Annotated in this window: 39 protein-coding genes and 1 pseudogene (1 of these 40 cut by a window edge); 25 read left to right on the top strand and 15 right to left on the bottom strand. The window is 62.7% G+C overall.

The features are described from left to right. The first annotated feature begins 20 nt into the window (after window positions 1-20). The 6 genes from MHI61_RS06030 (at window position 21) to fhuB (ending at window position 7,856) form a co-directional block, all read left to right on the top strand. Complete coding sequence (locus MHI61_RS06030; RefSeq protein WP_239789611.1) at window positions 21-779, top strand: fumarylacetoacetate hydrolase family protein; 759 nt, start codon at window positions 21-23, stop codon at window positions 777-779. A 141-nt stretch (window positions 780-920) separates the two neighbouring features. Then, window positions 921-1,808 carry an AraC family transcriptional regulator gene (locus MHI61_RS06025; protein WP_239789610.1) on the top strand — a complete coding sequence of 296 codons (888 nt, stop codon included), beginning with the start codon at window positions 921-923 and terminating at the stop codon, window positions 1,806-1,808. Between the two features lie 156 nt (window positions 1,809-1,964). Then, window positions 1,965-4,124: a TonB-dependent siderophore receptor gene (locus MHI61_RS06020; protein ID WP_239789609.1), complete on the top strand. Its 2,160-nt coding sequence runs from the start codon at window positions 1,965-1,967 to the stop codon at window positions 4,122-4,124. Between the two features lie 95 nt (window positions 4,125-4,219). Then, entirely contained in the window at window positions 4,220-4,999 is a 780-nt protein-coding gene (locus MHI61_RS06015) for an ATP-binding cassette domain-containing protein (protein ID WP_239789608.1), read from the top strand. Between the two features lie 3 nt (window positions 5,000-5,002). After that, a complete protein-coding gene (locus tag MHI61_RS06010) occupies window positions 5,003-5,887 on the top strand; it encodes an ABC transporter substrate-binding protein (protein WP_239789607.1) in 885 nt (294 codons plus the stop codon). Next, window positions 5,880-7,856 carry a Fe(3+)-hydroxamate ABC transporter permease FhuB gene (gene fhuB / locus MHI61_RS06005; RefSeq protein ID WP_239789783.1) on the top strand — a complete coding sequence of 659 codons (1,977 nt, stop codon included), beginning with the start codon at window positions 5,880-5,882 and terminating at the stop codon, window positions 7,854-7,856. Before MHI61_RS06010 ends, fhuB begins: the two co-directional genes overlap by 8 nt. A 377-nt stretch (window positions 7,857-8,233) precedes the next feature. On the opposite strand, the gene mmsB is transcribed toward fhuB, so the two are convergent. The 8 genes from mmsB to MHI61_RS05965 all read right to left on the bottom strand — a co-directional run bounded on the left by mmsB (window position 8,234) and on the right by MHI61_RS05965 (window position 16,003). Beyond that, window positions 8,234-9,115 (bottom strand): 3-hydroxyisobutyrate dehydrogenase, encoded by an 882-nt coding sequence (gene mmsB, locus MHI61_RS06000; protein ID WP_239789606.1) that lies wholly within the window; start codon window positions 9,113-9,115, stop codon window positions 8,234-8,236. A 9-nt stretch (window positions 9,116-9,124) separates the two neighbouring features. Beyond that, window positions 9,125-10,720, bottom strand: a complete 1,596-nt coding sequence (locus MHI61_RS05995) for a GMC family oxidoreductase N-terminal domain-containing protein (RefSeq protein WP_239789605.1) — start codon at window positions 10,718-10,720, stop codon at window positions 9,125-9,127. A gap of 131 nt (window positions 10,721-10,851) precedes the next feature. Beyond that, entirely contained in the window at window positions 10,852-11,841 is a 990-nt protein-coding gene (locus tag MHI61_RS05990; protein ID WP_239789604.1) for a branched-chain amino acid ABC transporter permease, read from the bottom strand. Window position 11,842: 1 nt separating this feature from the next. Then, complete coding sequence (locus MHI61_RS05985) at window positions 11,843-12,730, bottom strand: branched-chain amino acid ABC transporter permease (protein ID WP_239789603.1); 888 nt, start codon at window positions 12,728-12,730, stop codon at window positions 11,843-11,845. Between the two features lie 4 nt (window positions 12,731-12,734). Then, window positions 12,735-13,436: an ABC transporter ATP-binding protein gene (locus tag MHI61_RS05980; protein ID WP_183843790.1), complete on the bottom strand. Its 702-nt coding sequence runs from the start codon at window positions 13,434-13,436 to the stop codon at window positions 12,735-12,737. Then, on the bottom strand, window positions 13,436-14,218 hold the full coding sequence (locus MHI61_RS05975; protein WP_097608550.1) for an ABC transporter ATP-binding protein: 783 nt from the start codon (window positions 14,216-14,218) through the stop codon (window positions 13,436-13,438). The genes MHI61_RS05980 and MHI61_RS05975 overlap by 1 nt, the downstream gene beginning before the upstream one ends. Before the next feature lie 5 nt (window positions 14,219-14,223). Beyond that, window positions 14,224-15,429 (bottom strand): ABC transporter substrate-binding protein, encoded by a 1,206-nt coding sequence (locus tag MHI61_RS05970; RefSeq protein WP_239789602.1) that lies wholly within the window; start codon window positions 15,427-15,429, stop codon window positions 14,224-14,226. 334 nt (window positions 15,430-15,763) lie between these two features. After that, window positions 15,764-16,003, bottom strand: a complete 240-nt coding sequence (locus MHI61_RS05965) for a hypothetical protein (RefSeq protein ID WP_239789601.1) — start codon at window positions 16,001-16,003, stop codon at window positions 15,764-15,766. Window positions 16,004-16,256: 253 nt separating this feature from the next. Here MHI61_RS05965 and MHI61_RS05960 point away from each other — a divergent pair, with 253 nt between their 5' ends. Then, entirely contained in the window at window positions 16,257-17,210 is a 954-nt protein-coding gene (locus MHI61_RS05960; protein WP_239789600.1) for a LysR family transcriptional regulator, read from the top strand. Here the strand turns inward: MHI61_RS05960 and MHI61_RS05955 are convergent, their stop codons facing one another. Further along, window positions 17,211-17,549, bottom strand: coding sequence for a cupin domain-containing protein (locus MHI61_RS05955; protein WP_239789599.1), 339 nt, complete (start codon window positions 17,547-17,549; stop codon window positions 17,211-17,213). Window positions 17,550-17,721: 172 nt separating this feature from the next. Here MHI61_RS05955 and MHI61_RS05950 point away from each other — a divergent pair. From MHI61_RS05950 to MHI61_RS05935, 4 genes and pseudogenes are all read left to right on the top strand, one after another. After that, window positions 17,722-18,908, top strand: a pseudogene (locus tag MHI61_RS05950) (acyl-CoA dehydrogenase). Window positions 18,909-18,998: 90 nt separating this feature from the next. Further along, the gene (locus MHI61_RS05945; RefSeq protein ID WP_239789598.1) at window positions 18,999-19,460 is read left to right on the top strand and encodes a DUF4126 family protein; all 462 of its coding nucleotides are present in this window, start codon (window positions 18,999-19,001) and stop codon (window positions 19,458-19,460) included. After that, on the top strand, window positions 19,457-20,818 hold the full coding sequence (locus MHI61_RS05940) for an FAD-containing oxidoreductase (protein ID WP_239789597.1): 1,362 nt from the start codon (window positions 19,457-19,459) through the stop codon (window positions 20,816-20,818). The genes MHI61_RS05945 and MHI61_RS05940 overlap by 4 nt, the downstream gene beginning before the upstream one ends. A 41-nt stretch (window positions 20,819-20,859) precedes the next feature. Then, window positions 20,860-21,429 (top strand): DedA family protein, encoded by a 570-nt coding sequence (locus tag MHI61_RS05935; RefSeq protein ID WP_239789596.1) that lies wholly within the window; start codon window positions 20,860-20,862, stop codon window positions 21,427-21,429. On the opposite strand, the gene MHI61_RS05930 is transcribed toward MHI61_RS05935, so the two are convergent. Further along, on the bottom strand, window positions 21,424-22,464 hold the full coding sequence (locus MHI61_RS05930; RefSeq protein WP_239789595.1) for an NAD(P)-dependent alcohol dehydrogenase: 1,041 nt from the start codon (window positions 22,462-22,464) through the stop codon (window positions 21,424-21,426). The two genes, MHI61_RS05935 and MHI61_RS05930, sit on opposite strands and share 6 nt — an antisense overlap. A 442-nt stretch (window positions 22,465-22,906) precedes the next feature. Here MHI61_RS05930 and MHI61_RS05925 point away from each other — a divergent pair, with 442 nt between their 5' ends. The 8 genes from MHI61_RS05925 to MHI61_RS05890 all read left to right on the top strand — a co-directional run bounded on the left by MHI61_RS05925 (window position 22,907) and on the right by MHI61_RS05890 (window position 32,275). Next, the gene (locus tag MHI61_RS05925) at window positions 22,907-23,269 is read left to right on the top strand and encodes a copper resistance protein CopC (protein ID WP_239789594.1); all 363 of its coding nucleotides are present in this window, start codon (window positions 22,907-22,909) and stop codon (window positions 23,267-23,269) included. A gap of 299 nt (window positions 23,270-23,568) precedes the next feature. Continuing rightward, entirely contained in the window at window positions 23,569-23,658 is a 90-nt protein-coding gene (kdpF, locus tag MHI61_RS05920) for a K(+)-transporting ATPase subunit F (protein WP_020923123.1), read from the top strand. Between the two features lie 53 nt (window positions 23,659-23,711). Then, on the top strand, window positions 23,712-25,415 hold the full coding sequence (gene kdpA, locus MHI61_RS05915) for a potassium-transporting ATPase subunit KdpA (RefSeq protein WP_239789593.1): 1,704 nt from the start codon (window positions 23,712-23,714) through the stop codon (window positions 25,413-25,415). A gap of 64 nt (window positions 25,416-25,479) precedes the next feature. Next, window positions 25,480-27,540, top strand: a complete 2,061-nt coding sequence (kdpB, locus tag MHI61_RS05910) for a potassium-transporting ATPase subunit KdpB (protein WP_239789592.1) — start codon at window positions 25,480-25,482, stop codon at window positions 27,538-27,540. A gap of 60 nt (window positions 27,541-27,600) precedes the next feature. Beyond that, entirely contained in the window at window positions 27,601-28,170 is a 570-nt protein-coding gene (gene kdpC / locus MHI61_RS05905) for a potassium-transporting ATPase subunit KdpC (protein ID WP_222146077.1), read from the top strand. 198 nt (window positions 28,171-28,368) lie between these two features. After that, window positions 28,369-31,077, top strand: a complete 2,709-nt coding sequence (locus tag MHI61_RS05900) for a sensor histidine kinase KdpD (RefSeq protein ID WP_239789591.1) — start codon at window positions 28,369-28,371, stop codon at window positions 31,075-31,077. Beyond that, window positions 31,074-31,766: a response regulator transcription factor gene (locus MHI61_RS05895; protein WP_239789590.1), complete on the top strand. Its 693-nt coding sequence runs from the start codon at window positions 31,074-31,076 to the stop codon at window positions 31,764-31,766. The genes MHI61_RS05900 and MHI61_RS05895 overlap by 4 nt, the downstream gene beginning before the upstream one ends. Before the next feature lie 53 nt (window positions 31,767-31,819). Continuing rightward, the gene (locus tag MHI61_RS05890; protein ID WP_239789589.1) at window positions 31,820-32,275 is read left to right on the top strand and encodes a PTS sugar transporter subunit IIA; all 456 of its coding nucleotides are present in this window, start codon (window positions 31,820-31,822) and stop codon (window positions 32,273-32,275) included. Window positions 32,276-32,324: 49 nt separating this feature from the next. Here the strand turns inward: MHI61_RS05890 and MHI61_RS05885 are convergent, their stop codons facing one another. Continuing rightward, window positions 32,325-33,341 carry a porin gene (locus MHI61_RS05885; RefSeq protein WP_239789588.1) on the bottom strand — a complete coding sequence of 339 codons (1,017 nt, stop codon included), beginning with the start codon at window positions 33,339-33,341 and terminating at the stop codon, window positions 32,325-32,327. A 359-nt stretch (window positions 33,342-33,700) separates the two neighbouring features. Between MHI61_RS05885 and MHI61_RS05880 the strand changes: the two genes are divergently transcribed. The 5 genes from MHI61_RS05880 (at window position 33,701) to MHI61_RS05860 (ending at window position 38,551) form a co-directional block, all read left to right on the top strand. Then, complete coding sequence (locus tag MHI61_RS05880) at window positions 33,701-34,726, top strand: sulfate ABC transporter substrate-binding protein (RefSeq protein WP_239789587.1); 1,026 nt, start codon at window positions 33,701-33,703, stop codon at window positions 34,724-34,726. A gap of 8 nt (window positions 34,727-34,734) precedes the next feature. Continuing rightward, the gene (cysT, locus tag MHI61_RS05875) at window positions 34,735-35,592 is read left to right on the top strand and encodes a sulfate ABC transporter permease subunit CysT (RefSeq protein WP_239789586.1); all 858 of its coding nucleotides are present in this window, start codon (window positions 34,735-34,737) and stop codon (window positions 35,590-35,592) included. Beyond that, the gene (gene cysW / locus MHI61_RS05870) at window positions 35,582-36,454 is read left to right on the top strand and encodes a sulfate ABC transporter permease subunit CysW (RefSeq protein ID WP_239789585.1); all 873 of its coding nucleotides are present in this window, start codon (window positions 35,582-35,584) and stop codon (window positions 36,452-36,454) included. Before cysT ends, cysW begins: the two co-directional genes overlap by 11 nt. Before the next feature lie 10 nt (window positions 36,455-36,464). Then, window positions 36,465-37,505 (top strand): sulfate/molybdate ABC transporter ATP-binding protein, encoded by a 1,041-nt coding sequence (locus tag MHI61_RS05865; protein ID WP_239789584.1) that lies wholly within the window; start codon window positions 36,465-36,467, stop codon window positions 37,503-37,505. Window positions 37,506-37,735: 230 nt separating this feature from the next. Then, the gene (locus MHI61_RS05860; RefSeq protein ID WP_239789583.1) at window positions 37,736-38,551 is read left to right on the top strand and encodes a cell wall hydrolase; all 816 of its coding nucleotides are present in this window, start codon (window positions 37,736-37,738) and stop codon (window positions 38,549-38,551) included. Window positions 38,552-38,586: 35 nt separating this feature from the next. On the opposite strand, the gene pepT is transcribed toward MHI61_RS05860, so the two are convergent. Next, window positions 38,587-39,819 (bottom strand): peptidase T, encoded by a 1,233-nt coding sequence (gene pepT, locus MHI61_RS05855; RefSeq protein WP_239789582.1) that lies wholly within the window; start codon window positions 39,817-39,819, stop codon window positions 38,587-38,589. Window positions 39,820-40,069: 250 nt separating this feature from the next. Here pepT and ligD (MHI61_RS05850) point away from each other — a divergent pair, with 250 nt between their 5' ends. Further along, complete coding sequence (gene ligD, locus MHI61_RS05850) at window positions 40,070-42,715, top strand: DNA ligase D (RefSeq protein ID WP_239789581.1); 2,646 nt, start codon at window positions 40,070-40,072, stop codon at window positions 42,713-42,715. Between the two features lie 40 nt (window positions 42,716-42,755). Here ligD (MHI61_RS05850) and ligD (MHI61_RS05845) read toward each other — a convergent pair whose 3' ends face one another. The 3 genes in view from ligD (MHI61_RS05845) to MHI61_RS05835 are tightly spaced (at most 12 nt apart) and all read right to left on the bottom strand, a layout consistent with a single transcriptional unit that may run on beyond the window. After that, the gene (gene ligD / locus MHI61_RS05845; RefSeq protein WP_239789580.1) at window positions 42,756-43,835 is read right to left on the bottom strand and encodes a non-homologous end-joining DNA ligase; all 1,080 of its coding nucleotides are present in this window, start codon (window positions 43,833-43,835) and stop codon (window positions 42,756-42,758) included. A 3-nt stretch (window positions 43,836-43,838) separates the two neighbouring features. Next, on the bottom strand, window positions 43,839-44,657 hold the full coding sequence (locus MHI61_RS05840; RefSeq protein ID WP_239789579.1) for a Ku protein: 819 nt from the start codon (window positions 44,655-44,657) through the stop codon (window positions 43,839-43,841). A 12-nt stretch (window positions 44,658-44,669) separates the two neighbouring features. Further along, window positions 44,670-45,084, bottom strand: the end of a protein-coding gene (locus MHI61_RS05835; RefSeq protein ID WP_239789578.1) for a Ku protein. It continues 485 nt past the right edge of the window; 415 of the gene's 900 nt are visible here — the last part of the coding sequence; the start codon falls outside the window, past its right edge — the gene reads right to left on this strand; its stop codon occupies window positions 44,670-44,672.

The following is a 45,084-nucleotide window of genomic DNA, read 5'->3' as shown; positions in this document are numbered from 1 at the left end:
AATCAGGTCGAGGAGACAGCATGACAGAGGCATTCGATCCACGCGCCCTTGCGGCCAGACTGCACAGCCTGCGCCAGGCCGGGCGACAGGAGGAAACCGGCACTTTCCCGCTGCCGGCCGACCTGCATCAGGCGATGGAGGCGCAGAATTTCCTGACTGCGGCCGACGGCATTTCCAGCAATGCCTGGAAGGTGACGGTCTCGCCGCAGGGTCAGGCGGTCACCGGTCCGCTGCATCCCTATGCCGAAGCCGCCTCGGGCGCGAGTATCCCCTGGTATCCGGGCATGAAGTTCGAGACCGAGATCGCCGTGCGCCTCGGCAAGGATCTGCCGATTCGCACCGGGACTGCCTATAGCCGCGCCGAAGTGGTCGAGGCGATCTCCGCTGCCCATCTCGGCGCCGAGTTGCTGGTCAGCGCCGTCAGGGAAAGCGGCAGCATCTCCTTTCTGCTGTTTACATCAGACCGCCTCGGCAACAGCGGCTATGTACTTGGCCCGAAGCTCGACAAAAGCGCTGTCGATACCGCCGCTGGCACGCCGCTCAAGGTCACCCATGCCGGCCGCACGATCTATGATGGTCCGGCGCAGCATCCGAAGGGCGACGTTCTCACATGGCTCGTCGATTACGCCAATGACGGCCTGCGCCCAGAGACATCGCTGAAGGCAGGCGCGTTGATCACCACGGGCACGTTGAGCGGCGCGATCGAACTGACGGAGCCAGGCGAGATCGATATCCTCCTCGGCGACAGCCAGCTCCGTTTCGCGGTGGCGAAGCCCTGATCGATCGCGGCTTGCCGTCGGCTTGCCGTTCCCGGATCTGGACCTTATTCGGTGATTGTCATCCGGTTCCGCCTGCTGTAATAAACTTGAGTATTAATTGAAGGTTTATCTCCGGCCGCTGGGCCGGAGGCGGAAGTGGAAATGACGTTTCAACCGCGGATGCAGAACAAGATCCAGGGCTTCTCCGTCATCGGCGGGGTGCATCGCCGCCAATGGAATGGCATCGTCGCCGATGTCTGGGACGTCGAATGCGCCGCTTATGCCGGCGGCTATTATGTCTCGCGGGATCCGCGGCTCTTCATCATGCTCGACAAACGCGGACCGGGCAATTCGCGCATCAAGCTGTCGCCGAAGGCCGAGGGCGCCGTTCAGGATGCGGAAAAGCGGCCGATCTCCTATGTGCCGGCCGGCATGGAAGTCTGGGCCGACCTCACCAGCGTGCATTCGGTGCGCCACCTCGACGTCCATTTCGACGCCGACACGATCAGCCGCCGGCTGATGGAGGACATAGACCCGCGTCGTCTCGGAAGCCCGCAGCTTCTCTTTTCCGACGAGCGCCTGCTGGCGCTGGCGCAGCTGGTCGCCGCCGAATGCCTCAATCCGGAGCCGCTGCACGATCTCTATGGCGACGGCCTCGCGCTGGCGCTGATCATCGACGTGCTGAAGCTTTCCAAGGCGGTGCCGCGCAAACGCAGCAAGCTCGCCTCCTGGCAGCTTCGCCGCGCCACCGATTTCATCGAGGAAAACTGCCTGCGCAACATCCGCCTCGAGGAACTCGCCGGCCTGACCGGCCTGTCGCAATCGCATTTCAGCCATGCCTTCAAGGCTTCGACCGGCATCGCCCCGCATCAGTGGCAGACCAATGCCCGGCTCGAGAGGGCGAAGCGCCTGCTGGTTGACAGCGAATATGCCTTGACCGCGATCGCCGCCGAAACCGGCTTTGCCGATCAGGCGCATTTCACCCGCGTCTTCCGCAAGCATGTCGGCAGCACGCCGGCCAGCTGGAAAAAAAGGGCCCAGCTTGCCTAATTGCAACGGCCTTAGGGCAATTGTTTGCGAGCCGGAGAATTGCCCAAAAACGTTCAAATTTCCCCGATCCGGACAAGCCGAGCCGTTTAAATTGAGTTAAACGCTCACCTTAATAAGGCTTCGCCGCACCAGCGGCATGTGTGGGGTTAATAGGACATGAGTGGGCAGATCAGTGGCCTGAGTTTCAAGATAAATCTGTTGGCGGGCGTTGCGATCGCCGGCCTGATCGCCGGCTCCGCCGCGGCACAGGACGCAACGTCGACGACGCTCGAACCGATCGTCATCCAGGGCGGCGGCGACACCGCGACCAGTCCCGTCAAAGGCTATGTCGCCAAGAACTCTTCCACCGGCTCGAAAAGCGACACGCCGCTCAACGAAATCCCGCAGTCCGTCTCCGTCGTCGGCACCGAGGAAATGGACGATCGCGGCATCACCAACAAGATCGACGAGGCGCTGCTCTATACGCCGGGTGTCACCTCGCAGCCCTTTGGCAATGACGGCGATACCGACTGGTTCTACATCCGCGGATTCGACGCCGGCCAGACCGGCATCTTCTTCGACAATCTGACGCTTTTCAGCTACGGCTTCGGCGGCTTCCAGCTCGATCCCTTCATGCTGGAGCGCATCGAAGTGCTGAAGGGCCCGGCTTCCGTACTTTACGGCGGCGCCAATCCCGGCGGCATCGTCAATCTCGTCCGCAAGCGCCCGCTCGACGAGCCGCTCTTCTATACGGAGATCGGCATCAACAGCAACGGCAACGCCTTCACCGGCTTCGATGTCTCCGACAAGATCGGCTCCAGCGGAGCGATGAGCTACCGCATCACCGGCAAGGTTGCCGGCGGAGACAATTATTCGGATTTTTCCGAGGATTTCCGCGGCTTCATCATGCCGCAGCTGACGATCTCGCCGGATGACGCCACCAGCCTGACGGTCTGGGGCAGCCTCGCCGGCCTCGATCAGGTGCATACCGGCAACGGCTTCTTTCCCTATGTCGGCACCGTCGAGGACGCGCCGTTCGGCAAAATAGACCGCGACGCCTTTTATGGCGAGCCCGACATCGATGATGGCAGCTATGTTCAGAAGATGATCGGGGTCGAATTCGAGCATGAGTTCGACAACGGCATCAAGTTCTCCCAGAATCTGCGCTACGGTCGGCTCGACAAGCACGAAATCGGCCCCTACCTGAACGGCTGGCTCGGCGGTGTGCCGACGGGTCCGGACTATCAGCTGGCGCGCATCGGTTTCGAGGGGCGCTCCGGCGTCGACACCTTCTCGATCGACAACCGGCTCGAAGGCGAGACCGATATCGGCGGTGCCACGCACAATCTTCTCGTCGGGCTTGATTACAGCTATTACCGTCTCGACAATTGGCAGGCCTGCTGCGGCTCCAATTCGATCAGCGCCACCGATCCCCTCTACGGCACAACCCAGGGCGCCAATTTCGTCTATGCCGACGGCATCGTCACCAAGAACCAGATCGGCGTCTATGCCCAGGACCGCATCCATTTCGGTGATGGCTGGCTGCTGACGCTGAACGGCCGTTACGATTATGTCGATATCGACCAAGATGCCAGGATCGGCACGACCTTCAGCACCAACGACAGCGCCGTCAGCGGCCGCATCGGCCTTGCCTATGAGTTCGACAACGGCCTGACGCCCTATGTCAGCGCCGCGACTTTCTTCAACCCGCTGATCGGCACCGGTGTATCAGGCGCGCTGAAGCCGGAGGAAGGCGAGCAGTTCGAAGGCGGCATCAAATATGAGCCGAGCTTCATCGACGGCTCGCTGACCGCGTCGGTCTTCCACATCACCAAGCGCAACAACACCGTCACCAATCCGGCGACCTTCGCCCAGAGCCAGCTCGGCGAGGTCGTTTCGCGCGGCGCCGAACTCGAAGGCAAGGTCAATATCAACGAGAACTGGAAGGTTCTCGCCTCGCTTGCCTATACGGACATGGAAGTGACCGAGAATGAGGCCAACCCGGCCCTCGTCGGCAATTCACCCTTTATCGTCCCGAAGGTGACCGCTTCCCTCTGGGTCGACTATACGCTGACGACGGGTGCCTTCGAAGGCATGAGCTTCGGCGCCGGCGTGCGCCATCAGGGCTGGTCCTGGGCCGATGAGGCCAATACCGAGAAGGTGCCGGCCGCCACCCTTGTCGATGCCGCGATCCGCTACGAAAAAGAAAACTGGGGCGCCGCGCTCAACGTCACCAACCTCTTCGACAAGGAATACGTCAAGGGTTGCGGCGGCCTGACCGTCTGCGGTTACGGCGATGCCCGCACTGTCACCTTCAAGCTCAGCAGGAAGTGGTAAGTTGACAATCACAGTTTAGTTTTGCAGGAACCTGCGGGAAAGGGAGGGTAAGCCCCTCCCGAACCCCGTTTGCAGCGACGAACCTGGAGCAGACCATGCCTTCGCCTTTTCTTGCCCTGTCGGGAATCGAATATGCCGTCGGGCCGAAATCCATTCTGCACGGCATCGACCTGACGCTCGCACATGGCCGCATCTACGGGCTGGTAGGGCCGAACGGGTCCGGCAAGAGCACACTTTTGAAGATCATCGCCCGCCAGGTCGCGCCGAAATCCGGCGCCGTCGCCTTCGGCGGCAAACAGGCAGCCGATTGGGGCGCCCGCGAATTTGCCCGGCACGTCGCCTATATGCCGCAATTCACGCCGGCGACCGACGGCATGACCGTGCGCGAGTTGATAGCGCTCGGCCGTTTCCCCTGGCATGGCACGCTCGGCCGCTTCACCGCGACCGATCGCAACAAGGTTGAGGAGGCGATCGTCCGCACCGAGCTCGAGGATTTCGCCGACCGTCTCGTCGCCAACATGTCCGGCGGCGAACGCCAGCGCGCCTGGATTGCCATGATGCTCGCCCAGGATGCCCGCTGCCTGCTGCTCGACGAGCCGACCTCCGCACTTGACCTCGCGCATCAGGCCAGCGTTCTCTCGCTGGTCAAGGAACTCAGTCACGAACGCGGGCTGACCGTCATCGTCGTCCTGCACGACATCAATCTGGCCGCGCGCTATTGCGATGCGATCATCGCGCTCAACCGCGGCCGGATCACCGCCGAAGGCACGCCCGCCGAGATCATGCAGACCGATACGCTGCAGTCGATTTTCGGCGTCGGAATGGGCGTTTTTCCGCATCCGGTTCGCAACGAACCGGTGAGCTATCTGCTGTAGGCCATGGCTTTTCTGGCTTACTTCTCCCGCAGGCAATTTCTGGCCGGTGCGGCAGCCTCGCTCTCCACCCCCGCGCTGGTGCGGGCAGCGGAGGGTTTGCGCGTCGCCACACTCGACTGGGCGCTGCTCGAAACCCTGCTGGCCATCGGCGCCGACGTCGTTGCGGCAACCGAATTGCGGCAGTTCCGCGAGGTCGCCGTCACACCTGACGTGCCAGCGGCGGTAGCCGATCTCGGCCTGCGCGGCACGCCGAATTTCGAGGTGCTGCGGTTTGCACGACCGGAGCTGATCTTCAATTCGAACTTCTATGCCTGGGCCGACGAGCGCATGCGCCTGATTGCGCCGGTGGAAAGCCATGCGATCTACAAGCCCGGCAAAAGCCCTTTCGCGCTGGCCGAACAGGTAACGCTTGCACTCGGCGAGCGCCTACAGCTTCCCGCCGCCAGGCAGTTGACCGAGGCGCTTTCAGCCCGGCTCGACCGCCACCGCTCTCGCTTTGCCGCGGGCGACGGACGGCCAGTCCTCCCGATCAATCTCGGCGACGCCAGGCATTTCCGCGTCTTCGGCGCCGACAGCATGTTCGGCGAAGTGCTGAACCGCGTCGGCCTGACCAATGCCTGGCAGGGTGCGACAAGCTACTCGGCGGCGGCGCCCATCGGCATCGAGACATTGGCGTCGATGCCCGACGCCTGGATCGTCATGATCCCGCCGCACCCGGCCGACGCTCTCGCCGCGCTCTCCGGCAGCTGCTTCTGGAATGCCTTGCCGGCCGTGCGCGAAAAGCGCGTGCTGATGCTCGGCTCGATCAATCCCTATGGCGCGCTGCCGGCCGCCGGCCGCTTTGCCGATCTGTTGGCGGAGGGACTCGGCCATGCATGGAATGGTTAGCCGCCCCAGGCCCGCACGACGCGCGGGCGCGCCTATCATCGGCATCATCCTCGCCACGCTCTGCATCGCTGCCTTCGCGCTCCTCATCGTCACGCGCCCCGAGCTTCCGCACAATGATGCCGATGCAGCCATATTGAACGCGGTGCTGCTCTGGGACAGCATCATGCCCCGCGCCGCGCTGGCCCTGGTCGCCGGCGCCGCACTCGGCCTTTCCGGCGCATTGCTGCAGCGTGTGCTGCGCAATCCGATCGCCGACGCCTCGACGCTCGGCATCACCGCCGGCGCGGAGCTGGCAATGACGGCGGCCATGAGCGTCTCGCCTCTGCTCATCGGTTTGCCGCGCGAGATGATCGCGTTTGGTGGCGGCATCGCGGCTGTCGCCATCGTGCTGGCTCTGAGCTGGCGACGCGGGCTCGATCCAGTGACGGTGGCTCTTTCCGGCATGATCGTCAGCCTGATCGCCTCGGCGCTCAGCGTCACGCTGATCCTTTCGCGCGGCGAATATGCCATGTCGATCTATATCTGGGGCGCCGGTTCGCTCAGCCAGCAGGATTGGAACGGCGTGCTGTCGCTCGGCCCCCGGCTCATCCTCGGCTTTGCCACCGCCTTGCTGCTGGTGCGGCCGCTACGCATCCTCGCGCTCGACGACAGCGGCGCCAGGAGCCTCGGCCTTGCACTGCATTCGACCCGCCTGGCGATCGTCGCGCTTGCCGTCTGGCTCGCCGCCTCGGTGACCTCAGAGGTCGGCATCATCGGCTTCCTCGGCCTCGCCGCACCCGCGATCGCAAGGCTTGCCGGCCCGCGCAGCTCCGGCCGGCTGATGGTGGCAGCGCCGCTGACGGGCGCCGGCCTGCTCTTCCTGACCGATTGCCTCACCCAGATCCTCGGCCCCGGTTTTACCGATCTCGCGCCCACCGGCGCCGCAACCGCCCTGCTCGGCGGCCCGCTGCTGCTCTTTCTGCTGCCGCGCGTGCACTCCGTTTCAGCCATTGCCGCCCGGCCGGCCGGAATGCTGAGCAGGCTCGCAAAGCCGATCCGGGCACTTGCCTTGCTCCTCACGGCCCTCGTCCTGCTCTTTGCCTTCGTTCTCACGTTCGGCCCGGCCGATGACGGCTGGCATGTCGCGACCGGCGCGCTGTTTGCCGATCTCCTGCCCTTCCGCCTGCCGCGCACGATAGTGGCCGCCGGCGCCGGCGCCATGCTGGCGGCGGCCGGCTTCATCATGCAAAGGATGACCGGCAATCCGATCGCCAGCCCCGAAGTGCTCGGCGTCAGCGGCGGCGCCGGGGCGGGCCTTACCGTGGCGCTCTTTCTCTTCGGCTTCCCCTCGCCCTTCACCATGCTGCTTTCCATGGCGTTCGGGGCGCAGGCAGCCTTCCTCGCCATGATCGCCATTTCCGCCCGCGCGGGGTTCTCGCCGGAACGCATGCTGCTTGCCGGCGTCGGCATCGGCGCCTTCGCCATGGCGATCGTGACCATAGTACTCGCCCAGGGCGATATGCGCGGCTATATCCTGCTCACCTGGCTGTCCGGCTCGACCAATCGCGCCGGCGCCTTCGAAGCCTGGACGGCCATCATCTCGCTCGCCGTGCTGACCGCCCCCCTGCCCTTTCTCAGTCGCTGGCTGACGATCCTGCCGCTCGGGGCCGGCCTCGGTCGCGCTGTCGGCCTTCCTGTCGGGGCAAGCCGGCTGGTGCTCACCATCCTCGCCGCGCTGATGACGGCGATCGCCTCGTTCCTCGTCGGCCCGCTCAGCCTCACCGGCCTCATCGCGCCGCATCTTGCCCGCCTTGCCGGCTTCCGCGCGCCGGGCCACCAGCTTGCGGCGAGCCTTATCTTCGGCGCCGGCGTGCTGATGGCGGCGGACTGGCTGTCACGCGTCGTCATCTATCCCTACCAGGTACCGGTCGGCCTCTTCGCCGCGCTGATCGGCGGTCCCTATCTCGTCTGGCTGCTGTCGCGAAAATAGAGCCGGCAGAACGTCGCCCCCATTCTCCCTCCTATGCTCGTCACAGGAATCCAGCGCGCCAAAGTCCTCGGGCGCGGGAGACTCTCTTCAAGGCCCCATGGGTTCATTCACCGCGCAGACGCGCGGTGGCTGGACTCCAGGCTCAAGGCCTGGAATGACGGAGGTTGGGGCGTGTTACGGCCAAACGAGCCGTCGTCGTTTCGGACGCGAGCGGTGCCTGGTGCCTGTTATAGCGCCGCCTTCTCGGCACCGGGACGCCTCATCCGCTGCGCCAACGGCGAGTTTGGCGCAAACGCAACCCTCACCCTCCGTCATTCCAGGCCGTGAGCCTGGAATCCACAGCCACACCGCGTCCATTGGCCGGTGTCGAAGGTTGGTCACGTCCGCTCGCGGAACATCTCGATAATCGCCGAAAAATCCCTGCCGCCGTTGCCCTGTTTTTCGAACAGCGCAAACAGCTGCGCCGCCTCGGCACCCATCGGCGTCGACGCGCCGCTCGCCAGTGCCGCCTCCTGCGACAGCTTGAGATCCTTCAACATCAGGGCGGCGGCAAAACCCGGTTTGTAGCCGTTATTGGCGGGCGAAGTCGGCACCGGTCCCGGCACCGGGCAATAGGTATTGATCGACCAGCACTGGCCCGACGAGGTCGAGGCGACATCGAACAGCGCCTGGTGCGAGAGGCCGAGTTTTTCGGCGAGCACGAAGGCTTCGCAGACGCCGACCATCGAAATGCCGAGGATCATGTTGTTGCAGATCTTCGCGGCTTGGCCGGCACCCGCCTCGCCGCAATGGACGATCCTCTTGCCCATGACATCGAGGATCGGCTTCGCCTTGGCGAAGGCCTCGTCCGAGCCGCCCGCCATGAAGGTCAGCGTGCCGGCGCTCGCCCCGCCGGTGCCGCCGGAGACGGGTGCGTCGAGCGACAGGCAGCCTGCGGACTTGGCCATCTCATGCGCCCTGCGGCTGCTGTCGACATCGATGGTGGAGCAATCGATCACCAGCGTGTCCTGCGCCGCCGTCTGCAGGATATCGGTCCAAGCCGTCAGCACGTGCCGGCCCTGCGGCAGCATTGTGATGACGATCTCCGCGTCCTTGACCGCTTGGCTGGCATGGCTTGCCGGCTTGACGCCGCTCGCCTCCGCCGCCTTCAGCACCGAGGCCGCGAGATCGAAACCGAGGACCTCGTGACCCCCCTTGACGAGATTGGCCGCCATCGGCCCGCCCATATTGCCAAGCCCGATGAATGCGATCCTTGCCATGGTCTTCTCCTATCGATTGTCTTCGAGGATCATCGCCGCCGCCTTTTCGGCGATCATGATCGTCGGCGAATTGGTGTTGCCCGAGGTGATCGACGGCATCACCGAGGCATCGGCGATTCTGAGCTTGCCGAGCGCCCGGAACCTCAGCCGCGGATCGACGACGCTGTCCCTGTCGGCGCCCATGCGGCAGGTGCCGACGGGATGGAAGATCGTCGTGCCGATATCGCCCGCCGCCCGCTCCAGATCGGCCTCGGTCTGATAGCTGGGACCCGGCTTGAACTCCTCCGGCTTGAACTTTGCGAACGAAGGCTGCGCGACGATCTTGCGCGTCAACCGTATCGAACGGACAGCTATGTCACGATCGCGCTGCGTCGAGAGGTATTTCGGGCTGATCGTCGGCTGGGCGGCAAAATCCGGGCTCGACAGGTGCACCGAACCGCGGCTCTCCGGCCTCAGATTGCAGACGCTCGCCGTGATCGCCGGGAAAGGGTGGACGGGATCGCCGAACTTCTCCAGCGACACCGGCTGCACGTGATATTGCAGGTCCGGCGTCTCCCGATCAGGCCCCGAGCGGGTGAAGATGCCGAGCTGGCTCGGCGCCATCGCCATCGGCCCGGAGCGACGGACGAGATATTCGAGCCCGATCGCCGCCTTGCCGATCAGCTTCGTCGCCTTCTCGTTCAGTGTCGGAACGCCGGTCACCTTATAGGCCAGACGCAGTTGCAGATGGTCCTGCAGGTTCTCGCCGACAGCCTTGACCTCGGCGACGACATCGACGCCCGCCCGCTGCAGCACATCGCCCCGGCCGATGCCGGAGAGTTCCAGAATATGCGGCGAGCCGATCGAACCGGCCGAAAGGATGGTTTCTCGGGTGGCATAGGCGCGCTTCGCAACGCCGTTATGCTGGAATTCGACGCCGGCGACGGCCCCCTCCTCCACCAGCAGCCGCCGGACCTGCGCCTTGGTCAGCACGGTCAGGTTGGGGCGCCTGCGCGCCGGGCGCAGGAAGGCTTTCGAGGTGTTCCAGCGAATGCCGGAACGCTGGTTGACGTCGAAATAGCCGGAACCTTCGTTGTTGCCGCGGTTGAAATCCGCCGTCTCCGGAATGCCGGCTTCTCTCGCCGCCTGCTGGAAGGCATCGAGCACGGCCCAGCGCACGCGCGCCTTCTCAATGCGCCATTCGCCGCCGGCGCCATGCATCTCGTCTTCGCCGCGATAAAAATCCTCGGACTTGCGAAAGAACGGCAGGATATCGTCCCAGCCCCAGCCGGTGCAGCCCATCTGCCGCCAGAGATCGTAGTCGCGTGCCTGGCCGCGCATGTAGATCATGCCGTTGATCGACGAGCAGCCGCCGAGCACCTTGCCGCGCGGATAGCTCAGCGCCCGGCCGTTCAACCCCGCTTCCGGCGCGGTGGTGAAGCACCAGTCGGTGCGCGGATTGTTGATGCAGTAGAGATAGCCAACCGGGATATGGATCCAATGGTAATTGTCGCTGCCGCCGGCTTCGAGAAGCAGCACCCTGCTCTTGCCGTCGGCAGAAAGCCGGTTGGCAAGCACACAGCCGGCGCTGCCTGCCCCGATGATGATGTAGTCGTAACGATCCATGTGCCCTGCACGAAGCCCCAGATGCCCCTGCCTCCCTCTCCCCGCGGGACGGGGAGAGGGAGAGTCGCATTGCCGCCGCCAATCTCTTTGCCGGGAAGGAAATCGTTCCTGGGAAAGAGAGGTCCGCCCGTTCAGCGGCGATAGAAGAAGCCCAGTTTTCGCCCGAGCCGCGAAGCGTAGAATTCGCCGATGATGCCGCGGCGGAATATCAGCACGCAGATCATGAAGACGACGCCGGTGATGATCGTCACCGGGAATTCCGACGTGGCGAGATAATTTTGCAGCGCCACGACAAGCCCTGCACCGAAGAGCGGTCCGACCAGCGTTCCGATACCGCCGAGCAGCGTCATCAGGATCACCTCGCCCGACATCTGCCAGGCGACGTCCGTCAGGGTCGCGAACTGGAAGACCAGCGATTTCATCGCGCCTGCCAACCCGGCGAGCGCTGCCGACATGACGAAGGCGCCGAGCTTGTAGCGCGCCACGGAGTAGCCGAGCGAAATCGCCCGTTGTTCGTTCTCGCGGATCGATTTCAGGATCATGCCGAACGGCGAATTGATGAAGCGCCAGATGATCAAGATACCAACGAGGAAAACGGCCAGCACGAAATAATACATGTTGGTCGAGTTGTTCAGATCGATGAAGCCGAAGAGATGGCCGCGCGGCACCGACTGGATGCCGTCCTCGCCTTCGGTGAACTCCGCTTGCAGGCAGAAGAAAAAGAACATCTGCGACAAGGCCAGCGTGATCATCGCGAAATAGATGCCCTGACGGCGGATGGCGAAAAAGCCCATGACCAGCCCAAGGAATGCCGCTCCCGCCACGCCGATCAGGATGCCGAGTTCCGGCGGCAGCCCCCATGATTTCACCGTATAGGCGGTGAAATAGGCCGCCCCCCCGAAGAAGGTGGCATGGCCGAAGGACAACAGGCCGGTATAGCCGAGCAGCAGATTGAAGGCACAGGCAAAGAGCGCGAAGCAGAGCAGCTTCATCAGGAAGATCGGATAGAAGAAGAACGGCGCCAGCAGCAGGAACACCAGCCCCGCAAGCAGGAAGCCCGCCTGCACCGAAAAGGCGGTCCGGCTTTTTTCCGTTCGGATGGTTTCAGTGATGTCAGCCATGTCAAGCATCCCGGCCGAAGAGGCCCGCGGGCCTGATGAGAAGCACGATCGCCATGATGACGAAGATCACGGTGTTGGACGCTTCGGGATAGAAGACCTTGGTCAGGCCCTCGGCGATGCCGAGCACATAACCGGTCACGATCGCGCCCATGATCGACCCCATGCCGCCGACGACGACCACGGCGAAGACGACGATGATCATGTTCGAGCCCATCAGCGGCGAGACCTGGTAGATCGGCGCGGCCAGGACGCCGGCAAAGGCCGCAAGGCCGGCGCCGAGTGCGTAGGTGAAGGTCAGGAGCATCGGCACGTTGACGCCGAAGACCTGCACCAGCACGGCGTTCTCCGTGGCGGCCCTGAGATACGCGCCGAGCTTGGTCTTCTCGATCAGCAGCCATGTGCCGAGGCAGACGACGAGCGAGACGACGACCACCCAGCCGCGATAGATCGGCAGGAACATGAAGCCGAGATTGGCCCCGCCGGCAAGGGCGGGCGGCGTTGCGTAGGGCTGACCGGACGAGCCGTAGAGATAGCGGAAGGTGCCTTCGACGGCGAGCGCCAGCCCGAAGGTGAAGAGCAGTCCGTAGAGCGGATCGAGATCGTAGAGCCGGCGCAGGAACAGCCGCTCGATGACCGCGCCGGCAAGGCCGACGATGACGGGTGCCAGGATCAGCGACGGCCAATAGCCGATGCCGGTATAGGTCAACAGCAGATAGGCGACGAAGGCGCCAAGCATATATTGTGCGCCATGGGCGAAGTTGATCACCCGGAGCAGGCCGAAAATGATGGCGAGGCCGAGGCTGAGCAGCGCATAGAACGAGCCGTTGATCAGGCCGATCAACAGCTGGCCGAGCAGCGCCTGCAGGGGAATGCCGAAGATCATCGTCATCTGGTCACACTCCCAGAACCTTGTGCAGCGTATCCATGCGCTGCGGCAGTTCGCCGACCGGGAATTCCGACACCATCTGCCCATGATCCATCAGATAGAAGCGATCGGCAATACGGCTGGCGAAGCGGAAATTCTGCTCGACGAGCAGGATCGTCATGCCGCGTCCTTTCAGCGTCTGCAGCACCTCGCCGATGCGCTGGACGATGACGGGGGCAAGCCCCTCGGTCGGTTCGTCGAGAATGAGCAGCCGGACGCCGGTGCGCAGGATTCGGGCGATCGCCAGCATCTGCTGCTCGCCGCCGGAAAGCTTGGTGCCGGCGCTGCCGCGACGCTCGTAGAGATTGGGAAAGAGCTCGTAAATTTCGTCGAGCGTCATGCCGCCCTTCGCCACGACAGGCGGCAGCAGCAGGTTTTCCGACACGGTCAGCGTCGAAAAGATGCCGCGCTCCTCCGGCACGAAACCGATGCCACGATGCGCCGTCTTGTGCAGCGGCACCTGCATCATATCGCTGCCGGCAAAGCTGATCCTGCCCTTGCGGGCGCGCACGATGCCGGTAATGGTGCGCAGCGTCGTCGTCTTGCCGACGCCGTTGCGACCGAGAATGGTGATCGTCTCGCCTTCGGCCACCCGCATGTCGACGCCGTGCAGGACATGGCTTTCGCCGTACCAGGCGTTCAGTCCCTGGACTTCAAGGAGAGCGGCCATCAATGCTCCTCCGTGCCCATATAGGCGACGCGCACGCGCTCGTCCTGGCTGACCGTGGCATAGTCGCCCTCGGCAAGAATCTCGCCGCGCTGCAGCACCGTCACATGCTGGCAGATATTGGCGACGACCGAGAGATTGTGCTCGACCATCAGCACCGCCCGGTCGCGGGCGACGTCGCGGATGATCGCCGAGACGACGCCGACGTCCTCAAGCCCCATGCCGGCCATCGGCTCGTCGAGCAGCAGCACCTTCGGGTCGAGCGCCAGCGTGGTGGCGATCTCCAGCACGCGCTTGCGGCCATAGGAAAGATCGGCAGCGATATGATCGCGCTCCTTGGAAAGCCCGACGCTGGCGAGCAGTTGCTCGGCGCGTTCGTTCAGCCGGTCGAGCGCCGAAAGCGGCCGCCAGAACTGGGTGGAAAGATTGTTCGGCCGCTGCAACGCCACCCGCACATTGTCGAGAACGGAGAGATGCGGGAAGACCGCCGATATCTGGAAGGAGCGCACCAGTCCCATGCGCGCCACCCTGTCGGGTGCCGTCCCAGTTATGTCAGTGCCCATCAGCGTGATCGTGCCAGCGGTCGGCTGCAGGAACTTGGTCAGCAGGTTGAAAACCGTCGTCTTGCCGGCACCGTTCGGACCGATCAGCGCATGCACGCTGGCGTCGTGGACGTCGAGATCGACGTTCTTGACGGCGGTGAAGCCGCCGAAATCGCGGCGCAGCCCGCGGGCGGATAATACCACCCGCGGCTTTCCCTGCGTTTCAATTGCGGAAACCGCCATTGCGCTCACTTCACCAGATCGCAGCCGCTCTTGGCGGGATCGATATAGGCTTCCTTGCCGGGAATGGTGGCGAGCACGTTGAAGTAATCCCACGGCTCCTTGCTGTCGGCCGGCTTCTTGACCTGCAGCAGGTACATGTCGTGGATCATGCGGCCGTTGCCGCCGACCGTGCCGCCGCGGCCGAAGACGTCGTCGACCGGCATTTCATGCAGCAGCTTGGCGACGGCTTCCGTCTCGTCGGTGCCGGCCTTCTGTATCACCTTCAGATATTGCGTCACCGCCGAATAGGTGCCGGTATGGACCATGTTCGGCATCTTGCCGGTGCGGTCGAAGAACTTTTTGGCGAAGGCGCGGCTTTCGTCGTCGCGGTTCCAGTAATAGCCTTCGGTCAGCGTCAGGCCCTGCGCTGCTTCAAGCCCGAGGCCATGGACTTCGGCAAGCGTGAAGAGCAGCGCCGCCAGATGCTGACCGCCCTGAGTGATGCCGAATTCGGCCGCCTGCTTGATGGCGTTCGCGGTATCGAGGCCGGCATTGGCAAGGCCGATCACCTTGGCGCCAGACGATTGCGCCTGCAGCAGGAAGGACGAGAAGTCCTGGCTCGACAGCGGATGACGGACGGCGCCGACCACCGTGCCGCCGCTCGCCTTGACGTATTCACTGGTCTGCTGCTCCAGCGAATAGCCGAAGGCATAGTCGGCGGTCAGGAAGAACCAGCTGTCGCCGCCCTGCTTGACGAGCGCGCCGCCGGTGCCGACGGCAAGCGCATGCGTGTCGTATGCCCAGTGGAAGCCGTAGGGAGAACAGGCCTTGCCGGTGAGATCCGTCGTCGCCGCGCCGGTGACGATATCGATCTTCTTCTTTTCCTTGGCGATCGCCTGCACGGCGAGCGCCACCGACGAGGTCGTCAGTTCCATGATCGCATCCACCTGCTCGGTGTCATACCACTGGCGGGCGATGTTGGACGCGATATCCGGCTTGTTTTGGTGATCGGCATCGACGATTTCGACCGGCACATCAAGCACCTTGCCGCCGAAATCCTCGACCGCCATCTTCGCGGCTTCGACGGAAGACTTGCCGCCAAAGTCGGCATAGACGCCCGACTGGTCGTTCAGAATGCCGATCTTGACCTTGCCGTCAGTCGCGCTCTGCGCGAGCACCGCTGTGCTGCTGGCGAGCAAAAACGCAACTGATGCAATAAGATTTTTTCGCATATTCTCTCCTCCCAGAGATTGGCCAGATTACCGATCTGTTCAAATTTGGCCGGTCGCACTCCTCAGAACGACCGCCCCTCATCTTACGATCATGGAAATTCTCCCCTGAGGCAACGGGTGGTTTATAGCTAATTGCAAACAGTATCTGTTCATTTTTGCACAGAAAGAGAGCTGCACAATTTCGACCCAAGCCTCCAGGAAGCGCAAAGAGTGAGCGCACAGCGCTAGAACTAGGGCAGTTTCGACGGTTGTGCAGGGCTGGCAGCGTTCGACGAAGGACCAATCGTCTATTGATCCTTCGTCTCCGGCACATTCCGCGCGTTTCAGCCTGCCGTTATTTCCATTGCGTCCCATTCTCGGCAGCGCAGCCGTAGGGAGGCAAGGCGCCGCTGAAGGTCACCTTCAGCTTGGCGCAGCCCCAGGCATTCAGCGGGCCCGGCATGGATGTGTTGAGCGTGATGCCGACTTCGTCATAGGGGCTGTCGGTGTTGGTAACGTAGCGATACCAGCGAAAACCGATGACGACGACGAATGCGATCGCGATCGTCAGCAGCAGGCGAACCAATTTTTTCATCAATAATTCCTCAGAATGCAAACGCGGCCCTGTATCATTCGCGCATAACGGCTGAAAGCACCCCCGCCGAGGCATCACCAGTTTCTCACCGGCGTCGTCTCGAATTTCATCAAGGCCCAGCCTTCGCCGGGATCTTCCGCCCGCGATTCCTCCATTCTTTACCTGATGTTAAAACGCAAATAAAAACAATGAATTGTTTCAATAGCGCAAGACCATGCTATGCATTATTGGTTGCTGAACGAAAGAAATGGCGATGAACAATCCACCGCAGTTTACCTGGGACGATCTGCAGTTTTTTCTAGCCGTCGCCCGCACCGGGCAGCTGTCGACGGCCGCACGCCAGCTGCGCTCCAGCCATGCCACCGTTTCGCGGCGCATCGACCGGCTGGAATTCGCCCTCAAGGTCAAGCTGTTCGAGCGCAATCCGCGCGGTTATGTGCTGACGGCCATGGGAACGCGCTTCGTCGAGACGGCCGAGAAGATGGAGCAGGAGACCGAGCGGCTGCGCGCCGACCTCGCTGACGGCTCGATGGCGCAGCGCGGCCTGGTGCGCCTGAGCGCCCCGGAAGGATTTGCCAATTTCTTCTTCGCGACCGTGCTGCATCGGTTTGCCGCCCAGCATCCGCATCTGTCGCTCGAACTGGTGACGATCCAGCAGATCATGTCGCTCTCACGCAAGGAGGCTGATCTGTCCGTCGTGCTCGACGAGCCGAAGGGCGGGCCCTATTTCGCCGAGAAGCTCACCGACTATCACCTTCAGATTTACGGCTCCCGCGACTACCTGGCGAAGGCGCCGGCGATTACCTGCCGCGACGACCTGCTTGAGCATCCATTCGTCAGCTATATCGAGGAGATGATTTTCGCGCCGGGCCTGGATTATCTCAGCGATGTGCATCCGCGCATCAAGCCGCAGTTCCAGAGTTCCAGCATCTTCGCGCAGTTGACCGCCACCCGAAACGGCCTCGGCCTCTGCATCCTGCCCTATTTTTTCGCCAGTCGTTATCCCGAGCTGGTGCGGGTGCTGCCGGCGGAAATCGACCTTAAGCGGCAGTACTGGATCACCTGCCATCGCGACCTGAAACAGGCGCCGCGGGTGCGCGCCGTCATCGACTTCCTGCGTGAGGCGGTGCGCGGCAAGGATGCATACTTTGTGCCGCCCTATGTCACCGCCGCCGGACCGGCGCAACGGACGGACGCCGAAACGTGACTATTTGAGGAACTCGGCCCGGTGCGGCGTGAACGTATCGATCAGCCGGCCTTTTTCCAGCGCTTTGACGCCATGGACGAGATTGGGGGGCACGATGAAACTGCCGCCCTGCCGGAGCACCTCGGTCCGCCCGTCGATCATCACCTCGAAACTGCCCTCGGCGACATAACTTGCCTGGATGTGCGGATGCGAATGGGCCGCACCGATGGCGCCGCTTTCGAAGGCGACTTCCACCATCATCATCTCCGGCAGATAGGTCATGATGCGCCTGGTAACGCCGGGCTCCGGATTGACCCATTCAGCGCCTTCGGGCGATACGAACAGATCGCTTGACGACATTTCCGCCTCCTCGTTCCAGAATCGAACGCGGGCAAAGTGGAGCATGCCGACGCTTTTGAAAAGATGGCGCGCGCCGTATTTTCGATAGGCTGGCTTCGGTTGACGCAATCGGCTGGCGGGTCTATGCGACATTGAGCGAGGAAGCCTGAATCGTGGGTGAGGAGACGCCGTCATGCAGCATACGCGCGAGGTTTTCGACTGGGCCGATCCGTTCCGCCTGGTAGAGCAGCTGACCAACGAGGAGCGCATGGTGCAGGATACCGCCCATGCCTACGCGCAGCAAAAGCTCGCGCCCCGCGTTCTCGACGCTTTCCGCCATGAAAAGACGGATCCCGCAATCTTCCGCGAAATGGGTGAACTCGGCCTGCTCGGTCCGACGATTTCCCCGATTACGGCGGCGCCGGTCTCGGTTACACCGCCTACGGCCTGATCGCCCGCGAGGTCGAACGGGTCGACAGCGGCTACCGCTCGATGATGAGCGTGCAGTCCTCGCTGGTCATGGTGCCGATCGAAACCTTTGGGTCTGAGGCGCAGAAGCTGAAATACCTGCCGAAGCTTGCCAGCGGCGAATGGATCGGCTGCTTCGGCCTGACCGAGCCCGATCATGGCTCCGATCCCGGCTCGATGGCCACCCGCGCCAAGAAGGTAGACGGCGGCTACAGCCTTACCGGTTCGAAGACCTGGATCTCGAATGCACCGATCGCCGATGTCTTCATCGTCTGGGCCAAGACCGAGGACGGCCTCATCCGCGGCTTCATCCTCGAAAAGGGCTGGAAGGGTCTTTCGGCCCCGGCCATCCACGGCAAGGTCGGCCTGCGCGCCTCGATCACCGGCGAAGTGGTGATGGACGCAGTCTTCGTGCCGGAGGAAAATCTTCTGCCCGGCGTCACCGGCCTCAAGGGACCGTTTACCTGCCTCAACTCCGCCCGTTTCGGCATTGCCTGGGGCGCGCTCGGCGCCGCCGAGGATTGTTATGCCAGGGCACGGCAATATACGCTGGAGCGCAAGCAGTTCGGCCGGCCGCTAGCCGCCAATCAGCTGATCCAGAGAAAGCTCGCCGACATGGCGGCGGAGATTTCGCTCGGCCTGCAGGGCTGCCTGCGGCTCGGCCGCATGAAGGAGGAAGGCCATCCGCCAGTGGAGCTGACCTCCATCCTCAAGCGCAACAGCTGCGGCAAGGCGCTGGAGATCGCGCGCGCGGCCCGCGACATGCTCGGCGGCAACGGCATCTCCGACGAATTCGGCATCGCCCGCCATCTCGTCAACCTCGAAGTGGTCAACACCTATGAGGGCACGCACGATATCCACGCGCTGATCATCGGCCGGGCGATCACCGGCATCGCCGCCTTTGCCAACTAAACCGTCGGTTCGGCAGGGCGAATTGCCACGCGGCTGACAATGTGCAACCTTCCCTCACGCGGCACGACGCCGGCAATGAGGGGATCGCGCATGTTTCTGTTTCTTGCATTGCTGATCGGTGTCATCTCCGGCCTGCGCGCCATGACCGCGCCCGCTGCCGTCGCCTGGGGCGCAGCACTCGGGTGGTTCGACGTCTCGCAAACGCCGCTTGCCTTCATGGGTTACCGCTGGACGCCGTGGATCTTCACGGTTCTCGCCATCGTCGAGCTGATCACCGATCAGCTGCCCTCGACGCCGTCGCGCAAGGTGCCGGTGCAGTTCGTCGCCCGTATCGTCACCGGGGCGCTCGCCGGGGCGACGATCGGCGCCGCCAGCGGCCTGCTCTTCGGCGGGCTGATCGCCGGCGTGATCGGCGCCGTCATCGGCACCTATGGCGGTGCCGCCGTTCGCGCCAGGCTGGCCGCCTCCTTCGGCAAGGACCTGCCGGCCGCCCTCATCGAGGATGTCGTCGCCGTCATCGGCGCGGCGCTGATCGTGGTGGCCATGTCATGAAAAGCTTAGACGCCATCGTCATCGGCGCCGGCCAGGCCGGCCCGTTCCTCGCCGCCCGCATGGTCGAAAAGGGCATGAAGGTCGCGCTGATCGAGCGCAAATTCCTTGGCGGCACCTGCGTCAATGCCGGCTGCATGCCGACGAAGACGCTGGTCGCCAGCGCCCGTGCCGCCCATGTCGCCAGAAGTGCTGCCGCTTACGGCGTCAATATTCCGGGCGACATCGCCATCGACATGAAGGTGGTCAGAGCCCGCGCCGAAACGGTGACGATGAATGCCCGCAACGGCCTGATCGGCTGGTTTTCCGGGATGGACGGCATGAGCGTGATCTATGGTCATGCCCGCTTCGAGGGTCCGAAGACCGTCAGCGTCAACGGCGAGACGCTGAGCGCGCCGCGCATCTTCCTCAATGTCGGCGCGCGGCCCGTCATTCCCGAACTGCCGGGTATCGATGACATCGACTATTTCACCAGCACCTCGATCATTCATCTCGACACGCTGCCGCGGCATCTGGCCGTCATCGGCGGCAGCTATATCGGGCTGGAATTCGCGCAGATGTATCGCCGCTTCGGCGCCGAGGTTAGCGTCATCGAACACGGCCCGAAGCTCGCATCGCGCGAGGACGAGGATATATCCGACGCGATCGCCGAGATCCTGCGTTCGGAAGGCATCGGCGTGCACACCGATGCGAAGGATATCGGTTTCGCAAGAAATGGCGACGGCGTGAGCGTCACCGCCGGCTCGGCGACAATCGATGCGAGCCACGTGCTGATCGCCACCGGCCGCACGCCGAATACCGACGATCTCGGCCTCGATGCCGCCGGCGTCGCCACCGACAAACGCGGCTATATCACCGTCGACGATAAGCTCGCCACCAATGTCGAAGGCATCTTTGCGCTTGGCGACTGCAACGGCCGCGGCGCCTTCACCCACACGTCCTACAATGATTTCGAGATCGCCGCCGCCAATCTGCTGGACGGCGACGACCGCAAGCTGTCGAGTCGGATCCCTGCCTATGCGCTTTATATCGACCCGCCGCTTGGCCGCGTCGGCATGACGGAAAAGCAGGCGCGCGAGTTGGGGCGCAGGATCATGGTCTCGACCCGCCCGATGAGCCGCGTCGGCCGCGCCAATGAGCGCGGCGAGACCAAGGGCTTTATGAAAGTGGTGGCCGACGCCGAAACCAAGGAGATTCTCGGTGCGGCGATATTGGGCATCGAGGGCGACGAGGTGATCCACGGCCTGATCGACGCGATGAATGCCGGCACAACCTATCCCACGCTGAAATGGTCTGTGCCGATCCATCCAACGGTGTCGGAGCTGATCCCGACGCTGCTCGGCGATTTGAAGCCGGTTTAGCCTTGACCTGACGCTTCGGAAACAGCTGGGGGCGGGCCGCCATGTCTATAGAACTGCTGATCGAGAATTACGGCCTGCTGGCAATCTTTCTCGGAGCTGCCTTCGAAGGCGAAACGGCCGCTTTCCTGGGCGGCGTGGTCGCTCATCGTGGCTTGCTTCCCTACTGGGCGGCAGCGTCTGCGGCAACCGCCGGATCCTTCGCCGGCGACCAGTTCTGGTTCTTTGCCGGCCGATACGCCGCCCGATGGAGCCTCGTCCGCCGGCTGCTGGAAAGACCGGCGCTTGCCCGCGTCACCCGGCTTCTGGAGACCTATCCCACAGGCTTCATCCTTGCCTTTCGTTTCCTGGTCGGGTTGCGGACGATCAGCCCCGTCGTCATCGGGACGACTGGGATATCGACCGGGAAATTCGTTGTCCTAAATGCGGTAGCCGCACTAGTCTGGGGACAGCTTTTCACCGCGCTCGGTTATCTCTTCGGGCACGGAATCCAGCAGACATTGGGCCACCTCCCCCTTCACCGCCATCTGCTGATCGCGGTCGGAGCCGCGGCTGTTGTCGCAGCCGCCGCGCTTGTCCTTCGCAAGATGAGAATGAGCGCCGGGCACTCATAGAACGATCTGCAGCTTCACGTCGCTCGGCCGCGCCTCGACGGCACGATCGAAGGCCTTGATCGAATCCTCGAAGGTGAAGGTCTCCGATATCAGCGGCTTCAGATCGACGCGGCCCGAGCCGAGCAGCGCGATCGAGCGCTCATACTGATGGGCGTAACGGAACACCGTTTCGATGCGGATTTCCTTGGTCGTCGCCGTCGAGACGTCGAAACCGATCGGATTGACCGGCAAGCCGACGGCGACGATGACGCCGCCCGGGCGCGGCAGCGCCATGATCGTCTCCCAGGCCTTGGGCGAACCGGAACATTCGAAGACGACGTCGGCGCCCCAGCCGTCGGTCAGCCTGCCCACTTCTTCGATCAGATTCGTCTCGCGGATATTGACCGGTATGACGCCCTGATATTGCGCGGCGATATCGAGCTTCGGCTGGGCGAGATCGGCAACGATCACCCGGGCGCAGCCGCCTGCAAGGGCGGCAATCGCCACCATCGTGCCGATCGGGCCGGCGCCGAGAACGATGGCGGTATCGCCCGGCGCAATCTTTGCCTTGGCGGCCGCCTGCATGCCGACCGCGAAGGGCTCGACCATCGCGCCTTCGGCAAAGCTGACATTGTCGGGCAGCTTGAAGGTATAATTGGCGGGATGCACAACCTCCGGTGTCAGCACGCCATGAACCGGCGGCGTCGCCCAGAAGCTGACGGCGGGATCGATATTGTACATGCCGAGCCGGCTTGCCTTGGAATTCGGGTCGGGGATGCCAGGCTCCATGCAGACGCGGTCGCCGACTTTCAGATGCGTGACACCGGAGCCGACCTCGACCACCGTGCCCGCCGCCTCATGACCGAGCACCATCGGCGCGTTGACGACGAAGGGACCGATCTTGCCGTGGGTGTAATAATGCACGTCCGAACCGCAGACGCCGACGGTATGAACCCTGATCTTGACCTGCCCCGGTCCTGTCTCCAGCGGCAGATCGATATCGCGAAGCGCAAGCTCATGCTGGCGCTCCAGCACCAGCGCACGGACTTTGGTCATGATCGGTTTCCTTCCCTTTTGTGCCGTCGACACGGACTATAAGACCGTAAGCGGCGGCAATTCAATCGCGCCGATCAAGCTTTTGCTCAACATGTGATGAAATGCCCATTTTCTATAATCCGAAAGATTCACGCTCCAAGACCTCCGTATGATTCCAGCCGAGGCCGACGGAGAGTACATTCTCAATTCGAGAGCCCGGCGTTGAGGACAGGCAGAGATGAAAAACGGCCCAACATTATCAAGGTCATTCCGGAAATTCTGGCAGCGGCTTGCGGACCTGTTCGCCGCGCTGCCGAAAGGCCGCCAGCCGCGGCCGGTGCGCCTTATCGCAAAAACTAGGGATCGAAATCATCCTCCGCAGCGTTAATAGTGATGCGTCGGCATGGCGTCACGGAAGCATGAAGGCTCCGGGCACATGCGGATCGGCACAAGGAAGACCATCATGAAGTCGATCGCGTCATTCTGTCTGTTCGCCTTCCTTCTCTTCACCGCAAGTGAAGCGACTGCGGCCTTGGAACAAGCCTCGCTCCCATCGCAACAGCAGGAAGAACAACTCGTTCCTGCCAATCTCGAGCTCACCTTCACCGGCCCGGTCGATCTTGCCCGTTCGACGGCCGTGCTGTTCGATGCCGAGGGGACGGCGCTTCCCACCGGCAAGCCGTTTCTCTCCGGCCCTGAGGGATCGATCTTCAAGATTCCGCTCGATCCTGCCATGGCACCCGGCCTCTATACCGTCGACTGGCGCGTGCTCTCGATGGACGGCCGCAGCGCCGAAGGCCGATACCAGTTCCGGGTCGACCCTTAGCTCGCTTACTGAAAAGCCTTTATAAGATTTTTATATAGACGGGCGCTTGTCCGTCTCGAACCTTTATGCCCTTTGGCTCCATATTCATGGCCGAGAGATCGAACGATCATCTACACGCCAGAAAGCATGAAAGGCGGCCCTCCCCCGTGGATGGCGCCCTTTGTCTTGTCTGACTCCAGGACGAACCACAGGAGTCACGATCATGATGGATATCATTCTACTCGGCACTGCGATCATCTTCTTCGCGCTGTGCTTTGCCTACACCAGAGCCTGCGACAGGCTTTAGCGGGAAAAGCGCCATGACCCTCGATTATGTCTTGAGCGGCGCGGTGACCGTGTTTCTCACCCTTTACCTCACCTACGCTCTGCTTCGCCCTGAGCGCTTTTGAAGAAAGCCGGCGCTTCCAGTTGCGAGGCGTCCGGTTATAGAAAGTCCACCTCCATGACCCTCAACGGATGGCTTCAGATCCTGCTTTATTGCGGGATCGTTCTTGCGCTCGTCAAACCGCTCGGCGGCTATATGACGCGTGTCTTCAGCGGCGAACGCACTTTCCTCTCCCCAGTCCTCACTCCCATCGAACGCGGGCTTTACCGCGCCGCCGGCACCAGCGAGAGCGAGGAGCAGCATTGGACCTCCTACGCCTTCGCCATGCTGACGTTCAATCTTCTCGGCGTCATCATGCTTTATGCGCTGCAGCGGCTGCAGGCCGGCCTCCCCTATAATCCGGCCGGCATGACAGCCGTCCCGCCGGAGCTTTCCTTCAACAGCGCCGTCAGCTTCGTCAGCAATACCAACTGGCAGAACTACGGCGGCGAAAGCACGATGTCCTATCTCACCCAGATGGCCGGCTTCACCGTCCAGAACTTCGTTTCAGCGGCAACGGGCATCGCCATCGCGCTCGCCTTCATCCGCGCCTTCTCGCGCGCCTCGGGCAAGGCCATCGGCAATTTCTGGGTCGATATGACCAGGGCGACCTTCTATGTGCTGCTGCCGATCTCGATCGTGCTGACGCTCGTCTATGTCTATCTCGGCGTGCCGCAGACGCTCGGACCCTATGTCAATGCGACGACGCTCGAAGGCGCACGGCAGACGATCGCCGTCGGCCCCGTCGCCTCGCAACTGGCGATCAAGATGCTCGGCACCAATGGCGGCGGCTTCTTTAACGCCAATTCCGCCCATCCGTTCGAAAACCCGGACGCGATCTCCAACCTCATCCAGATGGTGTCGATCTTCGCCATCGGCGCAGCGCTGACCAATGTCTTCGGCCGCATGGTCGGCAACCAGCGCCAGGGCTGGGCGATCCTTGCCACGATGGGCGTGCTGTTTCTCGCCGGCGTTGTCGTCACCTATTGGGCGGAAGCCGCCGGCAATCCGCTGATGCACGCCTTCGGCCTTCACGGCGGCAACATGGAAGGCAAGGAAGTCCGCTTCGGCGTGGCGCTTTCGTCGCTCTTTGCGGTCATCACTACCGCCGCCTCCTGCGGCGCGGTCAACGCCATGCATGGCAGCTTCACCGCGCTCGGTGGCCTCATTCCGCTGATCAACATGCAGCTCGGCGAGATCATCGTCGGCGGTGTCGGCGCCGGCTTCTACGGCATCCTGCTGTTCATCATCGTCGCCGTCTTCGTCGCCGGCCTGATGGTCGGCCGCACACCGGAATATCTCGGCAAGAAGATCGAGGCGAAGGAAATGAAGATGGCCGTCCTCGCCATCCTCTGCCTGCCGCTCGCCATGCTTGTCTTCACCGCGATCGCCACGGTGCTGCCGTCCGCCGTCGCCTCGGTCGGCACCGCCGGTCCGCACGGCTTCTCCGAAATCCTCTATGCCTATAGCTCGGCTGCGGCCAATAACGGCTCGGCCTTCGGCGGCCTGACCGGCAACACGCCCTGGTACAACGTGACGCTCGGCATCGGCATGCTCGCCGGCCGCTTCCTGGTCATCATCCCGGCGCTCGCCATTGCCGGTTCGTTGACCGCCAAGAAGACGGTTCCGGCTTCTGCAGGCACCTTCCCGACCGACGGCCCGCTCTTCGTCGGCCTGCTCGTCGGCACGATCCTGATCGTCGGCGGCCTGACCTTCTTCCCGGCGCTAGCGCTCGGGCCCGTCGTCGAGCACCTCGTCGGCCTCGCCGGACAGACTTTCTGAGGCAATGCCGTGACTGCGTCACAGGTTTCGTTCGCCATCCTCGTTTCAAAGCTGGAGTCTCCTGATGAGCCAGGCAAAAACCGCGAGCATCATCGATTCTCGCATTCTCGTTCCGGCCGTCGGCGCCGCCTTGAAAAAGCTCGATCCGCGCGCGCTGGCCAGAAATCCTGTCATGTTCGTCGTGGCCACGGTCTCGGTGCTGACCACAGTGCTTTTCTTGCGCGACCTCGTCACCGGCAAAGGCAATCTCGGCTTCTCCTTCCAGATCAATCTCTGGCTCTGGTTCACCGTGCTCTTTGCCAATTTCGCCGAAGCCGTCGCCGAAGGCCGCGGCAAGGCGCAGGCGGATTCGCTGCGCAAGGCGCGTACCGAAACCCAGGCGAAACTGCTGACCGGCAATAATGGCAACGACTATCGCATGGTACCGGGCACCAGCCTCAAGGTCGGCGATATCGTGCTCGTCGAGGCCGGCGACATCATCCCGTCGGACGGCGAAGTGATCGAAGGTGTCGCCTCCGTCAACGAAGCGGCCATCACAGGCGAATCCGCCCCGGTCATCCGCGAATCCGGCGGCGACCGCTCGGCCGTCACCGGCGGCACCCAGGTGCTGTCCGACTGGATCCGCGTGCGCATCACCGCGGCGGCCGGCGCGACCTTCCTTGATCGGATGATTTCGCTGGTCGAAGGCGCTGAGCGCCATAAGACGCCGAACGAGATCGCGCTCAACATCCTGCTCGCCGGGATGACGCTGATCTTCGTGCTCGCCACCGCGACGATCCCGAGTTTTGCCATCTATGCTGGCGGCTCGATCCCGATCATCGTGCTCGTCGCCCTCTTCGTCACCCTGATCCCGACGACGATCGGCGCGCTTTTGTCGGCGATCGGCATTGCCGGCATGGACCGCCTCGTCCGCTTCAACGTGCTCGCCATGTCCGGCCGCGCGGTCGAAGCCGCCGGCGACGTCGATACGCTGCTGCTCGACAAGACCGGGACGATCACCCTCGGCAACCGCCAGGCGACGAACTTCCGGCCGGTGCGCGGCGTCTCCGAACAGGACCTCGCCGACGCCGCCCAGCTCGCCTCGCTTGCCGACGAAACGCCGGAAGGCCGCTCCATCGTCGTGCTCGCCAAGGAGAAATATGCGATCCGCGGCCGCGACATGGCGAGCCTCAAGGCGACCTTCGTCCCCTTCACCGCCCAGACCCGCATGAGCGGCGTCGATCTCGAAGGCGCCTCGATCCGCAAGGGTGCGGTCGACACCGTGCTTGCCTATGTCGCCGGTGACGCCCCCTCGAAAAACGGCAGCGAGGTCGTGCGCGAGCTGCAGTCGATCGCCGACGAGGTCGCCAAATCGGGCGGCACGCCGCTCGCCGTCGCCCGCGACGGCCGGCTGCTCGGCATCATCCAGTTGAAGGACATCGTCAAAGGCGGCATCCGCGAACGCTTCACGGAGCTGCGCCGCATGGGCATCCGCACCGTGATGATAACAGGCGACAACCCGCTGACGGCGGCCGCCATCGCCGCCGAAGCCGGCGTCGACGATTTTCTCGCCCAGGCAACGCCGGAGATGAAACTGGCGCTGATGCGTGAGGAACAGGCCAAGGGCAAGCTCGTCGCCATGTGCGGCGACGGCACCAACGATGCCCCTGCGCTTGCCCAGGCCGATGTCGGCGTCGCCATGAACACCGGCACGGTCGCCGCCCGCGAGGCCGGCAACATGGTCGATCTCGACAGCGATCCGACCAAGCTCATCGAGATCGTCGAGATCGGCAAGCAGTTGTTGATGACGCGCGGCGCGCTGACGACCTTTTCGATCGCCAACGACATCGCCAAATACTTCGCCATCATCCCGGCGATGTTCCTGACCTTCTACCCGCAGCTAGGCATCCTCAACGTCATGGGACTGTCGACGCCGCAAAGCGCCATCCTCTCGGCGATCATCTTCAACGCATTGATCATCATTGCGCTGATCCCGCTGTCGCTGAAGGGGGTGCGCTATCGTCCGATCGGCGCTGGCGCGCTTCTGTCGCGCAACCTGCTGATCTACGGCCTCGGCGGCATCATCGTCCCTTTCATCGGCATCAAGGCGATCGACATGGCCGTCGCCGCTCTCGGCCTCGCCTAGCGGAAGATCCGGTTCCTCACCGGAACCGGTCTCCGCGTGAACTCTCCAAGGAGCAGAACAATGTTGAAAGAATTCCGCCCGGCAGTCGTCATGATCCTCGCCACCACCGTGATCACCGGCCTTCTCTACCCCCTTGCCATGACCGGTGCGGCCCAGGCCCTGTTCCCCACCCAGGCGAACGGCAGCCTCGTCGAGAAGAACGGCCAGGTGATCGGCTCGACGCTGATCGGCCAGGCATTCACCAGCGACAAATATTTCCACGGCCGCCCCTCGGCCGCCGGCGACGGCTACAATGCGGTAGCCTCCAGCGGTTCCAACCTCGGCCCGACCAGCCAGAAGCTGATCGACCGGGTCAAGGGCGACTACGAGGCCGCCAAGGCGGAGAACCCGAATGCGGCGGTTCCCGCCGACCTCGTCACCGCGTCGGGCAGCGGTCTCGATCCCGATATTTCGCCGGAGGCCGCCTATTTCCAGGTGGCCCGTGTCGCCAAGGCGCGGAGCCTTGACGAGGCCAAAGTGAAGGCGCTGGTCGACGGCGCCGTTCACCACCGCGAACTCGGCCTTCTCGGCGAACCCACGGTCAATGTTCTGGCGTTGAACCAGAGCCTTGATGCTTCTATGACTGAGTGATGTTGCGGGCCACAACCTCTACCTCATTCCTGTGCTCGTCACAGGAATCCAGCCACGCGAAGTCCTTCGCGTGAAAGAGTCCTTCGCGTCGCAGACGCGACGCTGCCGGATCCCTGTGACATCCCTTGGGCGAAGCCCTGAGGGCACAGGGATGAGGGAAGGTTGGAGCGAGCCTCGCCGACAGGAAAGACCACACGCATGCCAGACGACAATCGCGACCAGGCCGGCAGGCCATCGCCCGATGCGCTTCTCGAAAAAGCCCGGGCGGAGATGCGCGGCCGTCTGAAAATCTTTTTGGGCGCCGCCCCCGGTGTCGGCAAGACCTACGAGATGCTGATCTCCGGCCGCGCCAAGATCGGCGATGGTCTCGACGTCGTCATCGGCGTCGTCGAAACCCATGGCCGCAAGGAGACGGAGGCGCTCGTCGCCGGCTTCGAGATCATTCCCCGCGTCGAAATCGACTATAAGGGCCGGCTGCTCGAGGAAATGGATCTGGACGGCATCCTCGCCCGCCAGCCGGATCTCGTGCTCGTCGACGAACTCGCCCACACCAATGCCGAGGGCAGCCGCCATCCGAAACGTTACCTCGACGTCAAGGAACTGCTCGATCGCGGCATTGACGTCTATACGACGCTCAACATCCAGCATGTCGAGAGCCTGAACGACGTCGTCTCGCAGATCACCCGCATCCGGGTGCGCGAGACCGTGCCGGATTCGATCATCGATCTTGCCGACGATGTCGAGATCATCGATTTGACACCGGATGACCTGATCAAGCGCCTGCATGACGGCAAGGTCTACATGCCGCGCACGGCCGAGCGGGCGCTGACCAATTATTTCACGCCGGGCAACCTAACGGCGCTCCGCGAACTGGCGCTGCGCAAGACCGCCCAGCGCGTCGACGACCAGCTGCTGACCCACATGCAAGCTCACGCCATATCGGGCCCCTGGGCGGCGGGCGAACGGGTCCTCGTCTCCGTCGATCATCACCCGCGCTCGGCCTCTCTGGTGCGCTACGCCTCGCGCATGGCCTCGCGGCTGCGGGCGCCTTGGGCGGCCGTCTATATCGAGACCCACCGCTCGATCAACCTCAGCGAAGCCGAGCGCGATACGATCGCCTCGACACTGCGGCTTGCCGAACAGCTCGGCGGCGAGGCGATCACCATTCCCGGCCGCGAGGTGGCCGAGGAACTCGTCCGCCACGCCACCGCCAACAACGTCACCCATATCGTCATTGGCGCGCCGAAGAAGCCGACCTGGCGCGACTGGTGGGGCCGCTCGATCACCGACGAGCTGATCCGCAAGACCGGCGAGATCAGCGTCCATGTCATCTCGGGCACCGAGAAGGACGGCACCACCGCGCGCGGCATCAAGGCCGCCGCCACCGCGCCGCAACTGGATTTCCGCGCCTATCTGCTGGCGACCGTCTATGTCGCCATCGCGCTCGGCGTCAGCATCGTGCTCGACCAGGTGCTCGATGTGCGCAACCTCGCCCTGGTCTTTCTGATGGCGGTGCTGACCTCCGCCGTCCTCCACGGCCTGCGGCCGGCGCTCTACAGCTGCATTCTCGGCGCGCTGTCCTTCAACTTCTTCTTCCTGCCGCCTCGCTACACGCTGACGATCAGCGACCCGGAAAGCGTGCTCGCTTTCTTCTTCTTCCTCGGCGTCGCCGTCATCGCCAGCAATCTGACCGCGACCGTGCAGCGCCAGGCCGCCGCCGCCCGGCAGCGGGCGCGCACGACCGAAGATCTCTATCTCTTCTCGAAAAAGCTCGCCGGCACCGGCACCCTCGACGACGTGCTCTGGGCGACCGCCTTCCAGCTCGCCTCGATGCTGAAGGTTCGCGTCGTACTGCTGCTGCCCGAGGAAGGCACCATCGCCGTCAAGGCCGGTTATCCGCCCGACGACACGCTCGACGATGCCGATATCGCCGCCGCCCGCTGGGCCTGGGAGCACAATCACGCTGCCGGCCGCGGTGCAGACACCCTGCCCGGCGCCAAGCGCCTCTATGTGCCGCTCCGAACCGGGCGCACCGCCGTCGGGGTCATCGGACTCGACAGCGACCGCCCCGACGGGCCGCTGCTGACGCCCGAGCAGCAGCGGCTGCTCGATGCCCTGGCCGACCAGGCGGCCCTTGCCATCGAACGCGTTCAGCTCGTCGCCGACGTCGACCGGGCAAGGCTCGCAGCCGAAGCCGACCGGCTGCGCTCGGCTTTGCTCACCTCGATCTCGCACGATCTGAAGACGCCGCTCGCTGCCATCCTCGGTGCCGCCGGCACGCTGCGCGATTACTTCGCCTCGATGCCGGAGGAGGATCGCGCCGACCTGCTTTCCACCGTCGTCGACGAATCGGAGCGCCTCAACCGCTTCATCGCCAATCTGCTCGACATGACCAAGATCGAGTCCGGCGCATTGGAGTCGAACTCTGCGCTGCATTATGCCGGCGATATCGTGGGCACGGCGCTCGCCCGCGCCGCAAAGATCCTGGAGCATCACAAGACCGAGATGAGCATGCCCGCCGAGCTGCCGATGGTGCGGGTCGATCCTGTCCTGTTCGAGCAGGTGATCTTCAACCTTCTCGACAATGCCGGCAAATACGCGCCTGCGGGATCGGTGATCCAAATCGAAGGCCGGGCCGATGCCGACAATGTCGTCGTGCAGGTTTTGGACGAAGGCCCGGGCATTCCGCCGGCCGACCTTGCCCGCGTCTTCGACACTTTCTACCGGGTGCGCAAGGGCGACCAGGTGCGCGCCGGCACCGGGCTTGGCCTGTCCATCTGCCGCGGCTTCATCGAGGCGATGGGCGGCACGATCACGGCCGGAAACCGGCGTGGCCGCCCAGGCGCCGTCTTTACCATCCGCCTGCCGAAACCCAACGACATTCCGAAACTGGATGAACTCAAATGACCGGTTCAGCCGTCAAAATCCTCGTCGTCGACGACGAGCCCCCGATCCGCAAGCTGCTCCGCGTCGGCCTGACCGCGCAGGGCTACGAGGTGCAGGAAGCGCCGAATGCCGAAAGCGCCCGCCAGTCAGTCGCCGACGACATGCCCGACCTCGTCGTGCTCGACCTTGGCCTGCCCGACACGCCGGGCCATGACCTCTTGCAGGAGTGGCGCGACGGAGGGCTTTCCATGCCTGTTGTCATCCTGTCCAGCCGCACCGACGAGGCCGGCATCGTCAACGCGCTGGAAAGCGGCGCCGACGATTATGTCGCCAAGCCCTTCGGCATCAACGAACTCGGTGCCCGTATCCGCGTGGCGCTGCGCCACCGGCTGCAGCAGCAGGGGGAAAGGGCGATCTTCCAGACCGGCGGGCTGTCGATCGACCTCGTCAAGCGTATCGTCAAGGTCGACGGTGAGGACCTAAAACTGTCGCCGAAGGAATACGACATTCTGCGCGTGCTCGCCCAGCATGCCGGCAAGGTGCTGACACACCAGTTTCTGTTGAAGCAGGTCTGGGGGCCGGCGGCTGACGTGCAATATCTGCGCGTTTACATCAGACAGATCAGGCAAAAGGTCGAGAAAATTCCGGATCAGCCGCACTATATCACCACCGAGACCGGCGTCGGCTACCGGCTCAGAGAACCGGACTGATATTCCTCCCCTTCCCCGTTGCCGACCTTCGAGCCGACTATATCGAGAATGACATGAACCTTCCCAGTATCATCCGGCCGAAACATACTTTCATCGGCGTATCGGCTCCGACGAAATGGCGGGCGCTGCAGACCATTGCGGAGAAAGCGGCCATCGCCTTTTCCGTCGATTCGCAGATCATCCTGAAGGCGCTCGAAACCCGCGAAAAGCTTGGCTCCACCGGGATCGGCAACGGCATCGCCATTCCGCATGCGGCGATCGAGACCATGAGCAGCCCGCGCGGTCTGCTCTTCCGCTTTTCCCGGCCGCTGGATTTCGAGGCGATCGACGATGTTCCGGCCGAGATCGCCGTCGTGCTGCTTTTCGGGGAGAACAACCGCGGCGAATATCTGAACGTGCTGTCGGCCATCGCCCTGCGGCTGCAATCGGACGGCGTGCTCGCCGCCATGCGCAAGGCAAGGACGGCCGACGAATTCTATTCCGATTTCATCGCCGACTCGCGGGTATGAAAAAGGCGCGGCCCAAAGGCCGCGCCCGGTCGTCTGCAGTGAGACGATCTTAGAAATCGCGCTGGAAGCGCAGGAAGCCGAACACTTCGTCGTCGCCTTCGTCCTCATCGTGATATTGCACGCTGAGCTTCGAACGCAGGTCTTCGACGATCTGGTAGTCAATCGTGACACCGGTTGTGTAGGCGCTGCCGCCGGTGAAGCCATTGCCGTCAGCCTCGAGAGCAATGTTTTCGAAGTACTGGAAGCCGGGAGTGATCTTCCACTTGTCATTGATCTTCAAGGCGTATTCTGCTGCGATCGTCCATTCGGACTCTTCGTAGTAGTAGTTGGCGCCGCTTGCCCAGATGCCGGCGATGCCGAGCGTGCCCGGGCCGATATCGGCATAGACGATACCGCGGACAGCAACTTCGCTGGTGTCGGTGTCATAACCGGCAAGCAGGTAAGCGCTGACGGCGCCGGCCTTGTAGGAGACCTGGCCTGCGACACCGAAGTTGTTCGGGCCTTCGCCCGGCTTGGTGGCGTAGTCTTCTTCCAGTTCGTCGACCGAAATGCCGGCTGCGAAAGCGCCCAACTCGTACTGATAACGGATCGAGTTGTGGCTCGTCTCGTTGCTGGCGAGCGTATCGGTCTCGCCGCTCATGTCGTCATCCCACCAGCTATAGAGCATACCGACGCGGAAGCCGGCAATGTCGAGATAGCCTTCATCCAGCAGAGCTTCCTGATCGGAGGCATTGTTGGCATTGTAACGTAGCGTCATGACGCCGGTGAGCGTGCCGAACTCGGTGTCGTTCTTCGCCTGGAAGGTGACCTGGCCACGCGTCCAGAAGTTTACGTCGGAATCGCCGGCGATGTTGTCACCGAAGCGAACTTCGGTACGGATGTAACCGCCGATCGAAAGGCATGTTTCCGTTCCCGGAATATAAAAATAGCCGGTGCCGTAGGCGTCGCAAACGCGAACATATTCCACGGGCTCGGGTTCCGCCGCCACGATGGCGTCGGCTGCGCGTGCTCCGGAGGCCGCGGCAAGGGCGGCAACGGAGGCAAAAAGGATAGTTCTGATATTCATTTTGAATGGCCCTAACAGGTTGGAATGCGAGGCGCATTTCAAGGGATGCCCCCACGTAGCGGCCGGCAAATACGACCGCACCGTCGCCATATAGGAATCCGCAAGTGTCATCGCGGCAAAATCCGGGCAAAAATCAGCATTGCCTGCGTCGGTTGCGGGGGAACTGTGGCCAAAAAAACACGGTTCTGCGGCAGGACGGCGGCGACCGGGCGATTGGCCGCGGCCAACTCCGGCACGTCTATTTCCAAATAACCCCTCAAATGGAATGGCATTCTAACAGGGACGCCAGAACCGGAAGATGTTTCGTTTCATTATACGACTGACTTGATAGAGTTAAGACAGTAAACAGGAGGGTCCCAATGCAGACACAACGGTTCACCCGGCTCCTCGCGGCCGCGGTCATGGCAGGCAGCTTCGTCTTCGGCAGCATGACGCCTGTATTCGCGGATCAGGCGTTGCTTAACGTCTCCTATGATCCGACCCGCGAATTGTACAAGGACTTCAACGCCGCCTTTGCCGCCAAATGGCAGAAGGACAATGGGGAAACCGTTACGATCAAGGCCTCCCACGGCGGTTCCGGCGCCCAGGCCCGTTCGGTCATCGACGGCCTCGACGCCGACGTCGTCACGCTGGCGCTCGAGGGCGATATCGATGCGATCGCCAAGGCGACCGGCAAGATCCCCACCGACTGGAAGACGAAGTTCCCGAACAATTCGACACCCTACACCTCGACGATCGTCTTCCTGGTCCGCAAGGGTAACCCGAAGGGCATCAAGGATTGGGCCGACCTGGTCAAGGACGACGTGCAGGTGATCACGCCGAACCCGAAGACCTCGGGCGGCGCCCGCTGGAACTTCCTCGCCGCCTGGGCGTGGGCCAAGCAGGCCAATGGCGGCGACGACGCCAAGGCGCAGGATTACGTGACGAAGCTGCTGCAGCATGTTCCGGTCCTCGACACCGGTGCGCGCGGCGCCACGACCACCTTCGTTCAGCGCGGCCTCGGCGACGTGCTGCTCGCCTGGGAAAACGAAGCCTATCTTTCGCTCGAGGAACTCGGCCCCGACCAGTTCGAGATCGTCACGCCAAGTTTCTCCATCCGCGCCGACCCGCCGGTCGCCATCGTCGACGGCAATGTCGACAAGAAGGGCACGCGCAAGGTCGCCGAAGCCTATCTCAACTACCTCTATTCGGACGAAGGCCAGAAGATCGCCGCCAAGCATTACTACCGGCCGATCAAGCCGGAAGTCGCCGATCCGGCCGACATCGCCCGCTTTCCGAAGCTGACGCTCGCGACCATCGATGATTTCGGCGGCTGGAAAGAAGCCCAGCCGAAATTCTTCGGCGACGGCGGCGTATTTGACCAAATCTACAAGCCGGCCCAATAATAGATTTCATGAAAGCACATAGCCCCACGCGGTGGCGGTTCAAACGGCCGAGCGTCATTCCGGGTTTCGGAATGGCGCTCGGCCTTACCTTGACCTGGCTCACCCTCCTGATTCTCATCCCGCTCTCGGGCATTGCTGTCCGCTCGAGCGCCCTCGGCTGGGAGAAATTCTGGTCGATCGCGCTCGATCCGCGCACGCTGAACGCGCTGCGCATCAGCTTCGGCAGCGCTTTCATCGCCGCGATCGTCAATGCCGTCTTCGGCATCATCCTCGCCTGGGTGCTGGTGCGTTACCGCTTCCCCGGCAAGCGCGTCATCGACGCCATGGTCGATCTGCCCTTCGCGCTGCCGACTGCGGTTGCCGGCATCGCGCTGACGACGCTCTACGCGCCAAACGGCTGGATCGGCCAGTTCCTGACGCCGCTCGGCATCAAGATCGCCTTCACGCCGGCCGGCATCGTCGTGGCGCTGATCTTCGTCGGGCTGCCCTTCGTCGTGCGCACCGTGCAGCCGGTCATGGAGGAAATCGACAAGGAGGTCGAGGAGGCCGCCGCGACACTCGGCGCCAATCGCCTCCAGACGATTTTCCGCGTCCTGCTGCCGGGGCTGGCGCCGGCCGTGCTCACCGGCTTCGCGCTCGCCTTTGCCCGCGGCGTCGGCGAATATGGTTCGGTCATCTTCATCGCCGGCAACCTGCCATTCAAATCGGAGATCGCGCCGCTGCTGATCATCATCAAGCTCGAAGAATATAATTACGCGGCGGCGACCGGCATTGCGGCGATCATGCTGATCCTCTCCTTCGCCATGCTGCTCGTCATCAACCTCATCCAGAGCTGGAGCAGGCGGAGGTATGGCTATGGCGCTTGATACGACCGCGCAACCCATCAAGCTGCGTTCGGTGACCACCGAACACCGGATCGCGCGCTACAGCCTGATCATCCTGTCGCTGGTCTTCCTGCTGCTGATCCTGCTGCTGCCGCTTGCCGCCGTCTTCGTCGAAGCCTTCCGCAAGGGGGCCGGCCCCTTCATCGAGGCGCTGCAGGATGCGGAGACCTTCTCGGCGATCCGCCTGACGCTGATCGTCGCCGGCATCAGCGTGCCGCTCAATCTCGTCTTCGGAGTCGCCGCCGCCTGGGCGATCGCCAAGTTCGAGTTCAAAGGCAAGGCCTTCCTGACGACGCTGATCGACCTGCCCTTCTCGGTCTCCCCCGTCATCTCCGGCCTGGTCTTCGTGCTCCTCTTCGGCGCCAATACCTGGCTCGGCCAGTGGCTCAGCGCCCACGACATCAAGATCCTGTTCGCCGTGCCGGGGCTGATTCTCGCGACCATGTTCGTCACCTTCCCCTTCGTCGCCCGCGAACTGATCCCGCTGATGCAGGAGCAGGGAACGGCGGACGAGGAGGCTGCGCTTTCGCTCGGCGCCAGCGGCTGGCAGACCTTCTGGTACGTGACGCTGCCGAACATCAAATGGGGCCTGCTCTATGGCGTGCTGCTTTGCAACGCCCGCGCCATGGGCGAGTTCGGCGCCGTCTCGGTGGTTTCGGGTCATATTCGCGGCCAGACCAACACTATGCCGCTGCAGGTCGAGATTCTCTATAACGAGTATAATTTTACCGGCGCCTTCGCCGTGGCCACGCTGCTGGCCCTGCTGGCGCTCGTCACCCTGGTTTTGAAGACGCTGCTGGAAATGCGTTACAGCGCGGAGATCTCCGCCAGCCGGCGGCACTGAAGGATTTGCAATGGAAGTACGCGTTCAAAACATTCGCAAGGAATTCGAGCGTTTTCCGGCGCTGCACGATGTCTCGCTCAGCATCCGCTCCGGCGAGCTGATCGCCCTCCTCGGCCCTTCGGGCTCCGGCAAGACGACATTGCTGCGCCTGATTGCCGGCCTGGAAAGCCCGACGGAGGGGCAGATCTTCTTCGGCGAAGACGACGCCTCGAAGAAATCCGTGCAGCAGCGCAATATCGGCTTCGTCTTCCAGCATTATGCCCTCTTTCGCTACATGACGGTGCTCGACAACGTCTCCTTCGGGCTGAGGGTCAGAAGCGGCGCACGGCGTCCTGCGAAGGCCGACATCCGCCGCCGGGCGCTGGAGCTGCTCGACCTCGTGCAGCTTTCCGGCCTTGAAACACGGTATCCGGCGCAGCTTTCCGGCGGCCAACGCCAACGGGTGGCGCTCGCCCGCGCCATGGCCGTCGAACCGAACGTGCTGCTGCTTGACGAACCCTTCGGCGCGCTCGACGCTCAGGTGCGCAAGGACCTGCGCAAATGGCTGCGCGAGATCCACGACCGCACCGGCCACACCACCGTCTTCGTCACGCACGACCAGGACGAGGCGCTGGAGCTTGCCGACCGCGTCGTCGTCATGAGCCAGGGCGCGATCGAACAGGTCGGCACGCCTGATGAGGTCTACGACAACCCCAACTCGCCCTTCGTCTTCGGCTTCATCGGCCAGTCGAATTGCCTGCAGGTCGAAATCTCAGACGGCGACATCCGCTTCGAAGGCCGCTCGCTCGGCCTCAATGCCGAGGGTGAGCCCGATGGACCCGCGCAGCTCTACTTCCGCCCGCACGACGTCAGGCTCTGCGAATCGGCGGAAAACTGCATTGCCGGCCAGCGGGTCTCCAGCCGCCGCGTCGCTGGCACCCGTCATATCGAACTCGACATCGGCAATGACCGCCCGCATATCGAAATCGAGCTGCCGCCGAGCGAGGCAGACCGGCTCGACCGCTACCGGGTGGCTTTCAAGCCGACCCGCTGGAAGCTGTTCCGCAGCTGACGGATCAAGGGCGCAAAGTGGGCTGCCGCAGTCTGGGCCGCTGCATAATTCGTTAAATTTTCGGAATTATGCAGCAGGCAGTCTGACACTCTCCGCCGAAGTCGCCTTTGGCGGGAGTCGATTTTGGTTTTTGTGATCTACGGTTGTTTGTGTTTCAGTCATATGACGAGTAAAAGTTTTTTCGCATTAATCATAAAGGGCTGGACTAATCCCATAGGAGGCACCTGGCGTTGAGGGCGGAGATTTCCTTTGGAAAATCCCTGATCGGGATTTTATTCGTAGGACTGGCGGCCGCAGGCTGCACCACAACACCGAAGCCGGCGGCGACGGCGGCCAAGACCAAGGTTCAACCGACGAAAGTCACCTTCAATTATACGGCAAAAGATCGCGACTGCCTGAAGCGTGCGATGTATTTCGAATCGCAGCATTCCGATGAAGACGGCTATCTCGCCGTCGGCACCGTCGTCATGAACAGGCTGACGTCGGGCGCCTATCCACCATCGATCTGTGGTGTCGTCGCCCAGAACCGACAGTTTGCGCCCGGCGTCATGACGCGCGAGGTCAAGGCGCAGGCCGAACCGGAGCTTGCCACCGCGGCCGATGCGATCCTGCTGAAGGGCGCGCGCCATCCGGCGGTGAAGGATGCGATGTTCTTCCACACCGACGGACTGAAATTCCCTTACGACAACATGCACTATGTGACGGTCGCCGGCGGCAACGCCTTCTACGAGAAGCGCGACTCCAACGGCATGCTCGAAACGCCGCCGCCGCTGCCCTCCTACGAAGTGGCGATGAATTATGTGCCCGGCGAAAGCATGCTGCCGCCGCAGTTCGAGGTGCTGATCCCCTCGGCCGTTCCCGTTCCGCTGCCGGCGCCCGATCCCATGGCCACGGCGAGCACGGCACCGATGCGGATAACCGCGCCGGTGACCCCGCCGGAACCCTCGATCGCGCCCGAGCCGGGAATGCCGGTCGCCATCCCCACGCCACGCCCCGCCTATGACAGCGTGATGCTACGCGGAGCTATCCCGGCGAACGGCGGCTAAGCCCGCCGTTCCGATATCTCCGTGAGGAGAGCGCCTTAAGCGCGCTCTTCCCAGACCTTCGCCAGTTCCACGATCGTTTTGACCGCCTTTTCCATGTCCTGGCGGCTGACCCATTCGAGCGGCGAGTGGAAGGCATGGCCGCCGGCGAAGATATTCGGGCATGGCAGTCCCATGAAAGAAAGGCGCGAACCGTCGGTGCCGCCGCGGATGCTGCCGCGCACCGGCGTCATGCCGGCCCGGCGCACGGCTTCAAGCGCATTTTCGACGATCTCCGGGTGACGGTCGAGCACCGCCTTCATGTTGCGATACTGCTCCGTCACCTGGAAATGAGCGGTCGAGCCGGGATAGGCAACCATCACCTCCTTGACGATGGCGTCGAGCATGGCCTCCTTTTCCGCCAATCCCGCTTCGGTGAAATCGCGGATGATAAAGCTCAGCGACGCCTTTTCCATCGAACCGGTCACGCCGACCGGATGGATGAAGCCCTGCCTGCCTTCGGTGGTCTCCGGCGCCAGGTCCTTCGGCAACCGGTCGATGATGGCGCCGGCGATCTTGATGGCGTTCTCCATCCGGTCCTTGGCAAAGCCCGGATGGATCGCCACGCCTGAAATGCTGATCTCGACGCCATCGGCCGAAAAGGTCTCATCCTCGATATGGCCGGCGGTTTCGCCGTCCATCGTATAGGCAAAGTCGGCGCCGAGTTTCTTCAAGTCGACCCTGTTGACGCCGCGCCCGACTTCCTCATCGGGCGTGAACAGGATCTTGATCGTCCCGTGGCGGATATCGGGATTGTCGGCCAGCATCTGGGCCGCGGCCATGATTTCCGCCAGCCCTGCCTTGTCGTCGGCGCCGAGCAATGTCGTTCCGTCGGTCGTGACGATGTCATTGCCGATCTGGTTGTTGAGCTCCGGATGCTCGGAGACACGGATCACCCGGCTCGAATCGCCGATAAGCTGGATATCGCCGCCGGCATAATTCCGGATGATCTGCGGTTTGACGCCCGTGCCGGTAAAATCGGGCGCCGTATCCATATGCGAGCAGAAACAGATGACGGGTACCGGCTTGTCGCTATTTCCAGGAATGGTCGCATAGACATAACCGTGTTCATCGAGATGCGCATCGGCAAGACCGATCATCAGCAGTTCGTCGACCAGAACCCGGCCGAGATCCTTCTGCTTTTCGGTGGTCGGCTGCGTCGACGAGGCGGGATCGGATTGGGTGTCGATAACGACATAGCGGAGAAAGCGGTCGAGAACAGTGTCGGTCATGGCATCCAGTCCAGCAAGGTCATTTGACGATATAGCCCTCGCGGGCGATGCGGCAAAAGTTTTTTCCGCTCGGCGAATGCTTCTAGCGCCACAGTCGTTGATACGCGATCATACAATGGCGGGGACAAACAGTCCCCGTCCGTGCCAACTGGCGACAAGCCCTTTTCCTTTTCAGGGATTTGGCCATCGCTCGGCATGGGAACAACGATGACCGCTATTTCGTTTGAGGACCGAATGTCCAGGAACAGCCATGGCCAACGACAAGCTATCGAGCTACCGATCAAAACGCGATTTTCAGAAGACCGCTGAGCCCAGCGGTGAGCGGCGCATCAAAAAGAGCAACCGCCGCCGCTTTGTCATTCAGAAGCACGATGCGACACGTCTGCACTACGACCTGCGGCTCGAGCTCGATGGCGTGTTCAAGAGCTGGGCTGTCACAAAGGGTCCATCGCTCGATCCACGCGACAAGCGCCTGGCGGTCGAGGTCGAGGATCATCCACTCGATTATGGCGATTTCGAAGGCACAATTCCGAAAGGCCAGTATGGCGGCGGCACAGTCATGCTGTGGGATCGCGGTTATTGGGAGCCGGAGGGAAGGACGAGCCCCGAGCAAGCCCTTCTCAAGGGCGATTTCAAGTTCACGCTTGACGGCGAGCGCTTGCACGGAAGCTTCGTGCTTGTGCGCATGCGTAGCGATCGCGAGCGCAGCAAGCGTACCAACTGGCTGTTGATCAAGCATCATGACGAGTTCTCGGTGGAAGAGAACGGTGCCGCTATCCTGGAAGGCAACGTCACCTCGGTGGCCTCAGGCCGCAGCATGGAAATGATCGCAGCCGGCAAGGGGCGCAAGCCGAAACCCTTCATGGTGGAGGGCGGCAAGGTCGAGGCCGACGCCGTCTGGGACAGCAATCACGGACTGGCCGCCGACGAGCGGCGGGAAGCGAGCGGCGGAAAGCGCACCAGTACGGCGACGGCGGTTGATCTTCCGAATTTCATCGCGCCACAGCTTTGCGAGAAGCGGGAGCGGCCGCCTGGCGGGGACGGCTGGATCCACGAGATCAAATTCGACGGATATCGCATCCAGATGCGGGTGCTCGGCGGCGAAGCAACGTTGAAAACCAGGAAGGGTCTCGACTGGACGGCCAAGTACCCGGAAATCGCCCGGGCGGCGTCAGCCCTTCCAGATTGTATCGTCGATGGCGAGATCTGCGCTCTCGACGAGCACGGCGCGCCGGACTTCGCCGCGCTGCAGGCCGCGCTGTCGGAGGGCAAGACCGGCGATCTCGTCTACTTCGCCTTCGACCTGCTCTATGACGGCGGCGAGGACTTCCGCCTCGAGCCCCTCATCGAGCGAAAGACGCGGTTGCAGGAGCTCCTCACGGAGGCCGACAATGATCCTCGCATCCGCTTCGTCGAACATTTCACCGGCGGCGGTGACGCCGTCCTCAGGTCGGCATGCAAGCTCTCGCTGGAAGGCATCGTGTCAAAACAGGCAGATGCCGCTTATCATTCCGGTCGAGCGGAAAGCTGGGCGAAGTCCAAGTGCCGTGCAGGGCACGAGGTGGTCATCGGTGCCTATGCCAAAACCAACGGCAAGTTTCGTTCCCTTCTCGTCGGCGTTTTCAGCGACGATAACTTTGTTTATGTCGGCCGTGTCGGGACCGGCTACGGCGCCAAGAAGGTCGAAACGCTGCTTCCGAAACTGAAGGCGCTGGAGACTGCGCAGTCGCCGTTCACTGGAGCCGGCGCTCCTAAGAAGCAGGCTGAAGTCGTCTGGGTGAAACCCGAGCTTGTCGCCGAGATCGAATTCGAGGGCTGGACCGCGGACGGTCTTGTCCGGCAAGGAGCTTTCAAAGGATTGCGCGAAGATAAGCCGGCCAAGGAAGTCGAGGCAGAACGGCCGCTAAGACCCTCCAAAGCCAAGGTTGCGGAGCCGGCTTCGAGAGCCGATCAGAGATCAACGCGCCGTAGGGCTCAGAAGGCCGATGTCATGGGCGTCCTCATTTCAAACCCGGACAAACCATTGTGGCCGGGTACCAATGGTGGTGAGCCGGTAACAAAGGAAGAATTGGCCCGCTATTACGAGGCGGTCGGCGACTGGATGATCGCCCACCTGAAGGGCAGGCCCTGCTCGATCATCCGTGCCCCGGATGGAATTGATGGCGAGCAGTTTTTCCAGCGTCATGCGATGCCGGGGCAATCTAACCTGCTCGAATTGGTCAAAGTGTTCGGCGACAAGAAGCCATACCTGCAGATCGATCGCATCGAAGGCCTTGCCGGCTTCGCCCAGATCGCGGCGGTCGAGCTTCATCCGTGGAACTGTGAACCCGGTCAACCGGAAGTACCGGGTCGTCTGGTATTCGATCTCGATCCCGGACCCGATGTTCCCTTTTCCACGGTTGTTGCGGCTGCCCGGGAAATGCGCGACCGGCTGGAGGACCTCGGATTGATCAGCTTCTGCAAGACGACCGGCGGCAAGGGCCTGCATGTCGTGACGCCCCTTGCCGTCAATAAGCGTAAGCCGTTGTCCTGGCCTGAAGCAAAGGCCTTCGCGCACGACGTCTGCCAGCAGATGGCCCGCAGTACCCCCGATCTCTACCTTATCAAAATGACGAAGAGCTTGCGGGGCGGTCGCATTTTCCTTGATTACCTGCGCAACGACCGCATGGCGACAGCGGTGGCTCCACTCTCTCCTCGAGCCCGCCCAGGTGCCACGGTGTCAATGCCTCTGACATGGACGCAGGTGAAATCAGACCTTGATCCCAAAAGGTTTACGGTTCGAACCGTGCCTGCTTTATTATCGAAGTCGGCCGCCTGGAAGGATTATTGTGAGGGGCAGCGCGCCCTGGAGCAGGCCATCAAGAGGCTTGGCCGCACCGGCAAACATGCCGCCTGACACTGCCAGGCGCCAGGCCGCAGTTGGTGTTGGCGAGATCTTAATCGCCCGCGGAACGTCCTGTGCTCGCAGTGGCATCAGTCATATCAAAGACGGCAGCATTATCCTGGATTTCGCGCAGGCCTTTATATGAGGGGTGGCGGAGACTGCCCTCGCGCGTCCAGCCGCGAAACTCGATTTCGGCGATGAGGGTCGGCTGGGAAAAGACAAGGCGTTTTCCTTTCAGCGGCACAACAGGTTTTTTCGTTTGAAGACGGTTCAACGTCTTGCGCAAATCCTCCGCCTCCGTTCGATTGAACCCCGTGCCGACCGATCCGACATAAATCCAGCCTTGACCCTTGCGACCCGCAAGCAGAAGACTGCCGAGCCCGCCGCGGGTGCTGGCGGATTCCTCGTACCCGACGATCATGAAACTATCGCTCTGAACGCACTTGATCTTCTGCCAGTCCCCGAGACGACCACTTCGGTAAGGGCTGTCCCTGCGCTTGGCAATGATGCCTTCCAGGCCCAGATGGCAGGCGTGCTCAAGCAGTTCCTCGCCAGCCAAATGCAGGTCTTGCGAGAACCGAATGGCACCATTGTCGGTCTCGGGAATCAGATCCTGCAGAAGATGACGGCGGACCGAGAGCTCGGTGCGCGTCAGCTCGTGACCATCGAGGTATAACAGATCGAAGGCGCAGAAGACGGATTCGGTTGAGATCCGCTTGCCGCCTCTGCCGCCGAGCGAGCGCTGCAACGCTCCAAAGTCGGACCGCCCCTGTTCATCGAGTACGACGGCTTCTCCGTCGAGAATGCAGCTCGTTACACCGAGCTCTCTTGCGCCTGCGGCGATAGTCGGGAATTGGTGGGTCCAGTCATGGCCGCCGCGGGTGAGGATGCGAATGCTCCTTGGCTCGATGTGGATCGCCAATCGGTAGCCGTCCCACTTCACCTCATAGAGCCAATCCGGCCCTTGCGGCACCGTTTGCTTCAGCAACGCCAGGCAGGGCTCCACTCTGGACGGCATTGCATCGAACGGCAGGCTTGGCTGGTCGGGATCACGCCGGCGGACAGGTCGAGATTGTATCGACGAACTGGACTCGCGAAGGAGGGGGGCGGAGCGTTGCCGTGGTCTGGTCATTTCTCAATGCCTGCCGGATCGGTTCTCGGCATCGACGGATTTGCGCAGGGCTTCCATGATGTTGACGACGTTGCTGGGAGCCGTCTCTGCCTTTTCCCTGCCCTTCGACTTTACCCTGACAGGTTTCTTCATCAGTTTCTTCTTGGCCTCGATGATGTCGAGCAGCCTATCCTGCACGGGGTCGGAGGCCATCTTCGGGTTCCAATGCTGCGTCTGCTTCTTGATCAGCTGCTGAACCAGCGGCATCATTTGGCTGTCCGCCGGTTGATCATCCACCCGCTCGAAGTAGCTCTCCGCGTCGCGCACTTCGTCACCGTATCGCAGGGTCCAAAGGACGATCCCCTTGCCGCGTGGCTCCAGCATGACGGCGCGCTCGCGGCGCGCAATCACCAGCCGGGAGATGCCCACCATGTCCTCAGCCGCCATCGCATCGCGGATCACCGAGAATGCCTCCTGGCCGACCGGATCGTCGGGTGAAAGATAGTAGGGCGTGTCGAGCCAGATCCATTCGACGCTGTTGCGGGGCGTAAACACTCCGATATCGATCGTCTTGGTGCTTTCAAGCGCAACGTTCTCCAGCTCCTCGTCTTCGAGTAAGACGTATTCGTTCTCACCGCGCTGATAGGCTTTCACTTCGTCTTCATCTTTCACGTCCTTGCCCGTGACGGCATCGACATAATGGCTGACGACGCGGTTTTGAGTTGTGCGATTGAGCGTGTGAAAGCGCACCTTCTCGTTTTCGGAGGTGGCCGGCATCATCTGCACCGGGCAGGTGACGAGCGATAGCTTCAGATACCCTTTCCAATATGGCCGGATCGCCATGGCAACCTCCGATCACCCGGCCCGGCGCTGGTGAGCGCCGCCGGGGCTGCGAGATTTCGGCGCCGATGCGCTTGCGGCCTTCTGCCTGCTCTTGCCGGCATTGGCATTTGCGGCGGTACGCTTCGTCTTTGCTGGGGTCGTCATGCCGGCGCTCTCACGCAGTGCCTGTAACAGGTCGTTCGGTTTCGCAGCCGGCGCGGCCTTTTTCTTCGGAAGAGTGCGGCCTTCGATTTTTGCCTTCACCAGTTCGGCGACGGCCGCTTCGTAACGGTCGTCGAATTCCTTCGGATCGAACTCGCCCTTCTTGGTGTTGATGATGTGCTTGGCAAGCTCCAGCATCTCGCCTTCGATCTTGAGATCCGGCATCTCCTCGAAAGCCTTCTCGGAGGAGCGGACTTCATAGTCGAAGTTCAAAGTGGAGCCGACC

Source organism: Rhizobium sp. K102, from assembly GCF_022385315.1.
Taxonomy (GTDB): domain Bacteria; phylum Pseudomonadota; class Alphaproteobacteria; order Rhizobiales; family Rhizobiaceae; genus Rhizobium; species Rhizobium croatiense.
Note: the sequence above shows the minus strand (reverse complement) of the source record. Positions and strands in the feature narration are given on the sequence as shown.

Bases quoted from the DNA above. Each gene is read 5' to 3' on its own strand.
- MHI61_RS06030 (WP_239789611.1), top strand. From the start codon at position 21: ATGACAGAGGCATTCGATCCACGCGCCCTTGCGGCCAGACTGCACAGC.
- MHI61_RS06025 (WP_239789610.1), top strand. From the start codon at position 921: ATGACGTTTCAACCGCGGATGCAGAACAAGATCCAGGGCTTCTCCGTC.
- MHI61_RS06020 (WP_239789609.1), top strand. From the start codon at position 1,965: ATGAGTGGGCAGATCAGTGGCCTGAGTTTCAAGATAAATCTGTTGGCG.
- MHI61_RS06015 (WP_239789608.1), top strand. From the start codon at position 4,220: ATGCCTTCGCCTTTTCTTGCCCTGTCGGGAATCGAATATGCCGTCGGG.
- MHI61_RS06010 (WP_239789607.1), top strand. From the start codon at position 5,003: ATGGCTTTTCTGGCTTACTTCTCCCGCAGGCAATTTCTGGCCGGTGCG.
- fhuB (WP_239789783.1), top strand. From the start codon at position 5,880: ATGGTTAGCCGCCCCAGGCCCGCACGACGCGCGGGCGCGCCTATCATC.
- mmsB (WP_239789606.1), bottom strand. From the start codon at position 9,115: ATGGCAAGGATCGCATTCATCGGGCTTGGCAATATGGGCGGGCCGATG.
- MHI61_RS05995 (WP_239789605.1), bottom strand. From the start codon at position 10,720: ATGGATCGTTACGACTACATCATCATCGGGGCAGGCAGCGCCGGCTGT.
- MHI61_RS05990 (WP_239789604.1), bottom strand. From the start codon at position 11,841: ATGGCTGACATCACTGAAACCATCCGAACGGAAAAAAGCCGGACCGCC.
- MHI61_RS05985 (WP_239789603.1), bottom strand. From the start codon at position 12,730: ATGACGATGATCTTCGGCATTCCCCTGCAGGCGCTGCTCGGCCAGCTG.
- MHI61_RS05980 (WP_183843790.1), bottom strand. From the start codon at position 13,436: ATGGCCGCTCTCCTTGAAGTCCAGGGACTGAACGCCTGGTACGGCGAA.
- MHI61_RS05975 (WP_097608550.1), bottom strand. From the start codon at position 14,218: ATGGCGGTTTCCGCAATTGAAACGCAGGGAAAGCCGCGGGTGGTATTA.
- MHI61_RS05970 (WP_239789602.1), bottom strand. From the start codon at position 15,429: ATGCGAAAAAATCTTATTGCATCAGTTGCGTTTTTGCTCGCCAGCAGC.
- MHI61_RS05965 (WP_239789601.1), bottom strand. From the start codon at position 16,003: ATGAAAAAATTGGTTCGCCTGCTGCTGACGATCGCGATCGCATTCGTC.
- MHI61_RS05960 (WP_239789600.1), top strand. From the start codon at position 16,257: ATGAACAATCCACCGCAGTTTACCTGGGACGATCTGCAGTTTTTTCTA.
- MHI61_RS05955 (WP_239789599.1), bottom strand. From the start codon at position 17,549: ATGTCGTCAAGCGATCTGTTCGTATCGCCCGAAGGCGCTGAATGGGTC.
- MHI61_RS05945 (WP_239789598.1), top strand. From the start codon at position 18,999: ATGTTTCTGTTTCTTGCATTGCTGATCGGTGTCATCTCCGGCCTGCGC.
- MHI61_RS05940 (WP_239789597.1), top strand. From the start codon at position 19,457: ATGAAAAGCTTAGACGCCATCGTCATCGGCGCCGGCCAGGCCGGCCCG.
- MHI61_RS05935 (WP_239789596.1), top strand. From the start codon at position 20,860: ATGTCTATAGAACTGCTGATCGAGAATTACGGCCTGCTGGCAATCTTT.
- MHI61_RS05930 (WP_239789595.1), bottom strand. From the start codon at position 22,464: ATGACCAAAGTCCGTGCGCTGGTGCTGGAGCGCCAGCATGAGCTTGCG.
- MHI61_RS05925 (WP_239789594.1), top strand. From the start codon at position 22,907: ATGAAGTCGATCGCGTCATTCTGTCTGTTCGCCTTCCTTCTCTTCACC.
- kdpF (WP_020923123.1), top strand. From the start codon at position 23,569: ATGACCCTCGATTATGTCTTGAGCGGCGCGGTGACCGTGTTTCTCACC.
- kdpA (WP_239789593.1), top strand. From the start codon at position 23,712: ATGACCCTCAACGGATGGCTTCAGATCCTGCTTTATTGCGGGATCGTT.
- kdpB (WP_239789592.1), top strand. From the start codon at position 25,480: ATGAGCCAGGCAAAAACCGCGAGCATCATCGATTCTCGCATTCTCGTT.
- kdpC (WP_222146077.1), top strand. From the start codon at position 27,601: ATGTTGAAAGAATTCCGCCCGGCAGTCGTCATGATCCTCGCCACCACC.
- MHI61_RS05900 (WP_239789591.1), top strand. From the start codon at position 28,369: ATGCCAGACGACAATCGCGACCAGGCCGGCAGGCCATCGCCCGATGCG.
- MHI61_RS05895 (WP_239789590.1), top strand. From the start codon at position 31,074: ATGACCGGTTCAGCCGTCAAAATCCTCGTCGTCGACGACGAGCCCCCG.
- MHI61_RS05890 (WP_239789589.1), top strand. From the start codon at position 31,820: ATGAACCTTCCCAGTATCATCCGGCCGAAACATACTTTCATCGGCGTA.
- MHI61_RS05885 (WP_239789588.1), bottom strand. From the start codon at position 33,341: ATGAATATCAGAACTATCCTTTTTGCCTCCGTTGCCGCCCTTGCCGCG.
- MHI61_RS05880 (WP_239789587.1), top strand. From the start codon at position 33,701: ATGCAGACACAACGGTTCACCCGGCTCCTCGCGGCCGCGGTCATGGCA.
- cysT (WP_239789586.1), top strand. From the start codon at position 34,735: ATGAAAGCACATAGCCCCACGCGGTGGCGGTTCAAACGGCCGAGCGTC.
- cysW (WP_239789585.1), top strand. From the start codon at position 35,582: ATGGCGCTTGATACGACCGCGCAACCCATCAAGCTGCGTTCGGTGACC.
- MHI61_RS05865 (WP_239789584.1), top strand. From the start codon at position 36,465: ATGGAAGTACGCGTTCAAAACATTCGCAAGGAATTCGAGCGTTTTCCG.
- pepT (WP_239789582.1), bottom strand. From the start codon at position 39,819: ATGACCGACACTGTTCTCGACCGCTTTCTCCGCTATGTCGTTATCGAC.
- ligD (WP_239789581.1), top strand. From the start codon at position 40,070: ATGGCCAACGACAAGCTATCGAGCTACCGATCAAAACGCGATTTTCAG.
- ligD (WP_239789580.1), bottom strand. From the start codon at position 43,835: ATGACCAGACCACGGCAACGCTCCGCCCCCCTCCTTCGCGAGTCCAGT.
- MHI61_RS05840 (WP_239789579.1), bottom strand. From the start codon at position 44,657: ATGGCGATCCGGCCATATTGGAAAGGGTATCTGAAGCTATCGCTCGTC.